This is a genomic window from Microbacterium proteolyticum, from assembly GCF_014192415.1.
GTDB lineage: Bacteria > Actinomycetota > Actinomycetes > Actinomycetales > Microbacteriaceae > Microbacterium > Microbacterium proteolyticum.
In genome coordinates, this window is the sequence record NZ_JACHXY010000004.1 from 1 (window position 1) to 57,392 (window position 57,392).

Genomic DNA, 57,392 nt, shown 5'->3' on the forward strand with positions numbered 1-57,392 from the left:
GGGCCCCGGGGGCGCGCCGGGCCCCCCCCCCCCCCCCCCCCGGCCCCCCGGGGGGGGGGCGGGCCCCCCCCCCCCCCCCCCCCCCCCCCCCCCCCCCCCCCCCCCCCGGGCACCCGGCGGCGCGCCGAGCGCCCGGCCGCGCCCCACCCGCCCGGGCTCCGGGGCTCGTGTCGGCCCGGTCCTCGATTCAGCCGTTCCAGGGTGCGATCACGTCGACGATCCACACCACGCCGAAGCGGTCGACGAGCTTGCCGTAGAGCGGCGAGAACGCCGACGGGCCGAAGGGTGCGAGGATCTCGGCATCCTGACTCAGCCCTTCCCACGCGGAGCGCACCTCGTCAGCGTCAGGGCCGCGCAGAGCGAGGTAGAACGGGTTGGTCCCGCGGTCGTACGAGAGCGAGCGCTGGATGTCGTACGCCATCACGTGCACACCGCTCGGGGCGACCATCTCGCCCCACACGATCTGGTCGCGCTGGTGGGGCACCTCTGCCGTGTCACCGTAGGGCACCGCCGTGACGGTGCCACCGAACACCTCGGCGTAGAACGCGAGTGCCGCGGCGGCCTGTCCGTCGAAGTTGATGTGGAGGGTGGTGGTGAGGGTCATGTCGTTCCTGTCGTGAGCCGGGAGGTTCCGGATGCCCCGACTCTTTCGCCAGATGCGGACAGGGATCGTCCGCAATACGGAACAGAATGGATGCCGTGCCAGAAAGCTCCTCCCCATCGACGTCGCGACGCCTGCTGTCGTTGCTGACGGTTCTGCAGTCCCGACGGGACTGGCCGGCCGCCGCCCTCGCCGGCCGCCTCGACGTGAGCGCGCGTACGATCCGTCGGGATGTCGACCGGCTGCGCGAACTCGGCTACGAGATCGACGCTATGCGCGGACCAGCCGGGGGTTACCGCCTGCGGGCGGGGACGTACATGCCGCCGGTGGCGTTCGCCGACGACCAGGCGGTGGCGGTGGCCGTCGCGCTGAGGCTCGCCGCCTCGTCGGGCGGCCCGCTCGCCGAGGCGGCCGAGGAGGCGCTGAGCGTGGTCTCGCGGCTGCTGCCGGCATCCCTCGGTCGTCGGGCCCAGCGATTCGCGGTCGAGGCGGTGGCACCCGCCGGGGCGGTGGGGGTCGAGCCGGGTGTCCTCAGCGCGGTCGAGGCCGCGATCGCCGCCGACGAGGAGATTCGGTTCGACTACGGCGGATCGGAGGGGCCGGTGCGCGTGACCGAGCCGCACCATCTGCTGTGGCACAGCGGTCGGTGGTACCTCCTCGCCTTCACCTCCGAGAGGGACGGATGGCGCGTCTATCGTGTCGACCGCCTGCGGCTGAAGTCTCACCGAGGACGACGATTCACGCGCCGGGAGGTGCCCGGCGGTGACCCGGCGCGCTACCTGGAGGGGCGGTTCCGCGGCGGCGACGAGTCGGGCGGCTGGCCGTGCCGCGGCGAGATCGTGGTCGAGGCGTCGCGAGAGGAACTCGAGCCGCACGTCGTGGACGGGACGCTGCTCGACGCCGGGGAAGGGCGCGCGAGGGTCGGCCTGGGGTCCTGGTCGTGGGGCGCGCTCGCGGCGGAGTGCCTGCGTTTCGACCGGCCGATCGCCGACGCCCATCCCGCCGCCTTGCGCGACGCTCTCGCCGAAGTCGCCCGGAGGGCTGCGGTGGCCGCTCGCGTCTGAGCTCCGGTCGGGGGTGCGGGAGGGAGGGGATGCGGTGAGCGGAGGACGTGGCAGCGGTGTCATCTCTTCCGCCCGTCCCGCGCCCTCCCTCGCTCACGCGCCGCACGCCGAAACCCCCGGCACGCCGTCAGCGGGGTTCGCGCCACCCCCGGTCGAGGATGCGGAAACCTGCCTCGATCGTCGCCGCGGCGTCGTCGTGCTCGAACGCGAGGATCTGCAACTGCAGCACCATTCGCGCATAGACGCGGGTCTCGGCATCCGGTTTGCTCTGCCCGGTCGTCTCTGCGATTGCGGCGGCGAGGGCATCCTCGTGGCGCAGCCACATGCGCGACGCGTAGTCCTGCAGCGCGGGGGTTCCCGTGATCAGCTGCATGAACTGCCGGCGATTCTCGCCCGTGGGGTCGAAAGCGAGGCCGATGAGCTCGCGCCGGTAGAGGTCGCGCAGGGCGTCCGACACCGAGGTGCCGACGGCGCGGTCGCGCACGGCGCCGACGAGCATGTCGCGCTGCGCGTCGTCTTCGTCGAAGACGAGGGCCTCCTTCTGTGGGAAATGCGCGAACACGGTCGTGGGCGACACGTCGGCGGCTTCGGCGACCTCGCGGATGCTGACTTCGTCGAACCCGCGCTCGACGAAAAGGAGCGTCGCGGCGTCGGAGATCGCCTTGCGGGTGGCGGCTTTCTTGCGCTCGCGGCGCCCGATCGTCTCGCTCATGACACCACTTTAGCGGATCGGCTCAAAAGTCGTATTGACACCGAAAGTGGTACGAGTACAGTTACGGCGTGACTTCACCTTCCTCCTCTCTCGAACAGGGCCGCCGCGCCTGGATCATGCTCGTCGTCATCACGACGCTGACGACCGCGGGCATGACCGTCGTGCTGCCCGTCCTGCCGTTCGTCGTGCTCCGCTACGTTTCGAACCCGTCCGATCTGGCCGTGTGGGTCGGCATCCTCGAGACCGTCAACGCGCTGTGCGCGTTCCTCGTCGCACCGTTCCTCGGCCGCATCTCCGACCGCTTCGGCCGCCGGCCGGTGATCATCGTCGCCGGCTTCGGCGCGGCACTGGGCTTCCTGCTCTTCGGCATCGGAGGAGCACTCTGGGTGCTGCTGCTCGGCCGCATCGTGCAGGGCGTCACCGCGGGCAACTTGCCCGCCCTCTTCGCCTACCTCGCCGACATCACGCCGCCCGACAAGCGCGCCCGACGCTTCGGAGTGCTGGGCGCGACAGCCGGCGTGGGCACCATGATCGGGCCCGCGCTCGGTGGCTCGCTCGCCGCGATCGATGTCGATTTGCCCGTCTTCGTCACCGCCGGTCTCGCCTTCACCGTCGCGATCGTCAGCATCTTCCTGCTGCCCGAGAGCCTCGCGCCCGACAAGCGCATCGCCCGACTCGATCTCGGCGCGGTGCATCCGTTCGCGGTGTTCCGGGGGGTGTTCCGCCGCCCCGAGCTGCGCGGTCTCATGGTGGGACTGGTGCTGGTGGGCCTGCCGTTCGGCTTCTTCGTCAACAACTTCAGCGTGCTGGCCCTCGACGCGATCGACTGGGATCCCACCGCGATCGGTCTGCTCACGGCCTGCGTCGGGGTCGTCGACATCGCGATCCAGGGCGTGCTGCTCGGATTCCTGCTCCCACGGATCGGTGAGCGGGGAGTGGTGGTCAGCGGTATCGTCACGCAGGCGGTGGGCCTGGTCGCGCTCGCGGGTGTTGCGTCGCTGCTCGCTCAGCCCTGGCTGTTCGTGGTCGGCGCGCTGACCCTCGCCGCGGGGCAGGGGGCGGCCCAGGCCACGATGGACGGCCTGCTGTCCAACGCCGTGGGCGATGACGAGCAAGGCTGGATCGCCGGTGCGACGCAGTCGCTGAGCGCCGCGGTCGGCACCGTCGCGCCGTTGGCCGCGGGGCTGCTGTACGCCCACGTCGCGCACGCGGCGCCATACGTGCTGGGAGCCGTGCTCATGGCTGCGGCCGCGGTGGTCATCGCCCGGGCCCGGTTCACCAGCCCCTCCCTCCGGGTGAAGACCTCGGATGCCGAGGATCCGGTGCCGGTCGGCGAGTGAGGCCCCCGGTCCGGGCGCCGCGGTTCCCGGATCGGTGCCGGTCGGCGAGTGAGGTGCTCTGGCCGGTGGCAGGCGGGCCCGGATGCCTCGCGCGCACGCAATGGCATCCGGACACCTCTACGCCGGGGTGCTCCAGGGCGGCGGACGATCGGTGTCGCGCGAGGCGTCGTCGGGGAGGTGGGGGAGGGCCTCGCCGCCCGCGCGGATGCACAGCCACCGCAGTTCGCCCGTGCCCTCGGGCACGGCGCGCCACGTCCGCCACACGTTCTGGCCCACCCGCACGACACTTCCGGGACCGACATCGACGAGGTCGTCGTCGAGGCCCATCTGGCCACGACCCTCCAGGAACACGTAGAGCTCCTCGACGTGTGTGTGGGTGTGCCAGTAGCCGGCTTCTTCGCCGGGGGCGAGGGCGTTGGCCGTCATGCCGATGAACTGCATGGTCAGCTCGTGGTCGACCACGCGGCGCCCGTCGCGCGAGCGTGCAGGAACGAAGCCGCCGAAGTGCTCACGCCAGGCGTCGAGCCCCCCGATCTCGGTGATCTCGTAGTCGCTCATCGGTTCGCCCTCACTTCGGGTAGGGGGTTCGCGGGAAGCCAGGCGGCCGTCGTCATGACCCCATCCTGCCGCTCGCGCGACGCCGAGCGCCATGAGGACAGGGTCTGCGACGAGAACAGGCCGATCCGCGAGGGATCGGCCTGTTCTCGTCGCAACGACTGTCCCGGCGCCGGCTCACACGCCCGGCCCCGGCGACGCGCCTACTCCTCGAGCTGCCCCAGCGACGGCGCGGCGACGAAGCGCGCGACCGGCTCGACCGCGTGCTCGAGCTCGAGCACGACGATCTCGTTCGCACCCGCGCGTGTGGCGGGACCGGGTACGTAGAGCGTGTTCTGCGGCACGTTGTTCCAGTACCGACCGAGGAAGAAGCCGTTCACGAACGCGAAGCCCTTGCCCCACCCCGTGGTGTCGAGGAACAGGTCGGCGGACGCTTCGAGGGTGAAGGTGCCGCGCAGCAGTGCGCGTCCGACGGTACCGTCGCCCATGCCCGCGGCGGATGCCAGGTCGACGGGCGTCGCGGTCCACCCCGTGAGCGGCGAACCGTTCAGGGTCACCGAGCCGATCAGGCCCTTCGCCTCGCCGAGACGGTCGGCGTAGTTCACGCGGCCCTGGTCCTCCACGAGGACGGTGAGCCGTGAGCCCGCGGGAATCGTGAGCGCGCGTTCGTGCAGCGACCTCGACAGGCGACCGACGGGCGTGCCGTCGATGTGAATCCACGCCAGGTCGCGCACCTCGCCGAAGACGAGGGCGGACGGGCCGGAGAATGCCGGCAGGTCGACGTCGTAGCGAACGAGTGGCCCGAGGTGCCCGAGCTCTTCGAACGTCGACGGCATGTCGGTGCGAGCGCCCACGGCATCCGGCATCCACTCACCTTCGCCCGAGAGCGCGACCTCGAAGGCCGGGGCCTCCGGCCGCGGGCCGGGTGTGTCGGAGGGCACCGGCGCGTACTTCGCGATGACCTCGCGGAAGGCGTGGAACTTCGCCGTGGGGTGGCCCGACTCGTCGATGGGGGCGTCGTAGTCGTAGGACGTGACGATGGGGTCGAACCGACCCTTGTCGTTCGCGCCGTTGGTGGTCCCGAAGTTCGTGCCGCCGTGAACCATGTAGATGTTGACCGACGCCCCGGCGGCGAGCAGCACGTCGAGATCGTGAGCGGACGCCGCGGGGTCGGTGGTGTGGTGGATGCTGCCCCACCAGTCGAACCATCCGTCCCAGAACTCGCTGCACATGAGCGGGCCCGTGGGCTGGTGCTCACGGAGGGTCGACAGACGCTCCTCGCTGCGCGATCCGAATGACCCGGTGAGGTGCAGCTCGGGGAGGCTCCCCGCCTCGAGCATCCACGGCATGGGTTGGTCGACGGTCGTCAGCGGCACGGTGATGCCGGCATCCTTCGTCACCCGCACCAGTTCGTGCAGGTACTCCTTGTCGGAGCCGTACGCGCCGTACTCGTTCTCGATCTGCACCAGCACGACGTTGCCGCCGCGGTCGATCTGGCGGGGTGCGACGATCTCGTACACGCGGCGCAGGTACGCCGACACCGCCTCGACGAACTGCGGTTCGAAGCGACGGATGCCGATCCCCGGCGTCGACGTCAGCCAGACGGGCAGTCCGCCGTTGTGCCATTCGGCGCAGATGTAGGGTCCCGGACGCACGATCGCGTGCAGGCCTTCGTCGGCGATCAGGTCGAGGAAACGTCCGAGGTCGTTCCATCCCGTGGCATCCCACTCCCCGCGCACGGGCTCGTGGGCGTTCCACGCGACGTAGGTCTCGATGGTGTTCAGCCCCATCGCCTTGGCCGTGCGGATGCGATCGGCCCAGTGCTCGGGGTGGATGCGGAAGTAGTGCAGCGTGCCCGAGATGACCTGGTGCGGTCGCCCGTCGAGCAGGAAGTCGGTCTCGCCGATGGTGAAGGTCGTCACGGTGTCTTTCGGATTCTCGGGGGGTCAGGCGACGAGGCGTGCGCGCAGGCGCACCCAGGCCAGGGCGGGGAGGGTGAAGCGCAGGATGCCGTCGGCGCCGACCTCGACGGTCAGCGGCGCGGGAGCGATGAGCTCGCCGTCGGCGGAGTTCGTGGTGTGGCGGTCGCCGCCCTCGGGGATCGTCACGACGACCGCCTCGACGGCCTCGACCGCGCCCAGGTCGAGCTCGACCTCGGTGGCGGCGTCGAGGTCGCGGTGCGCCAGGAAGACCGCGACGTCACCGCCGTCGATGGTCGCGACGGCGTCGACGGCGTCGACCGATCCGTGGAGCGCGGTGTCGATGACGGCGCCCTCGACGCGGGGGAGGACCACCCGGCCGGATGCCGCCTTCGCGGTGAGCGCGAAGGGGTGGAACGTGCTCTGACGCCAGGCCGCCCCGCCGCCGGGCTCGGTGCGGATGGGCGCGATGACGTTCACGAGCTGCGCCAGGTTGGCCATCGAAACGCGGTCGGAGCGGCGGATGAGGGTGATGAGGAGGGATCCCACGACGACGGCGTCGGTCACGGTGTAGTCGTCTTCGATGAGGCGCGGGGCGATCGGCCAGTCGCCGGTGAACACGCGCGGCTTGTCGACCTCGTTCCAGCGGGTCTGATTCCACACGTTCCACTCGTCGACGCTGATGCCGATGGTGCCCCCGTCGGGGGCCTTCGCGCCGGTCTCGTCGATGACGTCGACGACGTCGGCGATGTAGCTGTCGAGGGCCGCGCCGCTGGCGAGGAAACTCGCCGGGTCGGTCGGATCCTCCTCGTAGTACGCGTGCACCGAGATGTGGTCGATGAGACCGGCGGTGTGCCGGAGCACCGTGCGCTCCCACTCGCCGAACGTCGGCATCTCGTGGTTGGAGCTGCCCGCGGCCACGAGCTCGATCGTGGGGTCGATGAAGCGCATCATGCGTGCGGTCTCCGCGGCGAGACGGCCGTACTCCTCGGCGGTCTTGTGGCCGATCTGCCACGGGCCGTCCATCTCGTTGCCCAGGCACCACAGCCGGATGCCGAACGGTTCATCGCGGCCGTTCGCGCGGCGACGGTCGCTGAGCGCGGTACCGGAGGGGTGGTTGGCGTACTCGAGCAGGTCGGCTGCCTCGGCGACGCCGCGCGTACCGAGGTTGACCGCCTCCATGACCTCGAAGCCCGCGGCGTCCGCCCAGTCGGAGAACTCGTGCAGTCCCACCTGGTTGGTCTCGGTGCTGTGCCACGCGGCATCCAGGCGCACCGGACGCTCTTCGCGGGGGCCCACACCGTCCTCCCATCGGTAACCCGACACGAAGTTGCCGCCGGGGTAGCGCACCACCGTCGCGCCCAGCTCGCGCACGAGCTCCCGCACGTCGGCGCGGAAGCCGGCGTCGTCGGCGCTCGGATGCCCGGGTGAATGGATGCCGTCGTACACGCAGCGGCCCATGTGCTCGACGAACGAGCCGAACAGGCGACGCGGCACCTCGGCGCCGACGGCGGTGCGGTCGACGGTGATGCGGGTGGGGGTGCTCATGGCTCTCCTCGGGGGGGAAAGGGGAGGGCGGGCCGCATGCGTACGCTGCGGCCCGCCCCGGTGATGCTGGTTACTTGTTGACCGAGAAGCCCTGGTCGTTGCCGTACTGGACGAGCTGCTCCTGCCAGGCCTGGAGGCCGGCGTTGAGGTCGCTCTTGTTGGCGTAGGCCTGACCCACGGTGTCGCCGTAGATGCTGTTGGCGTAGACCTGGAACGGCAGGTAGCTGAAGCCCTTGACGACGTCACCCGACGCCTCGGTCAGCACCTGGTTGATCTGCTGGCCGCCGAAGTACTCCGACTCCTTGTCGACGAAGGCGGGGTCGCTGAGCTGCGCGGTCGTGGAGGGGAACCCACCCGACTCGGCGAAGATCTGCAGGCTCTCCTCGTCGTTGTTGAGCCACTTGAGGAAGCCGGCCGCGAGGGCGGGGTTCTTGCTCTGCTTGGTCACGGCCTGACCGCCGCCGCCGTTCTCGGCCGTGGCGGGCTGTCCGTCGTAGGTCGGGATCGGTGCCACGGCCCACTTGCCCGCGCCGTCTTCGACCGAGCTCTCGAGCACGCCGGGCATCCAGGCGCCGATGACGAGCGAGGCGATCGAGCCGTCGCCGAGGCCCTTGAACCACTCGTCGCTCCAGCTGGGCGTGGTCGAGAGCAGATCGCCCTCGATGAGACGGTTCCAGTTGTCGGCGAACTTCTTCGAGCCGTCGTCCTGCAGGTCGATGGTGACGTCGGTGCCCTCGGCCGAGAACGGGGTGCCGCCGGCCTGCCAGATCATGCTGGTGGTGAATCCGGAGTCGCCGGTGTCGGCCGTGATGTATTTGGTCGGGTCGGCGGCGTGCAGCTTCTGGGCGGCGTCGTAGTACTCGTCCCAGGTGGTGGGCACGGCGATGCCGTACTGGTCGAAGACGCTCTTGTTGTAGAACAGGGCCATGGGGCCGGAGTCCTGCGGCAGGCCGTAGATCTTGCCGTCGAAGTCGACCGAACCCCACGGGCCGCTCGCGTAGGCGCTCTCGAGGTCACCGAAGCCGTAGGGCGCGAGGTCGAGCAGCGAGTCCGACAGGGCGAACTGCGGGAACGCGTAGTACTCGATCTGCACGACGTCGGGCGCGCCCGACCCGGCCTTGATGGCGTTCTGGAGCTTGGTGTACTCCTCGGTGTTGGTACCGGCGTTGACCAGGTTGACCTTGACGTTCGGGTACTTCTCCTGGAACGCGGCGACCTGGGCCTCAGCCGAGGGGGTCCACGACCAGTAGGTGATCTCGCCGCCGGCCTCGAGGGCCGCCTCGATGTCGTCGGCCGAGCCGCCGCCCGTGGCGCCGCCGGTGTTGCCGCCGGAGCATGCGGTCAGCGCGCCGACCGACAGTGCGGTGGCGGCGACGGCGAAGACGGTCCGCCGGAAGGCGGTGCCCTTGCGCATGAATGTCATCGGTTCCTCTACTTCTTTGTTGTGGATGCCGGGGCGAGACGCTCCGGTGCGGGTGGGTTGTGAAGACCGGGGCAGGACGCTCCGGGTTTTTCGGGTGGTGGGGCTGATGCCCCGTTCAGGGGGAAGTCGTGGTGGTCACTGCTTGACGCTGCCGGCGCTCAGGCCCGACTGCCAGAAGCGCTGCAGCACGAGGAACGCGGCGACGATCGGGATGATCGACAGCAGCGAACCGGTGATGACGAGGTTGTAGATGGGCTGGGCGCCGACGCCGACGGCCTGGGCGTTCCACTGATTGAGGCCGACGGTGAGCGGGTACCACTCGGGGTTGCTCAGCATGATGAGCGGCAGGAAGTAGTTGTTCCACGTCGCCACCACCGCGAACAGCAGCACGGTGACGATGCCCGGGGTGAGCAGACGGATCGAGATCGTGAAGAAGGTGCGGAATTCGCCCGCCCCGTCCATACGGGCGGCTTCCAGCAGCTCGGTCGGGATCGCGTCGGTGGCGTAGACCCAGACCAGATACAGCCCGAACGGACTGATCAGCGACGGGATGATGATCGCCCACGGGGTGTTGGTCAGACCCAGTTGGCTGAACAGCAGGAAGGTCGGCACGGCGAGCGCGGTCCCCGGCACGGCGATGGCGCCGAGGATGACGGCGAAGACCGCTTTGCGTCCGCGGAAGTTGTACTTCGCCATGCCGTAGCCGGCGAGGGTGGCGAGGAACGTCGCGCCTCCGGCGCCCACCACCACGTAGAGCAGGGTGTTGCCGAGCCAGCGCAGGAAGATCCCGTCGCGGTAGGTGAAGGTCTGCACGATGTTGTCGCCGAGGGCGAAGCTGTCGCCGAACCACAGTCCGAACGACGAGAACAGATCGGGCTGCGTCTTGGTGGCGTTGATCAGCAGCCACGCCAACGGCAGGAGCGTGTACACGAGGTACAGGCTCATGACGATGGTCAGCACGACCGAACGCCGGGTGTGCGTCGGCGAGGTGCGTGCGAAGGAGCGGCGTCCGCGCGAGCGGTCGGTGGTCACCGCGACGGTGTCGGTGCGGGGTGCGGTCGCGGTGGTCATCGCGCCTCCTGACGTGAGCCGCGCAGCTGCACGACGTAGGCGATGATCGCGGTGATCAGGCCCATGATGATGGCGATCGTCGCGGCGTAGTTGTACTGCTGTCCCGCGAACGAGAGGTTGTAGGCGTACATGTTCGGCGTGAAGAACGTCGAAATGGTGTTCGGGGCCAGCGGCTTGAGGATGTTGGGCTCGTTGAAGAGCTGGAAGCTGCCGATGATCGAGAAGATGGTGGCGATCACCACTGCCCCCCGGACGGCGGGGATCTTGATGGAGAAGATCGTGCGCCAAGCGCCCGCTCCGTCGATGGATGCCGCTTCGTACAGCTCACCGGGGATCGTCTTCAACGACGAGTAGAAGATCAGCATGTTGTAGCCGACGAACTGCCACGTGACGATGTTGCCGATCGACAGCAGCATCCACTGGGGGACGAAGGGCTGCAGCACCTCGGAGCCGAACAACTGGTTGATGTTGCCGGCGAGACCGAACTGGTCGCCGTAGATGTATCCCCACATCAGTACCGCCACGACCGCCGGTACGGCGTAGGGGAGGAAGATCACGATGCGGTAGAAGCTGGAGGCGTGCAGACGCGCGCTGTCGATGGCGAGGGCGGCGCCGAGCGCGAGGATCAGCATGATCGGCACCTGCACCACGAGGAAGATCGAGACGCGGATGAGGCCGTCCCAGAACTTCTCGTCGCCGAAGGCGGCGATGTAGTTGTCGAAGCCGACGAAGGCGTTGCCGCCGATCAGCTGCTCGCGGAAAAGGCTGAGGTAGATCGAATACACCAGCGGCGCGAGGAAGACCAGCGCGAAGACGATCGCGAAGGGGGCGACGAACAGCCAGCCGCGATCGTCGATGCGTGTGCGCCGCTTGCGCCGCGGGGTGCGCAGGGCGGGCGGGGGTGCCGCGGTGGTCGTCATCGTCCAGTGCCTCTTCGTTGGTGCGCATTCGGTCCGGGTGGCCGAGATGTTGACGTAAACATAACCCCACCGCGCTAAGGTGTCAACGTCAACATCCCGAGGGGGCAGACATGAGCGATACGACGACGGCGTCGACCGTGATCCCGACGCGTGAACGCCGACGCGAGGTGTCGATGGCCGACGTCGCGGTGGCCGCGGGTGTGTCGGGGCAGACGGTCTCGCGCGTGGCGAACGGGCGCTCCAACGTCGATCCTGACACGCGGCAGCGCGTCCTCGACGCCATGGCTCACCTGGGCTACCGCCCCAACAGCGCCGCTCGCGCCCTGCGGTCGGGGCGGTTCCGCAGCATCGGCGTCATCATGTTCTCGCTGAGTTCGTACGGCAACACCCGCACGCTCGACGCGTTGGCGTCGATGGCAGCGGCATCCGGATACTCCATCACCCTCATCACGGTGCAGTCGGCGTCGCAGTCCGACGTGTCGGGGGCGTTCCTGCGCCTGCGCGAGCACGCCGTCGACGGCATCGTCATCCTGATCGAGACGCACCGACTCGGTGAGAACGAGCTCGCGATCCCGTCCGGCCTTCCGGTCGTCGTCGTCGACTCCAGCGCCGACTACCCCTACGCCGTCGTCGACAACGACCAGGCGCAGGGGGCACGGCTCGCGACCGAGCACCTGCTCGACCTCGGGCACGAGACGGTGTGGCATGTCTCGGGTCCGCCGGAGTCGTTCGCCGCGGAACGCCGCCGAGACGCCTGGCGCGCGGCGCTCGAAGACCGCGCACGCCGAGTTCCCGAGGTGCAGATCGGCGACTGGACGGCCGACTCCGGTCACCGCATCGGGGCGGCACTCGCGGTTCGGCCCGAGGTGACCGCCGTGTTCGCGGCGAACGACCAGATGGCGCTCGGCGTCATCCGCGCCCTGCACGAGGCCGGGCGCGGTGTGCCCGGCGACGTGAGCGTCGTCGGCTTCGACGACATGCCCGAGTCGGCCAACTTCTGGCCTCCGCTCACCACCGTGCGCCAGCGGTTCGAGCGGGTGGGCGAAGAGGCGATGAAGGCCCTCATCGCCGACATCGAGAGCACGGGCGGCGACCACGCCCGCACACTGGTCCCCACCTCGCTCGTCGTTCGGGCCAGTTCCGGCCCTCGCTGACGACCGGTCCGCGCCGGCGTCCGACCCCCGCTGCCCTCTGGTCCGCGACGAGGTGGGGCGTGCGCTGGCGTCCGGTCTCGCCCGCGTGTCGCCGCGCCCGCGCTCTTGTGTGCGGTAACACCTGTCGTTTAAGCTCGACTTGTACGTCCCATGTTGACGTCAACACTCCCCCATGAGGCTGCAGAGAAGCGGCCGGATCGGAAATGACGATGAAGTCACCTCGACTGTTGTCGATGACGTGCGCCGTGGCCCTGACCGCCGGCGTCCTTTCGGCGGGTGCCGCCGTGACGGCGCCCGACGTGAGCCACGCCGCGACGGCGCCCGTGCGCATCGCCCCCAACCCCGCGACGGCGTCCGAGCCGTTCGAAGGATGGGGGACGAGCCTGGTGTGGTTCGCCAACGCCACCGGCAACTACCCCGCCGACGTGCGGCAGAAGCTGTTCGATGCCGTCTTCGGCGAGGATGGCCTGAACCTCAACATCGCCCGATACAACATCGGCGGCGGCAACGCGACCGATGTGCCGTCGTACCTTCGCCCGGGCGGGGCGGTGCCCGGCTTCTGGAACCCCGACCTGCCGGCCACCGACGACAAGGGTGCGATCACCTCGACCTACGCCGACCGTGACCGTTACAAGGCGGCCTGGAACCCCGACGACCCCACCCACTACGACTTCACGGCGGACTCCGCCCAGCGCTGGTGGATCGACGCGCTGAAGGGCAAGGTCACCCACTGGGAGGCCTTCAGCAACTCGCCGCCGTACTTCCTCACCCAGAGCGGCTTCGTCTCGGGCGGCATCAACAACGCCACCAGCGAGCAGCTCGCCACCGCCGACATGGACAAGTTCGCCGGGTATCTGACCACCGTCGTCGACGAGCTCGAGAAAGAGCACGGCATCCAGTTCGACACCATCGACCCGTTCAACGAGCCGAACACGAACTACTGGTCGACGAACATCCCCGCAGGGCAGACCTGGCCCACCAGCGCCAGCCGTCAGGAGGGTGCCCACATCGGACCCCAGCGCCAGGACGAGATGGTCAAGGCGCTCGCCGCGCGGCTGGCCGACCCCGACACCACGACCGACGCCGTCATTTCGGCGATGGACGAGACCAACCCCGGCATCTTCGCCACCAACTGGAACGCCTGGTCGTTGGAGTCGAAGAACGCCGTCGACCAGCTCAACGTCCACACCTACGGCACCGGCGGGCGCCAGGTCGTGCGTGACATCGCCAAGGCGGCCGACAAGCCGCTGTGGATGAGCGAGGTCGAGGGCAACTGGACGCCCGGAACAGGCTTCAACCCCGTCGACATCGGCAACGGCCTCGGAATGGCCGAGCACATCGTCGGCGACCTGCGCGAGCTCGAGCCCGACGCATGGGTGTTCTGGCAGCCCGTCGAAGACCTCTACAACATGGAGAAGGTCGAGAAGCTCAACTGGGGCAGCGTCTTCATCGACTTCGACTGCAACGCCGACGGAAACTCCGAGCGCCGCCTCAAGGACGGCGATGCCGACCCGAGCTGCAAGGTGCTGACGAACGAGAAGTTCAACACCGTCCGCAACTTCACCCACTACATCGAGCCCGGCGACCGACTGGTCGCCAGCTCGAACACGCAGTCCACGGCGGCGATCGACGCCGACGGCACAGGCGCGACCGTGGTGCACGTGAACAGCGAGAACGCCGAGCGCACCGTCGAGATCGATCTGAACGACTTCGGCACGGTCCCTGCGAACGCGACCGTCACGCCCATCGTGACGACGCAGTCCACGCCCGAGAACCCCACGGTCAACGCCCTCAAGCAGGGTGCTCCCGTGACCGTGAACCCCGCGACGAAGACGGCGCTGCTCACCGTTCCGGCGCGCTCGGTCACCACGTTCGTGATCGACGGGGTCTCGGGCGTCGCCGACACGGCCGCGAGCTTCCGAAACGGTCAGTCGGTGCAGCTGATCGGCGTGCAGAGCGGTCTCGCGCTCGACGGCGGCTCGGCACTCGCCATCCGTCAGCCCGCCACCACCGGGGCCGCGGCCAAGCCGCAGACCTGGACCGTCACCTCGCTCAGCGGCGAAGGCACCAACCGGCACCGCTTCACACTGAAGAACGCGGCGGGACAGTACCTCGCCAACGCGAACGGCGGTACTGCGCTGGTGACCTCCGACCCGACGGCCGCAGCGGCCGACAAGAACCTGCAGTGGATGGCCTCGACCACTGACGGCTCGACCTACTCGTTGCTGAGCGTCGGGGCGGAGCGCGTGCTCGACGTCAATGAGGCCAGCACCCAGCCCGAGGCCCGAGTGGGCCTGTGGACCTCGAACGGCGGCGGCAACCAGCTGTGGCGCCTGACGGGCACCGCGGTGCTCGGCGTCAACCCCGTCACGGTCAGCACCCCGGTCGGCACCGCGCCGACGCTGCCCGCCACCGTCACCGCGAATTACGCGGGCAAGACGTCTCGCCCGGTCCCCGTGACGTGGCAGCTCGACGGGAAGGACTGGTCGAAGGCCGGCACCGTCACCGTCCGCGGCACAGGTACCGACATCTTCGGAGCGGCTGTCGAGGTATCCGCCACCGTCGAGGTCGGCGCGTACACCGCTGCCCGCCCCACCTCGATGACCGTCGCCGCCGGGAGCGCGCTGGCCAGCGTGAAGGCCAAGGCGCCTGCCACCGTGCAGTCCGAAGTACGCGCCGACGGCGCGGGCTTCGCGACCCCGGTCACGTGGGCGTGGGGCGACCTCACGGACGCGGCGTTCGCCAAGGCCGGCACCGTGATCGTCAGCGGCACCGCGACGGGTCCGAGCGGCGAGAAGCTGCCCGCCCGGCTGACGGTGATCGTGACGGATGCCGTCGAGCGCAACGTCGCACCGCAGAGCCGTCCGTCCGCGACCTACACCGAGAGCGGCTATCCGGTGGACCGCACCATCAACGGTCAGACCGCAGACAAGGGCTGGTCGAACTGGCGCTCCGGCACGAAGAACGCGCAGGACACACTGACGTACGCCCTCTCGAGCGCCGAGACGGTTCAGCGCGTGGCGGTGCAGTTCTACCGCGACGGTGGGACGAGCTGGGCCGACACTCTGCGCGTGGACTACCGCAGCGCGGGCGGAACCTGGACGCAGGGCGCGCTGCAGACCGTCCCGGCACCCTCGACGGGTGCGCCGAAGGTAGAGGTGTCGCTCGGAGGCGTCTCCGCCGATGAGGTGCGGGTCGTGATGAATGCGCGGTCCCAGACCCACATGGTGGTCTCGGAGGTCGAGATCTTCGCGGCCGCGCCGTCGCAGGCCGGGATCGCGGACCTTGCTCGACTCACCGTGGGCGCCAACACCGTGGACGGGTTCGATCCGGCGCGCACCGACTACACGGCCTCGGTCGTGGGGGAGACGTGGCCGACCCTGAACGCGCAGGCGGTGGATCAGGATGCCGTCGTGCGCATCACCCAGCCCGCTGACGCCAACGGTGTCGGAACGGTGCGGGTGACCGCTCCGAACGGTACGGAGCGCACCTACACCGTGACGGTCACGCGTGTTCCGGCCGCGACGGTCACCGCCACCGCCTCGTCGCGGTGCGTGGCAGGCAAGGTCGTCGTCGCCGTGACGGTGCAGAATGACGGCGCGACCCGCGCCGACGTGAAGGTCGACAGCCCGTACGGCGCGAAGAGCCTGGGCGCCGTCGAGCCGGGCAAGCGAGCGTCGGCGACGTTCAGCACGCGCCAGGCGTCCATCGCCGCAGGAACCGCAACGGTGACGGCGACCGTCAACGGCACGCCCTCGACGGTGTCGACGGCCATCCCGGCGGCCACCTGCAAGTAGATCGGTGACGGGAGGGGCGGCGACACGTTCGCCGCCCCTTTCCGCATCCGTCAAGGGTCCCCGTCCGAAACGAGCCGTGACAGAGGATGGATTCCTCTGAATCGATCCCCACAGGAGAACCATGCACGTCAACGCCTACGCGGCGTCGTCCGCGACCTCACCCCTCGAGCCCACGACCATCGAGCGCCGTGACGTCGGCCCCACAGACGTCCTCATCGACATCGCCTACGCCGGCATCTGTCACTCCGACATCCACACCATCCGCGGCGAGTGGGGTGACGTGCCTTACCCCCTGACTGTCGGCCACGAGATCGTCGGCACGGTCGCCGAGGTCGGCGCAGACGTCACGAGCCACAAGGTCGGCGACCGCGTCGGCGTCGGGTGCATGGTCAACTCGTGCCGCGAGTGCGACAACTGCCTGGCCGGTGAGGAGCAGTACTGCGAGAAGGGCAACATCGGCACCTACGCCAGCACCGATGTCGACGGCACGATCACCCAGGGCGGCTACAGCGAGAAGATCGTCGTCGACGAGCACTTCGTCCTTCGCGTCCCCGAATCGATCCCCTATGAGAAGGCCGCCCCGCTGCTGTGCGCCGGGATCACGACGTACTCGCCGTTGAACCACTGGAACGCCGGCCCCGGCAAGAAGGTCGCGGTCGTCGGTCTCGGTGGCCTCGGACATATGGCCGTCAAGATCGCCCACGCCATGGGCGCCGAGGTCACCGTGCTCTCACAGACGCTCGGCAAGAAGGACGACGGCCTGAAGATGGGCGCCGACCACTACTACGCCACGAAGGACGAAGAGACCTTCAAGACGCTCAAGAACACCTTCGACCTGATCGTCAACACCGTGAGCGCCCCGCTCGAGCTGAAGCAATACCTCGGACTCCTCACGCTCAACGGCACGATGGTCAACGTCGGCGCGCCGCCGGAGCCCCTGCCCATCCAGGTCTTCACGCTGTTCACCAACCGCCGTTCGTTCGCCGGTTCGTCGATCGGCGGCATCCGCGAGACCCAGGAGATGCTCGACTTCTGCGCCGATCACGGCATCGCCCCCGAGACCGAGCTCATTTCGGCCGACCAGATCAACGAGGCCTACGAGCGCGTTCTCAAGAGCGACGTGCGCTACCGCTTCGTCATCGACGCGAAGACCTTCGCTCCCGCGTGATCCCGGCTCCCTGAGCCTGCTGCGTGCCACGGCCCCGACGCTCACCCGAGCGTCGGGGCCGCGGCGTTCCCCGCCTCCTCCGCGCCTCTTCCCCGCCCCCTCCGCGCCGAGTGCCGCGCAGGTGTCGCCGAGAAACGGCATCCGCGGGGAGAAACGCTCTGTCGCGACGTTTCTGTCAGCGGATGCCGTTTCTCAGAGCTGGCGCCGGTCGCGTGCCGCGCTGGCGCCTGTCGCCCGTGCTGCGCTGGCGCCTGTCGCGCGTGCTGCGCTGGCGCCTGGCGCGCGCGCTGCGCTGGTGTCGCGAGAAACGCGATCGGCGGGGAGAAACGCCTTGTCGCGACGTTTCTTTCAGCGGATGCCGTTTCTCGGAGCTGGCGCCGGTCGCGCGTCGCGGGCTGGCGCCCGGCGCCCGCACGCGGAAGCGGCGCCGCCCGGAAGGGCGACGCCGCTGAAACGTACCGGAAGTCAGGCCTGGCCGAGGGCGGCCGAGACGACCGCGCGCGCCTCTTCCTGCACATCGCGCAGGTGCTCCTCGCCGCGCAGCGACTCGGCGTACAGCTTGTACACGTCCTCGGTGCCCGAGGGGCGGGCGGCGAACCACGCGGACTCGGTCTGCACCTTCAGGCCGCCGATCGCCGCGCCGTTGCCCGGCGCGTGCGACAGCTTCGCCGTGATGGTCTCGCCCGCGAGCTCGGTGGCCGAGACGGCATCCGGAGACAGCTTCGACAGCGCCGACTTCTGCGCGGGCGAGGCCGCCGCGTCGACGCGCTGGTAGGCCGAGGCGCCGAACTCCGCCTCGAGCTCGGCGTAGCGCTGCGAGGGCGTCTTGCCGGTGACGGCGAGGATCTCGGCCGCGAGCAGACAGAGCAGGATGCCGTCCTTGTCGGTGGTCCAGACGGTGCCGTCCTTGCGCAGGAACGACGCGCCGGCCGATTCCTCGCCGCCGAACGCGACCGAGCCGTCGAGGAGCCCCGGGACGAACCACTTGAAGCCGACCGGGACCTCGAGCAATGTCTTGCCGAGCGAGGCGGCGACGCGGTCGATGATCATCGACGACACGAGGGTCTTGCCGATCGCGGCGTCTGTCGGCCATCCCTCGCGGTGCGAGAACAGGTAGTCGATCGCGACGGCGAGGTAGTGGTTGGGGTTCATCAGCCCCGCGTCGGGGGTGACGATGCCGTGGCGGTCGGCGTCGGCGTCGTTGCCGGTGAGGATGTCGTACTCGTCGCGCGCGGCGACCAGCGAGGCCATCGCCGAGGGCGAGGAGGGATCCATGCGGATCTTCTCGTCCCAGTCGAGGGTCATGAACTTCCACGTCGGATCGACCTCGGGGTTCACGACGGTCAGGTCGAGACCGTAGACCTCGGCGATGAGCGCCCAGTACTCCACCGACGCACCGCCCAGCGGGTCGGCGCCGATGCGCACGCCGGCGTTCTTGATGGCATCCACGTCGATGATGGTCGCCAGGTCGCGCACATACGCGTCGCGGAAGTCGTACTGGCCGAGGCTCTCGAGGTCGATCTCCGTCTGCGGCGTGCGGTTCACGCCCGCGAGGCCGGCGGCGATGAGCTCGTTCGCGCGGTCGGCGATCCAGCCGGTCGCGTCGGTGTCGGCGGGTCCACCGTGCGGCGGGTTGTACTTGAAGCCGCCGTCGCGCGGCGGGTTGTGCGAGGGGGTCACGACGATGCCGTCGGCGCGGCCGGCGTCGTCGAGCGATCGGCCCTTGTTGTACGTCAGGATCGCGTGGCTGAGGGCCGGCGTCGGCACCCAGGCGTCACGGGAGTCGACGCGCACGTCGACGCCGTTCGCGACCAGCACCTCGACGGCGCTGCGCTCCGCGGGCAGGGACAGACCGTGGGTGTCGCGACCGAGGAAGAGGGGGCCGGTGATTCCCTGCGCGGCGCGGTAGTCGACGATGGCCTGCGTCGTGGCGAGGATGTGGTCCTCGTTGAAGCTGGTGCTCAGCGACGAACCACGGTGACCGCTGGTACCGAAGGCGACGCGCTGCTCGGGTACCGCGGCATCCGGTTTGCGGTCGTAGTACGCCGAGATCAACTCGTCGATGTCGATGAGATCGGATGCCTCTGCGGGCTGCCCTGCGCGACTGCTCATGCGCCCAGTCTGCCCGCTGCATACGACATGCGCATCCGCCGCGTCGCATTCTGGGGTAATCCGTTGCCCGGAGGCGGAGGCGGAGGCGGAGGCGGAGGCGGAGGCGGGGACGGAGACGGAGGCGGGGACGGAGACGGCGACGGCGACGGCGATGGCGCGGGCCGGGTCGGCGGGCGCCGCACGAGAAAGCCACCCCGCGCGACACCCGCCGTCACTACACTCCGACCATGAGACGTGCGTCGTGGGGGACCCGCCTGGTCGGGATCGGACTTGTCGTGGCGGCGATCGCGGCGATCGTGAAGAAGAAGCCCAGCGCCGTGACCGCGCCGTCGGTCCCTGTTCCGGACAACCCGCTGTGGAGGGGGACGACCAAACCGGCTCCGGTCCCCGAGCGGGACGTCGTGCTGAGCCTGCCGAAGGACATGTACCGGCATGCCGGTGCGCCGACCGAGTGGTGGTGGCACATCGGGACCCTCCGTGCCGGCGACCGCGTGTTCGGTTTCGACATCAATGCTGCGTCCTTCGACGGCCAGCACTTCGGGATGTCGCAGATCTCGCTCAGCGACGTGCAGGGAGGTCGCCACTACGAGCGCACGCAGGTCTACGGACCCAAGCCGTTCGGGGTGTTCGATGTCGACACCTGGGCAGAGGGCGACCCGTCGAAGCAGTGGTACGCACGGCTCGGCGATCCGGAATGGCTCGTCGGCGGGTTCAGCGTCACCGACACGGGCTCCGGCTACACCGAGGCGCCGTCCGTCCACTTCGAGGGCGATGGCACCGGGGCCTCCGCCATCGCCATCCTCGACGACGTGGGCGGAGTGACGCAGATCATTCTGCTCAAACCGGGTTCGGGATACACGACGACACCGACCGTGACGCTCGTCGGCGGCGGCGGCTCGGGAGCGACCGCCGTTGCCGTGCGCCATTCCGTCATGATGACGGCACCGCAGGCGGACCCCACCCGGGACATCTCGGTGGCGGCCGTCCTTCAAGATGCCAAGACGCTGGACGAGGTCGAGTTCGACCTCACGCTGTCGCAGCAGGGACGACCGATGTTCGTCTTCGGAACGGGCGTGGAACCGAGCGCGAAGCGCCAGAGCCTGCAGAAGGACAACTACTACTTCTCGCTCACGCGGTTGAAGGCGTCCGGCACCGTCCGATTCGGGGGCGAGACCTTCACGGTGACCGGCACGACCTGGATGGACCACGAGTACGGATTCTTCGGCGGCAACTCGGCGGACACCCGGGTGCGGTGGCTTCTGCAGGACATCCAGCTCGACAACGGCTACACCCTGTCGACCGCTGGAATGATCGGCGAGGGATACAAACCCGAGATCGACGTCTCGGTCGATGCCTTCGCGACGATTCAGGAACCCGATGGCGACATCTACTACGTCGCCAGCACGATCACCCCGGTCGGCGAACTGTGGACGAGCCCCTCGACGGGCAACAGCTACGCGCAACAGTTCCGTGTGGAGATCCCGTCGTTCGACGCCGACATCCTGGTGTCGACGCGACTTCAGGATCAGGAGTTCTCCGCCAGCGGCGCCCCGATCTACGAGGGCACCGCCGAACCGACGGGCACCTTCCTCGGCGCGCGCGTCTCGGGAGACGCGTGGATCGAGCAGGCGTTCTAGGCGCTCCGCCGACATCGCCGGGCAGGCGGCGGCGTCACGGTCCCGGCGCACTAGGCTGAGCCGGTGCTGCCCGACACGGAACACTCGCCCACCCGCCGTACCTACAGTTATCTGGGGCCGGCGGGAACCTTCACCGAGGCCGCTCTCGCCCAGGTGCCCGAGGCCCGAGACCAGATCTGGCGGCCCGTGCGAAACGTCGGCGAGGCGCTCGCCGACGTCGTCGAGGGGCGGTCGGATGCCGCGATGATCGCGATCGAGAACTCCGTCGACGGCGGCGTCTCGACGGCGCAGGACGCCTTGGCCACGGTTCCGGGTCTGCGCATCGTCGGCGAGTATCTCGTGCCGGTGAACTTCGTGCTGGTGGGCCGCCCCGGCGCCGCTCTGCAGGACGTGTCGCTGATCGCCGCGCACCCCGTCGCCTACGGGCAGTGTCTCGGCTGGCTGAGCGAGAACGTCCCGGCCCACGCTCATCTGCCCGCCGAGAGCAACGTCGCCAGCGCCCTGGGCGTGCTCGACGGCACGAGCGCTGCGGATGCCGCGATCGCCGCCCCCGGCATCGTCGCCCATCACGACCTCACCGTCCTGGCCGAGAACATCGGCGACAACCCCAACGCGGTGACGCGCTTCGTGCTCGTCAGCCGTACGGTCGCGCCCGCGCCCCCGACCGGGGCCGACAAGACCTCGCTCATCGTCGAACTGCCCGAAGACCACCCGGGCGCCCTGCTGGAGCTGCTCGAGCAGTTCGCCACCCGCGGCATCAACCTGAGCCTGCTGGCATCCCGCCCCATCGGTGACGCCCTCGGCCGGTACCGCTTCGTCATCGACGCCGATGGTCACGTGCTCGACGAGCGCATGGCCGACGCGCTGCTGGGCCTTCGCCGCTTCAGCCCGAAGGTGATCTTCCTCGGCTCCTACGCCCGCGCCGACCGCGCGATCGTGCGCTACCCGCAGCGCTACAGCGACGACGTGTTCGTCGAGGCGCGCGACTGGCTCCGCGGCCTGCTGAGCGGCGAGCCCGAGGCCTGAACCGCGCGGAGGTCGACCGGACGAGCGACGAGCCGGAGGCTGACCGCGCGGGCGCGTCGACCGGCGCCGGGCCCGACCCGGTTCCGCCCGCGGTCGCCGGGCGATCCCCGGCGGACCGAGCGCGTCAGGCGGCGACGGCCGCCTGTGCCGCGATGAGCTCGAGCGTCTGCACCCGACCCTCCGACCCCTCGCCGTCGTACGCCCCTGCCACCGGCGACACCATGATCTCGTCGACGCCGTGCTGCGCCGCGAAGGCGGCCAGCTGCCCCTGCACGTCCGCGCCGGAGCCCACGAACCACTTCTGCCGTGTGGAGGCCATGATCGACTCGGCCATCGCGTCGAACGGGTCGGCCTGTGCCTGCTCGACCGTCTCGAGCGGCACGAGCGGACGATTCGTGCGCAGCCGCGCCATCATGCGCAGCTGCGGCAGCGCGCGTTCCTCGGCCTCCTCGGCGGTGGGCGCGGCGACGACGTTGGCGGTGACGAACGTACGCGGCCCCTCTCCCGACTCGTTCGGCACGAACTGATCGCGGTACAGCCGCAGCGCGTGGTCGAGCCCTTCGCCGGAGAAGTGGTTCGCGAAGACGTACGGCAGCCCGAAGCCGGCGGCGAGCTGCGCCGAGTAATCGCTGGAACCGAGAAGCCAGACCTGCGGCATGCCGGTAGCCGCGGGCGTCGCCCGCACCTGGTACTCGGTGCCGGAGGTGAAGCGAACCGTCGCACCCTCCGGCGAGGTGAGCGCCATGATGTCGGTGACGTGGTCAGGGAAGCGCGAGACGTCGCTGGTGGTGCCCGAACGGTTGAGCAGCTGCGTGATGACGGGATCGCTGCCGGGCGCGCGGCCGATGCCGAGGTCGATGCGCCCGGGCGCGAGGGCCTCGAGGGCGGCGAACTGCTCTGCGACGATCAGCGGCGAGTGGTTCGGCAGCATGACGCCTCCCGACCCCACACGGATGCGGTTCGTGCGCGCGGCGGCCGCGGCGATGAGGACCGGGGGAGAGGTGGATGCCACGGCGGGCATGTTGTGGTGCTCGGCGAACCAGTAGCGGCGGTATCCGAGCCGGTCGGCGCGCTCGACGAGGTCGAGAGCTGCGCTCACCGCCTGCGCGCTGGTCTGCCCGTGGCGCACGGGCACGAGGTCGAGAACGGAGAGGGTGGGGATCGCGTCGTTCACGTCGTCGGCAACGCCGGGGCAGCGGGCGGTATTCCGAGTGATCCTCGCCTCCCACCCGCCCAGGCATGGCGAACGGCTCGCCCCCCGCTGGGGCGTACGCACGATGCGATCCCGGGGTCACCTCGATGAGCGGGAGACGCCCAGGCTTCTCCCAGGAAAAAACCGTGACGAACCGCGCCGTGCTCGCGTCTTACCTATGACATCGCGGGACACACGGTCCCGGTACGACGGAAGGAAGCGAACATGGCTGAGAACACCACCACCGCCACCCCCACCACCGCCACGAAGGACGGCGGCTCGACCGTCATCGTCGACGCCGTCGTTGCAAAGGTCGCCGGTATCGCCGCGGCCGAGGTTCCCGGCGTCCACGCCCTCGGTGGCGGCGCTGCCCGCGTGATCGGCAACATCCGTCAGGCTGTGGGTGCGAAGGACCACGCGCAGGGCGTGAGCGTCGAGGTCGGCGAGACCGAGGTCGCCGCCGACATCTCGATCCAGGTCGACTACCCCGAGCAGCTCCAGCGCGTGGCGTCGAACGTGCGCGCGGCCGTGCACCAGGCCATCACCGAGCTCGTGGGCATGAAGGTCGCCGAGATCAACGTGACCGTGGTCGATGTCTTCATCCCGGGCGAAGACGACGACGACGCGGTCGAAGAGAACCGCGTCAACTGACATCCGTTCCGCGAGGGGCGTCACCGCGAGGTGGCGCCCCTTTCGCGTGTCCGGATGCCCGGACGCGCGCCCGGCACCCCGATCCCCCCCCCCGGTGCGACGCCCCGTCCGGCGCGCCCGCTGCGGCGTACGGGTGGGGACGTCAGCCGCCGTGACGCACCTGCGCGTAGGCGTCGAGCGCGCGCTTGCGCGTCTCGCCGAGGTCGACCATCGGCTCCGGCGGGTTCTCGCCGAGGTACTCGGGTGCCCACTCGCGCACGTACCGATCGTGAGAGTCGAACTTCTTGCGCTGCGTCTCCGGGTTGAACACGCGGAAGTACGGGGCGGCGTCCGCGCCGGACCCCGCGACCCACTGCCAGTTGAACGGGTTGCTCGCGGCATCCGCATCCACCAGGCAATCCCAGAACCACTGCTCGCCGTGGCGCCAGTCGATGAGCAGGTTCTTGATCAGGAAAGATGCCGTGACCATGCGCACCCGGTTGTGCATGACCCCGGTGTGCCAGAGCTGGCGCATCCCGGCATCCACCACGGCCACACCGGTCTTGCCCTGCTGCCAGGTCTCGAGGTGCGCACGGTTGACCTTCGGCCACGGAAACGCGTCGAAGTTCCGTCGCCAGTTCACGGTCGCGATGTCGGGCGAGTGATAGGTCACGTGCCACGCGAACTCCCGCCAGACGAGCTCGGAGAGGAACCCGCCCGCGCTCTTCGCGTGCTCGCCCGAACCGCGGTGCTCGATGGTGTCGTGCCAGACCTGGTACGGGCTGAGCTCGCCCCATCGCAACCGCGGGGAGAGGTTCGAGGTCGCGCCGCCGGCGAATTCGTCACGGTACGTCGAGTAGTCGCCGAGATCCTCGTCGAGGAACTCCTTCAGGCGTGCTTTGGCCGCGGGTTCACCCGGCTCCCACGTCTCGCGCAGGCCTCCGGCCCAGTCGGGCTTCGTCGGCAGCAGGTCCCACGCGCCGAGGTCATCGCCGTCGACGCGACCGTCGAAACCGGGGACCTTTCGCGCCTCCGGCATCGGCGGACGCGGCGCGGGATGCTTCTGCACCGCACGGGCGAAGGGGCTGTAGACCCCGTACGGCTTGTCGGCCTGCGTCCGCACGGTCCAGGGCTCGTAGAGCAGGTTGGCGGCGAAGGACGCGACCGTCACGCCGTCGTTCCGCAGCTTCTCCTTGATGCCCGCGTCGATCTCGCGCTCGACCCCGCCGTAACGCCGGTTCCAGAACACGGCGCCGGCATGGACCTCGGCGGCCACGGCCGGCACCACCTCCGCCGCCTTGCCTCGCCGCAGCACGAGCGTCGAGCCCCGTTCCTCGAGGCGTTCGGCGAGGGATGCCAGAGACCCGTGCAACCACCACCGCGCTGCCCCGCCGATGAGGCGGACGCCGTCGGACTCCTCGTCGAGCACGTACAGCGCGACGATCGGTTCATCGCGGTCCAGCGCTGCGCGCAGGGCCGGGTTGTCGGTGAGGCGGAGGTCGTCGCGGAACCACACGAGGGAGGGCGATGGCATCCTTCGACGCTATCCACCGCGGCATCCGCGTCCTCAGGCTTGACACGGCCCACGTCGCCACGTCGCCGTACCGCCCGCGCGGATCGTGTGATCTCGCCGGACGCCGGACGCCGGACGCCGGACGCCGGACGCCGGACGCCGGACGCCGGACGCCGGATGCCGGATGCCGGCAGCCCGCGCCCAGCAGCGTCAGAGCGTCGAGACGTCGTGCCCCTTCGGCAGCGCCACGGCGAGCCCTCCGGCGACGATGCGCGTGTAGATGCGCGTCGCCTCGCCGAACTCGTCGCCGTCCAGTTCGATCGGTTGTGCGGGGGCGGTGGCGAGCTCGATGCCCGTGCCGCGCAGGTACCGCACCGAGGAGTCCTTGCGACGCTCGAGCACACGGCGGCCCGCGCGGAACTTCCGCAGCACGGAGTTGTCCCACACGATTTTCCGCCAGACGCCCAGCCAACCCCACACGCCGGTCGGCTGCAGGACGGCCACGTCGAGGCGGCCGTCGATGATGGAGGCGTCGGGGATCAGCGCCACGCCGCCCTGCAGGGCTCCGCAGTTGGCGAAGAGCACGCTGTGCACCTTCGCCGAGTGCAGGCGGTGACCGTTCAGCTGGTACATCACCCGGAACGGCTTCGCGCCGACGAGGGACCGGGCCGCGCCGTCGACGTACGCCACCCAGCCCACCTGCTTCTTCAGCTCGGGGCGGGTGTTCTGGATCATCGCGGCGTCGAGGCCCATGCCGGCCATCACGACGAAGCCGTGCTCCTCGACCTCGCCGTTCGAGCGACGGATGCGGGCGATGCCGGCGTCGGTCTCCTGCACGAAGCCGTCGAAGGTCGCGCGGATCATCGTGTCGCTGTCGTCGAGCGGAAGGTTGAGGTTTCGCGCGAGCAGGTTGCCCGTGCCACTCGGCACGATGGTCAGGGGCACGCCGGTCGAGGTGAGCGCTTCAGCCACGGCGCGGACCGTGCCGTCACCACCCGCCACGAGCACGGCATCCACCTTCTCGTCGAGGGCGGCGCGAGTGGCGTCGTCGCCGAGGTCGTCGACGGTGGTCTCGTAGTAGAGGGGCTCGGCCCAGCCGGCCTCGGCGGCCAGTTCGGCGACGCGCGCTCGCAGCGTTTCGGGCTCGACCTTGGTGGGGTTGTAGACGAGCGCCGCGCGCTTCTTCTGCGCCTTCTCGGCGTCCATGGGCGCGTCATCGCCCTCGGCGTCGACCCGCTGCGTCTTGCCGGGGAGCTCCTCCGACGAATCGGGGGCGACGTCCTCGGGCTGACGGATGACGTCGTCGGGCTCGGCCGCCTCCTTCGGATCGGGGGCGTCGGTGCGAGGGTGGTCGTCGACGTCGTCACTGAGGCGGGCGGCGTGGAAGTGCTCGTCCGAACCCCCGGCTGCAGCGGCATCCGCCTTCACCTCGGCGGGAGCGTCGGCGGGGATGGATTCGGGGGACTCCGCGTCGTCACGCGGCTCGTCAGGGGCGGCCATGGCATCCACCATAGGACCGGCGCCCACGGCACGACCGGCCGAGCGGGCGGGCTTGACGGGGGGATGCCGGAGCGACATGCGCCGCGCGGACGGAGCCGTCGTTCCGCGGCTGCGCCCGATGGGTGGCGGCTCCGCGCGACGAAGCGATGTCGGATGCCGACCCTAGGATGGACGCGTGATCGACCTGACTCTGCTGCGTGAAGATCCCGAGCTCGTGAAGCGCTCCCAGATCGCCCGCGGCGAGTCGCCGGATTCGGTGGACGACGCCCTCGCCGCCGACCGCGACCGCCGCGCCGCCATCACCGCCTTCGAAGAGCTCCGAGCCGCGCAGAACGCGCACGGCAAGCGGGTCGCGCAGGCGCCGAAAGATGAGAAGGCCGCCCTCGTGGCCGAGGCGAAGCAGCTGAGCGAGCAGGTCAAGTCGGCGCAGCACACCGTCGGCGAGGCCGAAGCCGCCGCGGATGCGGCGCTCGCGAAGATCGAGAACATCGTCATCGAGGGCGTGCCCGCGGGCGGCGAAGAGAACTTCGTCACCCTCCGCACCCACGGCGAGATCCCCGCGTACGACTTCGAACCCCTCGACCACCTCGCCCTCGGCGAGAAACTCGGCGCGATCGACATGGAGCGCGGCACCAAGGTGTCGGGCAGCCGCTTCTACTTCCTCACCGGCATCGGCGCACGCCTCGAACTCGCGCTGATGACCCTCGCGCTCGACCGCGCGCTGCAGGCCGGGTTCACCCCGATGATCCCCCCGACGCTCGTTCGTCCCGAGGTCATGCGCGGCACCGGCTTCCTCGGCCAGCACGCCGACGAGGTGTACCACCTGCCGAAGGAAGACCTCTACCTCGTGGGCACGAGCGAGGTCCCGCTCGCCGGCTACCACATGGACGAGATCCTCGACTTCGAGCGGGGACCGAAGCGTTACGCCGGCTGGTCCACCTGCTACCGCAGTGAGGCCGGCTCGTACGGCAAAGACACCCGCGGCATCATCCGGGTGCACCAGTTCAACAAGCTCGAGATGTTCGTCTACATCGACCCGGCCGACGCCGAGGCCGAGCACGACCGTCTGGTCGCGATGCAAGAAGCCATGCTGCAAGACCTCGGTCTCGCCTATCGCGTGATCGACGTCGCCGCCGGTGACCTGGGCTCCAGCGCCGCGCGCAAGTTCGACATCGAGGCGTGGGTGCCCACGCAAGACGCCTTCCGTGAGCTCACGAGCACGTCGAACTGCACGACCTATCAGGCGCGTCGTCTCGAGACCCGATTCCGGCCCGAGGGTGGGGGCAAGACCCAACCCGTCGCGACCTTGAACGGCACGCTCGCGACCACCCGGTGGATCGTGGCCCTGCTCGAGACCCACCAGCGGGCCGACGGATCGGTCACGGTGCCCGAGGTGCTGCGACCCTACCTGGGTGGACTCGAGGTCATGGAGCCGATCGCGTGACCGACGAGGCCGCTCTCCCCGACACCGGCGCCGTCGAGAGCGCGCCGAAGCAGGAGGCGGCCGACGTCGTCGCTTCCCTCGCCGACGACGCGCCCGCCGGGCGCATGTTGATCGCGCTCGACATCGACGGCACCGTGCTGCTCGAAGACGACACCCTCAGCCCCGGGGTCGTCGACGCCGTGAAAGACGCCGCCGAGGCCGGGCACGAGGTCATGCTGGCGACGGGCCGCAGCTGGGACAGCACCCACACGATCATGGATCGCCTCGGCATCCGTCCCGAGTACGCGGTGTGCTCGAACGGGGCGGTCGTGATGCGCCGGGTGGGTGACGACGACGCGGCGACGTACGAACGCACGCACGTCGAGACCTTCGACCCCACCGAAGTGCTGGCGCTGCTGGGCGAGCACCTCGGTGGCGCACATTTCCTCGTCGAGCTGCCCGACGGCACGCGTCTGTTCACCGACTATCTCGACGACTGGAACCTCGTGGGCGCCAACAGGGTGCCGTTCGAGCGTCTGTCGGATCAGCCGGTCTGCCGCGTCGTGGTGGTCGCTCCCGAGCAGACCGACCAGGATTTTCTGCAGCTCGTCGAGCGCATCGGCCTCAGCCAGGTGTCGTACGCGATCGGCTGGACGGCGTGGCTCGACATCGCCCCGCAGGGCGTCGACAAGTCGACCGCGCTCGAGCGCGTGCGCGCGTGGCTCGACATCATGCCCGAGCGGGTGCTCGTGATGGGCGACGGCCGCAACGACATCGAGATGATGCAGTGGGCCGTACGAAACGGCGGCCGCGCCATCGCGATGCACCAGGGGCCGCCCGAGGTGCACGCCGCGGCCGGGGAAGTGGGGCTGTCGGTCACCGAGGGCGGAGTGGCCGCGGCGCTCCGGTCGCTCTGACCTGCGGCGTGCGCGTCGGTCCCTGAGCGCGTGGGAAGGCGGCCTCCGTCCCGGCCGCGTCCCCCTGGCGCCACACGTGCGCGCCGGTCGTCGTTTCCGAGATCACGGCCCGAGGATACGTGGACGACATGACCGGTCGCCCATGGCCGGTGAACGCGTCGATGAACGTCGACGGGAGTCCTCGTCAGCGCCCCCACGCCTCGCGCACCGCCGCGCGCAGCGTACGCCCGTCCGCCCGGTCGAGCTCGCGGCGACTGCGCTCGTACGCCGCGCGCGCGGCATCCTGGAACACTCCGGCGCGAGCGGGGTCCGTCGCCGCGAGTGAGGCGAGGCACTTCTGCAGTCTCACCTGCACCTCCACGTCGGCCGCGCCGTCGCGCGCCAGAGGGCGGAAGGCGTCGTCGACCAGATCAGCGAGAGCCGGTGCGCGAACGAACACCCGGTCGTAGTCGATTCCGGCGGAGGCCTGGGTGGTCAGCCCGCGGGTGAAGACCCGCTGCAGGGCGGCCATCACCTCGATCGCCGTCCCGGGGTCGTTCGTGGCGGCAGACAGAGCACGGCTGCCGATCTCGGTGAGGGCGATGACGCCGAAGCGCGGATCCTGCTCGTACGTGCGGTGGTGCTCGATGCGGAAGGCGCGGCGGATGCCGGCGCGCACGGCATCGTCGACGTCTCCGGCGACGAAGGCGAGAGGTACGCGGGCATCGGCGATGCGCCCGGGGGTCGCCCGCACGTGCACCTCGATCTCGTGCTGCTTCGCGAGGCGGTCGAGGCCGGCGACGTCGATGTGCGTGACGTACCCGACCTCCTCCGCGTGGACCACGGTGGCATCCGCGGGCTCGGTGACGGCCGGTCGTGCTCCGAGAGTCGGCGACCCCGCGTGCAGCTCGAGCGAGGTGGTGGCGGCCTTCTCGACGCGATCGATGACATCGGCCATTCGGCCGAACGTCGACAGGTGCGAGATCCATCTGAGCAGGGTCAAGACCACGAGGGCGATGACCACGAGGGTCGCGACGAACAAGATGGTGCGCCCCCGCGGCTCGTAGTACCCGGTAGAGAGCGCGACGATGCCGACGAGCGAGAAGGTGAACGCCCCGATGAAGGTCGAGACGGCGTTCTGCGATGTGGGGTCGGCGATGAGCAGGGGAGTCGAGCGGGGGGTGGCGGTGGTCGTGGCGGACGAGAAGGCGGTGACCATCGCCGTCACCGAGAAGGTGCTGACCGTGAGCATCGCCGTGGCGATGATCTGCAGCAGCGAGCCCACGGAGTTCTGAGCGAGATCGATCCCGAACTCGAACGGCAGGAGGGGCCCGAGGTAGTTGGCCGCGAGGGCGACGACGACGGCGATGAGGGTGAACGACGCCGCCCGCACCCACACCTGTCTGCCCAGACGAAGGAAGAAGGCTGCCAGGGAGCTGCGCGTCGGTGTGGCCATTCCGCCGACGTTATCCCGTCGGATGCCGAGCGGTTCGGGGCTGGACGGCCGGATGCGGGGCATCCTCCGTCCGACACGTCGGTGAAATGTCGCGCAACTCATGTACGCCTACGACCTCGTGCTGACCGCCGACGATCTCCTGCTTGAGCCGCCGGGCGACGCTCTGGCCGGACCGGAGGGGGCTACATCTCCGCCGTAGCGGGCAACCCCCGGCTCGCGCCTCGGTAGACTCGGGGCGTCCGGGAGGGTTGTCCGAGCGGCCGATGGACCTGGTCTTGAAAACCAGTGGGCAGCAATGTCCCGTGGGTTCGAATCCCACACCCTCCGCAACGACGAAAGCGGGCCCCGCAGGGGTCCGCTTTCGTCGTTATCACCGGTTGAGCGGGAGTCGAACGGAGTGGGCCCGCGGCGCCGGCATCCGCGGGTGAAATGCCCGGTCTTCACGCCATTCACAGCCGAGCGTCCCTAGTATTACTGCGATCTTCGGCTGTCGCGCCGGGGTCGACGTGCTGCCGGGCCGGTGGCATCCGTCTCGAAAGGACCCGAGTGAGCAAGACGACCACACCGCGCGGGCAGCGCACCGCCGCCCGCCACGGGCGACTGTCGTCGCCGGGGCCGTTCGCCCAGCTGTTCCGCGGACTCGCCATCGTGCTCGCCGTGCTCCTCGTCTCGGGTGGCGCGGTGTTCGCGTACGCCGCTGTCGACCTCACCCGCAGCTTCACCGCCGACGCCGTCGACCTGAAGGGCCAGCCCGCCGTGCCGCCCGACCTCGGTGAGCTGAAGGGCGGCGTCAACCTGCTGCTCGTCGGCACCGACGAGTGCGAGCCCGACTTCGCCCAGCTCTTCGGCGATCGCTGCACGGGCGACGACGCCGAGGGCAATCTCAACGACGTCAACATGCTCGTGCACATCTCCGACACCCCCCGCCGCGTGACGGTGATCTCGTTCCCGCGCGACCTCATGGTCCCGATCCCGTCCTGCACCGACCAGGACGGCAACGTGAACTCGGCGATGAGCAAGCAGCAGATCAACAGCGCCTACCTTTACGGCGGTCTGTCGTGCGTCGCCGCGACCGTCTCGGAGCTCAGCGGCCTCGAGATCCCCTTCGCCGCGAAGGTGAGCTTCGGCGGCGTCATCAACATCACGGATGCCATCGGCGGCGTCGACGTCTGCATCGCCAACGGCATCCAAGACCCCTACACCGGCATCGACTGGCCCGCCGGCATGCGCCAGGTGAAGGGCCTCGACGCCCTGCAGTTCCTCCGCACCCGCCACGGCGTCGGCGACGGCGGTGACCTGGGGCGCATCTCGAACCAGCAGCAGTACATGTCGCGCCTGGCGAACAAGCTGAAGAGCCAGGAGGTGCTGTCGAACCCCGCGACGCTCTACAAGCTCGCCTCGACAGCCCTACGCAACGTCGACCCTTCGACGTCTCTGACGAACCCGCTGACGCTGGTGCAGATCGCCTCGGCGGTGAAGGACGTGCCGTTCGACGACATCGTCTTCATCCAGTACCCGACCTATACCGACCCGTCCGACGCCAACCGCGTCGTCCCCGACTACGACGACGCCGACACGCTGTGGGCCGCGCTCGCCGCGAACCAGCCCCTCGAATTGTCGGGCAACCTCAGCGACGGCGACGGCGTCGTGGTCGACGCGAACGCCGCCCCGGCTCCTGCGGAGTCGCCCGCCCCGGTCGACACCGCGGCCCCCGCCCCGACCGACGGCGCCTCGCCCACCGCGGCTCCGACCCCCGACGCGATCGTCCTCCCCGAGGGCATCGCCGGTCAGACGGCGGCGCAGGCGACCTGCTCCAACGGCAACGTCCGCGAGTGATCCGCGCTCGCGTCACCCGGCATCCGGATCATGGTTCGGATGTCGGGTGACGACCGGTTAGTATGGACCGGTGTGTTCGAGCCGTAAGGCATCGATCACCTGGAGACGTCGCATAGTTCGGCCTAGTGCACCACCCTGCTAAGGTGGAGTCCCCTCACGGGGACCGAGGGTTCAAATCCCTCCGTCTCCGCCGTGAAAAAGCCCCGGTTCGCCGGGGCTTTTCTCGTGCGGACGCGGTCCCGTCACGACGAACCGGGACAATCGTCGGCTGCGGCGCTGCGGCGCGATCTGCACCGGCGTGGTGCGACCGTCAGCGCCGGCGCAGCTCGACGGCGGTGAGCCCCGGCATCCCGAGCCAGGAACGACCGTCGGGGGCGTCGACGACGGTGAGCAGGACCGCGTCGCAGGCACGGCATCGCACGACGCTCCCCATCGCCGAGGCGTAGACCGCGGCCGTTGCGAGCAGATCGTTCAGACCGCACTGCGTGCAGCGGACCTCGGAAGCCGTGGCATCCCATCCGAGGAGGTCGTCGAGTCGTCCGGCCAGGGCGTTGCCGTCGAGCAGAGCCATCAGGAGCCTCCGAACCTCTCCGTGCGGACGCGCGCCGCGGCGTGCCCCGCCTCGAGCAGCCAACGCGATACGGCTTCGACGAACGGGGTCGGTCCGCACACGAACACCCGGGGCTGGAGGTCGGCGGGGATGACAGCGGCGCGCAGCCTCTCCGCGGTCAGTCGGCCGGGGGCGGTGGCCGACTCCGGCGGGGCGGCGCGGGTGTAGACAAGGTCGACGCGAAGGCGGTGATCGCGCTCGGCGACGGCTCGCAACTCGTCGCCGAAGAACACGTCGCCGGGGGAGCGCACCGAATACAGCAGTCGGAACGGGGCCGGATCATCGCTCGCGGCGTGCGCAGCCGCCATCGCATACAGCGGCACGACTCCCGAACCGCCCGCGATGAGCTGCACGGGAGCGGGGTCGTTCGAGGGCGTCCAGACGAAGAACGCCCCGAGGGGGCCATGCACCTCGAGACGGTCGCCCTCGCGCAGGTCGTGCACGAGGAAGGGCGAGACCTCGCCGTCGGGCACCTCGTCGACGGCGAGCACGACGCGCGTTCCCTCACCCGACGAAGCCACCGAGTAGGGGCGGCTGGCCTGGTAGCCGTCGGGCGCGGTGAGGCGGACGTCGAGGTGGGACCCCGCGTCGTTGCCCGGCCAGGTCGGCACGTCGAGTTCGATCCGCCGAGCCGTTGCGGTCTCGGCGCGCACGCTCACGACCGACGCGACGTGCCAGGATGCCGCGCGGCGGCTCACCCGTACCGCTCCTCGCGCCACGGGTCGCCGCGCGGGTGGTAGCCGTTCTGCTCCCAGAACCCGGGCTTGTCGGTGGGCATGGTGATGAGTCCCTGCACCCACTTGGCGCTCTTCCAGAAGTAGAGATGCGGCACGAGGAGGCGGGCGGGGCCGCCGTGCTCGGGGCTGAGTGGTTCGCCGTCGGCCTCGAACGCGATCCAGCTCTTGCCGCCGAGCAGATCGTCGAGGGCCAGATTGGTGGTGTATCCCCCGAAGGAGTGCACCATCGCGAAGCGGTGCGCCGTCTCGACCTGCGCGAAGATGCGGTCCAGCGACACCCCGCGCCACGGCATGTCGAGCTTCGTCCAGTGCGTGACGCAATGGATGTCGACGGTGATGTCCTCCGCGCCGAGGGCCTCCAGCTGCGCGCGATCCCACCGGTGCACGCCGTTCTCCGTGCCGATGGCGAACTCCCACGTGTCGGAGGCGACCGTGGGGGTGGGGCCGGCCGAGAGCACCGGCCAATCGCCCACGAGGCTCTGCCCCGGAGGGAGTCGCGGATCGCGCTCACGGCGCCGGCCTCCGAAGCCGCGGGTGATGAACGACATGGCATCCCTTCGCCGGGGTCGATGCGTGGATTCACCCTAGCCATCCGTCCGGGCGCGGGACAGGGGCCGATGAGCGGAGGAGATCCGCGCGGCGGAGGACGAATGGGCCGGGATCCTTCCTCCGGTAGCCGGACCTCCTCCCCTCGCCGCGACTCCCACCCGCCTCCGCCCGGTCGGGGACCCACTAGCGTTGTCCCGCGGCGTGTACGCGCCGCATCCCTCACCCCCGGGAGAAGCGCACATGTCGGTCGGTCTGCTCGCCGTCGTCGATGACATCCTCAGCGCCGCCATGAAGGCCAGCGCCAAGACGGCGGGTGTGGTCATCGACGATGCCGCCGTCACCCCGCAGTACGTGCAGGGTCTGACGCCCGCGCGCGAGTTGCCGGTGGTGTGGAAGATCGCCCTCGGCAGCATCATCAACAAGTTCGTCATCATCATCCCGATCGCGCTGCTGCTGACGGCCTTCGCCCCGTGGGTGCTGCCGTACCTGTTGATCATCGGCGGCGGCTTCCTCTGCTTCGAGGGCGCCGAGAAGGTGCTGGAGTGGTTCGGGGTGCACCACAGTGCGGCCGATGCCGACGAACCGCGCGACGAGAAGAAGCTCGTGCTCGGCGCCGTGCGCACCGACCTCATCCTCAGCACCGAGATCATGCTGATCGCACTCTCCAGCCTCGACCCCGACTTCGGGATCTGGATGACGCTGGGCGCACTGCTCGTCATCGGCCTCGCCATGACCGTGGTCGTCTACGGTGCGGTGGCCCTGCTGGTGAAGCTCGACGACATGGGTCTCCGTCTGATGAAGAGCCCGTCGCGGGGCACCCGCCGCTTCGGCGTGCGCATCGTGGCATCCATGCCCGCGGTCTTCCGCGTCATCAGCATCGTCGGAACAGTGGCCATGCTGTGGGTGGGAGGTCACCTGGTCATTCAGAACCTCGCCGAGACGCTGTGGTCCGGCCCGTACGACCTCGTGCACGTGATCACGCACGCGATCGAGGCGGCGGGACCGGTGGTGGTGTGGATCGTCGACACGGCGATCTCGGCGGTGTTCGGTCTGGCGCTGGGGCTCATCATCGTGGGCGTGGTGACGGGTATCTCGCGCCTGACCGGCCGGGGCGCTGTCGCCGCCCACTGAGTGCGGTGACCGGCGCCTCGCGCACGCCCGAGGTCAGTCGAGCGCCCACTGAGTGCGGTGACCGGCGCCTCGCCTACGCCCGAGCTCAGTCGAGCAGGGAGTGCTCGCCGAGACGGTGCCAGCTGCGGTTGTAGTACACCAGGGCCGCGCCCGCTTCGCCGGGCTCGAGGTCGCGTTCGACGTCGACCTGCAGGGCCTGCGCGGCGATGACGGTGGAGCCTCCGGCATCCATGCGGCTGACCACCTTGCACCGCAACCAGGCGCGGACGCCGTGATAGACCGGCTCGCCGGTGGCGAGGCGCGACCACGTCGAGGTGTCGGCGAAGCGGTCGAGGCCGCTGGTCGCTCCCGCGCGGGCGAGCGAGATGTCCTCGGCGTCGAGCAGGTGCACGACGATCGTGTCGGCCGCGATGATCGTCGGGGTCGCCGACGACAGCGCCGACACCGAGAAGATGAGCAGCGGCGGGTCGGCGCTCACCGACGACACCGACGACGCGGTGAGGGCCACGGGGCCGTTCTCGCCGTACGCCGTGATGACCGCGATCCCGCCCGGGTGACCGCGGAACGCGCGCTTGAAGTCGTCGGCCGAGACCGACGTGCCGATGGCGGGAGTGCTGTCGGGGATCCCGTGCGCAAGCGAACTCATACCTACGACGGTAGGCGCTCCCGGCGGAAACGGCGCGGTATGGCGCAACACGATGAAACGCGGCCCCTCTGAAGAGCCTCGGGATGCGCATCGACCCGCGGGCGCGGGGCGACGGCCCGGATCAGGCCGATTCGACCTCGGCGACCTTCGGCCGCGGCGTCTTGGGCGACCCGAAGCGGCGGGCGACCCGTCGCGCGAGGCGGTGGCTGGGCCGCTCGACGAGGCGGAAGAAGACCTCCGCGAGCCCGAGCGCGACCACGATCACGATGGGCGAGAGGAACAGGGGGTTGATGGACTCGGGAAGCAACCGACCGAACGCCACGATCATCGGCTCGTGCACGAGATAGAGGCTGAACGACCGCGTGCCCAACCAGCGAAGCGGGCGCACGCTGAGGGCGGCGCCCAGGCCCGGCGAGAGGATGACGAGGATGACGAGGAGCGCGGCCCCGAGCACCTGCAGCACCCGGGTCGCGGGTGCGACGAGCTCGAGGACGCCCTCGCTGAGCGGGAGTGCGAACACCATCCAGTAGCTGGTGATGAACAGAACGACCAGGACGCCCAGCCAGGCGAAGACCGGCGTGGGGTTTCGCAGCCGGTCGCGGAGCGCCGTCAGCCGGTCCCACTCGAAGGCGATGAGGCAGCCGAGCGCGAAGATGGGCAGCTGGAAGAGGACGCCGAGCGCGTAGGGGCGCTCGATCGGTCCCTCGTACGCACCGACGACCAGCAGCGCCAGCACGAAGACGACCTTTAGGGCGAGGCCGCGGCGCCACTTCGCGGCGAACAGGATGAACAGCGGCAGCAGCAGCGAGAAGATGATCTCCCACTTCAACGACCACAGCACGGTGTTCGTCATCCCCGGCTGCGCGGGCACGATGAGGATGAGGTCGCGCAGGATGCCGAGCGGCACCGGATCCATGTGGATCTGCAGGAACCGGCTCCCCTCGACGAGGTCGGGGAGCGCGTAGATCCAGATCAGCGCCACGCCCACCGAGGCCCAGACCGGGATGTAGAGGCGCACGAGCCGGCTCGGGTAGTAGGCGCGCCAGTTCATCCGCGTGTGACGGGCGGGGAGGCACAGGACGAAGCCGCTGAGCACGAAGAACACGAAGACGGCGACCGATCCCTCCCACGGCAGGTGCAGGGGCGTGTGGGTGAGCCACCACATCGGTTCGCCGGGTGTCGTGGTGGGCCTCGGGTCGGCGAACGGGGTGACGAAGGAGTCGGACAGCAGCAGCGAGTGCAGAAGGACGACCACCATCGCGGCGACGCCGCGAAGCCCGTCGAGGCCCTCGATCCTGCGCGAACCCGCCGTCGACGGCGGCTCGGTCTTCGTGGCATCGCTGTTCATGTGTTCTTCCCCCCGGGTATCGCCCCGGGTCAGCATAGGGACTCGGCATCACGGACATGTAACGCGCGGGTACCCGCACGGGATCATTCGCGCGTACACAACGGAAAGGGCCCGGATGCCGCGGCATCCGGGCCCTTCTCCGACGGGTTCAGCGCAGCAGCGGCACAGCCCCCACCAGCACACCGACGGCGAGCATGACGAGCGAGACGACCGTCGCGCGCCACAGCACCTTCTTGTGGTGGTCGCCGAGGTTGACGCCGGCGAGCGAGACGAGCAGGAGGATCGCCGGCACCAACGGGCTCTGCAGGTGGACGGGCTGACCGGTGATCGAGGCGCGGGCCATCTCGACCGGCGCGATGCCGTAGTTCGCGGCGCTCTCGGCGAGCACGGGCAGGATGCCGAAGTAGAAGGCGTCGTTCGACATGAAGAACGTGAACGGGATCGACAGCACACCGGTGATGACCGCGAGGAACGGACCCATCGACGACGGGATGACCTCGGTGATCCAGGCGGCCATCGCGGTGACCATGCCGGTGCCGTTGAGCACGCCGACGAGGACGCCGGCGGCGAGCACCATCGATACGACGCCGACGATGCTGGGGGCGTGGGCGACGATCTCGTCGGCCTGGCCGCGCAGCTTCGGGAAGTTCACGATCAGGGCGAGGGCCGCGCCGACCATGAAGACGAACGCCAGCGGGAAGATGTCCATCACCAGCAACACCATCACCGCGACCGTGAGTGCCAGGTTGAACCAGATGAGCTTCGGACGCAGCGTCGCGCGGTTGGGGTCGAGCATCGTGTCGGCCATCGCGGTGTCGACGACGTCGACGAGCTGCGGGGCGGCGACGGCATCCCGACCACCACGGACCGTGACGACGTTGCCGGTGCGCAGCGACGCGACGGCGCCGGGCTTGGGCTCAGCGCCACGCACGAGGGCCGGGCCGCCGAGGCGACCGAACACGCCGGGGGTGCCGAGCTTCGAGGTGTCGACCGAGCCGGCCAGACGCTTGCGCTCGGACAGTCCGAGGAACCAGGCGAAGGCCAGGGAGACGACGAGGCCGGCGAGGAGCGAGGGGATCATCGGCACGAACACGTCGGTGGGCTGCAGCCCCAGGGCTGTCGCGGCGCGGATGGTCGGGCCACCCCACGGCACGATGTTGAGCGTGCCGTTCATCAGGCCCGCGACGCAGGTGAGCACGACGGGGCTCATGCCCAGGCGCAGGTACAGCGGAAGCATCGCCGAGGTGGTGATGATGAAGGTCGTGGAGCCGTCGCCGTCGAGCGACACGGCGCCGGCGAGGATCGCCGTGCCCAGCACGATCTTGGCGGGGTCGTCGCCGAGGAAGCGCGTAATCACACGGATGAGCGGGTCGAAGAGGCCGACGTCGATCATGATGCCGAAGTACATGATCGCGAAGAGCAGGAGCGCGGCGGTCGGCGCCATCTTGCCGATCGCGTCGATCACCATGTCGCCCAGGCCGAAGCCCGCGCCCGCGATGAGGCCGAAGATCGTCGGGACGACGATGAGGGCCACCATCGGTGTCATGCGCCGCGTCATGATCAGGGCCATGAACGACAGCACCATGAGGAAGCCGAGGGCCACGAGCACCCCGTCGGCGGGCGTGTAGGCCACCGGGTACTCGGCCGTTTCGGCCGCAAGGATCAGGGGGGTCATCGCGACTCCTTCGTCGGGACGGGCGCGGCTCTCGCGCTCTCGATGCGGTGACATTACGGATGCCGCCGCTCCCGGCGCGCGCTTGCTCGCATTGCGCGGGGTTATGCGCGTACCGTGTGTTCTGCGCATTTCGCGCACAGGTCATCCCGCTCGAAGGAGAGGTGCGCCATGCGGTTCGCCACGCGGATGCTCGTCGTACAGGTCGCCACCCAGGTCGCCGTCGTCGCCGTGTGCACCGCCGTCTTCGCCGGGCTCGGCGTGCAGCAGCTCAAGGCCGAAGCCGACTCGTCGGCGCTGAACATCGCGCGCTCGGTCGCGGAGTCGCCCCAGGTCCGCGACCTCGTCGCGGAGTACTCCGCCGATCCCGGGACCCCGGATGCCACGACCCTGCGCGACGGCGTGCTCCAGCGGTACGCCGCCGACGTCACCGAGCGCACGGAGGGCCTGTTCGTGGTGATCACCGATGATCACGGCATCCGTCTCGCCCATCCTGATCCCGACCGCCTCGGCCAGGTCGTCAGCACGAGCTTCGCCGACGCGCTCGCGGGCCGGGAGGTCGTGACGTGGGAGGTCGGAACCCTGGGGGAGTCTGCCCGGGCGAAGGTCCCCGTCTACCCGCCCGACGGCGGTGCCCCCGTGGGCGAGGTGAGCGTCGGTTTCGAGCGGGCGAGCGTCTTCGACGACCTGCCCACCCTGATCGGCGGCATCGCCGTCGCGGTGCTGCTCGCCGTCGCCATCGGCGCGCTCGTCGCTCTGCTGATGCGTCGTCGTCTCGAGCGGCTCACGCTCGGTGTGCAGCCGGAGGAGCTCGCCGCCCTCGTACAGACCCAGACCGCCGTGCTCGAGAGCGCCGACGAGGGCGTGGTCGCACTCGACGACGCGGGGGTCGTGCGCGTGTGCACCGCCGCCGCCGAGCGTCTGCTCGGAGTCACGGATGCCGTCGGTCGACCCCTCGCCGACCTCGCTCTCACGCCCGTCGTGACCGCGGCGCTCGCCGGCGCCGGTGCGAGTACCGGCCTGCCGGTGGGGGATCGCGTGGTCTTCATCGACGTCCGCCCGGTCCGTCGGGGTTCGCGCACGCTCGGCCGCGTGGCGGTACTGCGCGATCGCACCGACGTGGCAGCGCTGTCGGGGCGGCTCGACAGCGTGCGGGCGATGGGCGACGCACTGCGGGTGCAGCGGCACGAGAACGCCAATCGTCTCCACGCGGCGGTGGGCCTTCTCGACGCCGACCGCGCCGACGAGGCCCGGGCTTTCCTCGCCGACCTCGTCGATCGCGGCTCGGTCGACTGGGCAGTTCCCGGCATCGAGCTCGTCGGCGACGCGATGCTGCAGTCGTTCCTGGGGGCGAAGGCGCTCGCGGCCCGTGAGCGGGGTGTGGCGCTGCGCATCTCCGACGACACGTTCCTCCGCGGCACCGTCGACGATGTCGAGGACGTGGTCGCCGTGCTCGGCAACCTCATCGACAACGCCGTCACCGCGACGGCATCCGCTCCCGAGCCCCGCGAGGTCGAGGTGGCGGTTCTCGGCGACGGAGATGCCGTCGTGCTGACCGTGTCCGACACCGGTACGGGCATCGCCGATGCCGACGTCGTCTTCGCCGCTCGCGACCGCGTCGACGACCCCGCCGCGGTGCACGGTCTCGGTATCGGCCTGCCCCTCTCGCGCGAGTTCGCGCGGCGTCGGGACGGAGACGTCTGGATCGTCGACCCGGGCGGCGACGGACACGGCGCCGTCGTGGCCGCGCGCCTGCCAGGGGTCCTGCGCCGCGCCGAGGGAATTCACGCCTCGAGAGCAGGAGACGCCGAATGACCGACATCCGTGTGCTCGTCGTCGACGACGACTTCCGCGTCGCGGGGCTCCACCGTGACGCCGTCGCGAGCCGCCCCGGCTTCGTCGCGCTCGAGCCCGCTCGCACGGTCGGCGAGGCCCGTGTCGCGCTCGCCGTGCACAGCCCCGACCTGCTGCTCGCCGATGTGTACCTGCCCGACGGCGACGGGGTGGAGCTCGTGCGCTCGGCGGGCATCGACGCCTTCGTGCTGTCGGCGGCGACGGATGCCGCGACCGTCCGCCGTGCCTTCACCGCCGGTGCCCTCGCCTATCTCGTGAAGCCGTTCGACACGCGCGTCCTGGCGGAGCGGCTCGACCGGTACGCCCGGTACCGGAACCTCCTCACCAGCCCTCGTCCGCTGTCGCAAGACGACATCGACCGCGCGGCATCCGTCATGCGCGGGGAGCGCGAGGGGCCGTCGCTCGCCCGCTCGGCGACCGAGCAGACGGTGCTGGCGGCCCTCGGTGCCGAGGAGGCATCGGCGTCGGAGGTGGCCGCGAGGATCGGCGTTTCGCGCGCGACGGCCCAGCGTCATCTGACGACGCTGGCGGAGCGTGGCCTGGTGCAGGTGAGTCTGCGTTACGGCTCCACCGGGCGCCCCGAGCACCGCTTCCGCGCCGGCACGTGAGCGGCCCTCTCCCGCTTGGCAGCCGCTGAGCCGCGGGTGAGGGGCGGATGCCGCTCGAGCTCAGGCTTCCAGCACCGCCCACCCGCGCGGGCCCAGGGCGATGCGGCCGTCCGTCGGCGCACCCTCCCCGGCCACCAGCACACTGCCGTCGGCGACCGGCAGCGACACGGGCTCGTCGCCGATGTTCAACGCCACCACCACCGCGTCATCGCCCACCGCCGTACGCAGCACCACGGCGGTGTTCGACACCTCGACGACATCGGTGTGCGCACGCCAGAGCCAGGGCTTCCGCCGCCGCAGCGCGATCAGCGCCTGGTGGGCCTGCAGGATGCGCGAATCGGGCTCGACGTCGCCGGAGTGTGCGGGGAAGGCCGGTCGCACCGCGTCGTCCCCACCGAGTCGGTCCTCCTTGACGCCGGTCCACCCGAACTCGTCGCCGGCATACACCGACGGCGTGCCGGCCACGGTGAACAGCACCGCGAGAGCGTGCGGCACGAGGTCCGCGCCCACGGCCGAGGCGATGCGGGTGACGTCGTGGTTTCCGACGAAGGTCTGGGGCACGAACGTCGCGAGCAGCGCGTCGTGTCGCTCGATGGCGTGGCTCAGTTCGAAGAGGTTCCGGTCGCTGAGACCGTGCCAGATGCCCTGCCACAGCTCGTACTGCGTGAGGGAGTCCATGCTCGACGCGCGCACGATCTCCACCGCGTCCCCGTGGATCACCTCGCCGAGGAACCACACGTCGGGGAAGCGCTCGCGGACCCTCGGCAGCACCTCGGCCCAGAACGACGACGGCACCGCATACGCGGCATCCAACCTCCATCCGTCGATCCCGCGGTCGAGCCAGTGGCACATGACCTCCACCACGAGTTCGACGACGGCGGGGGAGGAGTGATCGAGCGCGACGAGGGCGTCGTGACCCTCGAACACGTCCGGCTCGAACCGGTCGCCCACCCACCGCCCCCGGAACAGGTTCGGCCCCTCTTCCGTCAGCGCGCGGAACGCCGCGTGCTCGCGCCCCACGTGGTTGAAGACGCCGTCGAGCAGGATCCGGATGCCGCGCTCCCGCGCCGCGGCCACCAGCCGCGAGAAGTCCTCGTCGTCGCCCAATCGCGGGTCGATGCGGAAATGGTCGACGGTGTCGTAGCCGTGGGTCTCCGACGCGAAGACGGGGCCGAGCAGCACGCCGTTCAAGCCGAGCTCGATGACGTGGTCCAGCCACGGCTCGAGGCGGTCCAGGCGGTGCGCGACCTCGGCATCCGGACCCTCGCCGTCGCGGATCGGGGCCCCGACGAAGCCGAGCGGGTAGACGTGCCACCAGATGACGTGTTCGGGCCACGCGGGCATCCGGTCTCCTCTCGATCGGGGTGAGAACGTGCCGACGTTATCCGGCGCCGGTGCGCGTTGCGCGGGGGTTGCGGCCGCGCCTCCGCGCCGGCCCGCTGACGCCGTCCCGCCGCTCGTCGAGCGTCCCGGACACGCGGCCCCCCTCTCGTCGGCGCGGCGTTTCCTGGACACTCGCCCGGCTCGGTGTCCGTGGGAAGACGTTCACGACCGCGCCCAGTCGTCCGACAGGGCGAAGGCGGCGAGATCCAGGGCGCGCGTGCGCGCGGCTTCGACCGCGGCGGCCACAGCCCCGATCGAGACGATGTCGGGCCCGAGCGTCGAGGCGATGATCCGCGGCGGCGGCAGGTGCAACGAGTCGGGGATCGCCTCGATCGCGGCCGCGATGATCGGCCCCGCACCCGCGGCGATCGCGCCCGACACGATGACGCGCTCCACGTCGAACAGGCTGCCGAACACCGCCGCGACCCCCGCGAGCGCCCGACCGACCTCGCGCGCGACCGCAAGGGCTCCGGCGTCGCCCGCCGCCGCCAGATCCAGCACGGTCTTGGCCTCGATGGTCTCCGGGTCGAGATCGCGAAGCGCGCTGTCGGACGGCAGCGAACCGGATGCCAGAGCGGCGCGCGCCGCATCGACGCATCGCGGTGCGAGCCCCCAGGCGCTTCCGACGCCCTCGACGCGGTCGAAGGCGACCGTTTCGCCGGCTCCGCCGTGCGTGCCGCGGAGGAGACGTCCGTCGACGCTGATGCCGGCGCCGAATCGCTCGCCGGCCAGTAGCGCGACGAAGTCGTCGCAGCCCACGGCGGCGCCGTGCGAATGTTCGGCGACGGCGGCGAGGGTGGCGTCGTTCTCGACGCGCACAAGCGGAGCCCAGGCGGCGAAGGTATCGACGAACTCCGGATTCATGCGGGCCCAGAACCCATCGTGGTGCACGGGCGACCGGCCCGCCCTGTTCACGGGGGCGGGTACCCCGACGCACAGTGCGACGATCTCGCCGCGCGCGCGTCGTGCGCGGGTGAGAGCGGCGTCCACCGTCGCTTCCGCGGCACGTCGGCGCCTCTCGGGGGAGTCGAGCTCGGGGTCGACGGTCAGGCGCGAGGTGCCGAGGGTGCGGCCACGCAGGTCGGCCACCGACGCGGAGAGGTGTCCGCGACCGGCGTCGACGCCGACCACGACCCCGGCGTGCGGGCGGAATGCGAAGCGGCGAGCAGGGCGGCCCTTGGAGTACTCGCCGACCGCGCGGGCGTTCGGCATCTCGGCGAGGAGTCCGCGGGCGGAGAGCTCGTCGAGCACGTCGATCGCCGTCGATCGGGTCAGACCCACCGTTGCGATCACGTCGCTGGCGGTGAACGCCTCGGCATCCCACGCGTGGCCGAGTACCGCGTCGAGGTTGTGGCGGCGCAGCGAAGGCGTCGTCGTGGTGGCATCCATCGTCACTCTTGACCCCTTTCGCTTCCGATGCAATACTGCCTGCACGACATTGATTTGGCGAGTAGATTTACTGGCCGATACAACATATTCGCAGTGCGGCGGAGGAGGCAGCAGGTGTCGACGAAGATCAGGGCGGGGCGACGATGGGTCGCGGCGACCACGGTAGGGGTGCTGGGGGCTGCGATGCTCGCCGGGTGCTCGACCGATGGGCGCGAGACCATCCGCTTCACCTTCAGCAAGCGCGAGGCGCTGTCGTTCATGAACGACGTCGTCGCGCAGTACAACGCATCGCAAGACCGCGTGCGCGTCGAGATGGACAGCTCGGGCGTCGACGTGGTCTCGGCGAGCTTCGTGCGCGGCAATCCGCCCGACATCATGTTGGCGAACTACAACTACGAGGTCGCCCGCTTCGTGCAGCGTTGCGCGCTGAGCGACCTCAGTGGCACCGAGGCGGCGGGCACCGTGCGCGAAGATCTGCAGCCGCTGCTCGACCAGTACGGCTCGTGCGAGGGGCGTACGAGTGCGCTGCCGTACTCGGTGATGGCCGCGTCGGTGATCTACAACAAGCAGATCTTCGAGCAGCTGGGACTCTCCGTCCCCACGACCTACGACGAGCTCCTCCAGGTCTCCGACACCCTGAAGGCCAACGGCGTCACACCGTTCTACGGCACGTTCAAAGACGACTGGACCGTCGCGCAGGGCTGGTACGACTACTCCATCGGGGGCTCGCTCGACGTGCTCGACTTCTTCGACGGCCTCGCCGCGGAGGGCGCCGAAGTGGGGCCCGAGTCGCAGGTCTCGTTCGCCAAAGACTTCAGCGAGCCGATGGATCGCATGCTCGAGCTCGCACAGGACTACACGAACCCGGATGCCGAGAGTCGGGCCTACGGTGACGGCAACCTCGCGTTCGCCCAGGGTGAGGCCGCGATGTACCTGCAGGGTCCCTGGGCGCTCGGCGAAATCGCGAAGACCGCGCCCGATCTGCCCGTGGGGACCTTCCCGCTGCCCATGACCGACGACCCCGACGACCTCGCGGTGCGCGTGAACATGGACCTCGCAGCGATCATCCCCGAGGCCTCCCGGCACAAAGACGCCGCCCGCGACTTCCTCGAGTACCTGTACACGCCCGAGATCATCGAGGCCTACAACGAATCGCAGCTCGGCTTCGCGCCGACGAAGGACGCGCCGTCGCCGAGCGACCCCCGCGTCGCCGGGATGATCCCCTACTACGACGAGGGGCGCATCTACCAGGGCGCCTCGGTGCTCGTGCCCAAGACGATCCCCACCTTCAACTACGCGCAGGCGATGATCTTCGGCGCCTCGCCCGAGGGCACGCTGCGCACCATGGACGAGGACTGGTCGCGGCTCGCCTTCCGCCAGCCGCCCGCCTCGACCACCGACGCAGCCGTCGAGGAGGACGCGCGATGAGCACCACGACCACGATCGTCACGGGCGGGAAGGCGGCCGCGCGTCGCAGCACCCGCCGCGTGGAGCCGATCTACTACCTGTTCCTGCTGCCGACGCTCGCGCTGTTCACCCTGGCCATCACCGTGCCCGGGGTCATCGGCATCTTCTTCAGCTTCACCGACTCCATCGGTCTCGGCGAGTGGAACTTCACCGGCCTGACGAACTACATCGCGATCTTCAGCGACCCGGCGATCCTGCAGGCCTACCTGTTCACGTTCGGCTTCTCGGTCGCGACGGTCGTCGTCGTCAACGTCGCGGCGTTCCTGCTGGCGGTGGGTCTGACTTCCCAGATCCGGTTCAAGAAGGCGCTGCGCACGGTCTTCGTCATCCCGATGGTGATCTCGGGCATCATCATCGCCTACGTCTTCAACTTCCTCTTCAGCAATTCCGTGCCCGAGGCCGGAGCGTCGCTCGGCATCCCGTGGCTCGAGACGAGCCTGCTGGCCAATCCCGATCTCGCCTGGGTCGCGATCGTCATCGTCACCGCGTGGCAGGCGATCCCCGGCACGTTGCTCATCTACATCGCGGGTCTGTTGTCGGTCCCCGGAGACGTCTACGAGGCCGCCGGCCTCGACGGTGCGAGCAAGACCCAGCAGCTGCTGCGCATCACCCTGCCGCTCGTGGCCGGGTACGTCGTCATCAACATCATCCTGGGCTTCAAGGGCTTCCTGAACGCTTACGACATCATCGTGGGCCTCACCGGCGGAGGCCCCGGCACCGCGACCCGCAGCGTCGCGATGTCGATCATCCTCGGCTTCAACGGCGGCGACTACGCCTATCAGATGGCGAACGCGGCGCTGTTCTTCATCGTCGCCGTCGTCATCTCGCTCCTCCAGCTCTCCCTCACCCGGGGAAGGAACACCCTGTCATGACCGCTCTCAACCAGCCCGCGCTCGCCTTCGAGCAGGCCGAACTCGCCGTCCCCGACCGCCAGGGCACCAAGGGCCGTGGCGACGGCCCGTCGCGCCGACGCGTGCGTCGCGTCGGCATGGAACGCATCAACTGGTCGACGACGACCATCCTGGTGCTGTGCTCCCTCACGGTGCTCCTGCCGCTGTACGTCACCGTCTCGATGGCGCTCAAGAGCGGCACCCAGGTCGTCGACGGCAACGCATTCTCGTTCCCCTCGCCGATCAGCTTCGACGGGTTCGTCCAGGCGTGGACGCTGACGAGATTCCCCGTGGGCCTGGCGATCTCGCTGCTGGTCACCGCCGGCACGGTGGCCGCGACGATCATCCTCGCGGCGTTCGCCTCGTACGCGATCGCTCGCAACTGGGATCGCAAGCTCTTCCGCTACTCGTTCTTCTACCTGCTCGCGGCCATGTTCATCCCGTTCCCCGTGGTGGCCCTGCCGCAGATCCAGCTGACCGGGCGGGTGGGTCTCGACAACCCCGCGGGCGTGATCATCCTGGCCACGATGTTCCAGTTGAGCTTCAGCGTGCTGTTGTTCACGGCCTTCCTGCGCTCGATCCCGCTCGAACTCGAAGAGAGCGCGCGCATCGACGGAGCGACCACCTGGCAGACCTTCTGGCAGCTGATCTTCCCGTTGCTGGCTCCGATGAGCGCGACGGTCGGCATCTTCGCCTTCCTGTACGCGTGGAACGACTTCATGATGCCCTCGCTCATCATCAGCGACCCGGCTCTGCAGACCCTTCCGGTGCGGCAGAACCTCTTCCAGACGCAGTTCAGCAACAACTACAACGTCGCCTTCGCCTCCTACCTCATGGCCATGGCCCCCGCGATCGTCGCCTACCTCTTCACCCAGCGATGGGTGATGGCCGGTGTCACGCAGGGCGCCATCAAGGGCTGAGTAACCACCCCCTCGAAAGGAACACACGTGACCACCGCCGCACCCTCCGTGCAGACCCGCGAACTGACCGCAGCCCCCGACTGGTGGCGCCAGGCCGTGGTGTACCAGGTGTACCCCCGCAGCTTCGCCGACACCGACGGCGACGGCCTGGGCGACATCCGCGGGATCACCTCGCGCGTGCCGTACTTGGCGGAGCTGGGGGTGGATGCCATCTGGCTCAGCCCCTTCTACCCCTCCGATCTGGCAGACGGCGGCTACGACGTCGCCGACTACCGCGACGTCGATCCGCGGCTGGGGACCCTGGCAGACATGGACGAGTTGATCGCGCAACTGCACGCTCACGGCATCCGTGTCGTCGTCGACATCGTGCCCAACCACACCTCCGACAAGCACGCCTGGTTCCAGGAGGCGCTGGCCGCCGGTCGCGGCTCCGCGGCCCGCGGGCGCTACATCTTCCGCGAGGGCAAGGGACCCGACGGCGCCGAGCCGCCCACCGACTGGGTGTCGGTGTTCGGCGGAGCGGGCTGGGAGCGTGTCGAGGACGGCCAGTGGTACTTCCACAACTTCGACGTGTCGCAGCCCGACCTCGACTGGACCAACCCCGAAGTGCGCGCCGACTTCGTCAAGACCCTGCGCTTCTGGAGCGACCGGGGCGTCGATGGATTCCGCATCGACGTCGCGCACATGCTCACGAAAGACCTGAGCGAGCCGCTGCCTTCGCAGGCGGAGCTCGACGCGATGCCGCAGGACGGCAACCACCCCCTCATCGACCGTGACGACGTCCACGAGGTCTACGCCGAGTGGCGCGCGGTGTTCAACTCCTACGATCCGCCGCGCACGGCCGTCGCCGAGGCGTGGGTGCATCCCTCGCGCGTCCCGCTCTACGCGAGCATCGAGAGCCTGGGACAGGCGTTCAACTTCGACCTCCTCGAGGCCGACTTCGACGCGGGCCAGTTCCGCCGCATCGTGGCCGACAATCTGGTGCTCGCCGCGCAGTCCGGCTCATCGACGACGTGGGTGCTCTCCAACCACGACGTCGTACGTCACGCGACGCGGTACGGTCTCCCGGATGCCGAGCGCGCCGACGACGGGCGACCCACGCGCAAGCACGGCAACGAATGGTTGCTCTCCGGCGGTCGGACTCCGGTGCTCGACGAGGCGCGCGGGGAGCGTCGGGCCCGTGCGGCGGCACTGTTCGTGCTGGGCCTGCCCGGCTCGGCATACCTGTACCAGGGCGAAGAGCTGGGCTTGCACGAGGTCGCCGAGATCCCCGACGACCAGCGACAGGACCCGACGTTCTTCCGCAGCCCCGGAATCGATGTCGGTCGTGACGGATGCCGTGTGCCCCTGCCGTGGAGCGCCGAGGGCGCCGCGTTCGGCTTCGGTGCGAGCGGTGCGCACTTGCCGCAGCCGGAGTGGTTCGGCGCGTACGCCGTCGACCGCCTGGACGGCGACCCGGCGTCGACGCTGACGCTGTACCGCCGGGCGCTCGACCTGCGGCACGAGCTGCAGACCGACGAGCAGCTGCAGTGGGTCGACACCGACCGCGACGATGTGGTGGCTTTCGCGCGACCGAACGGGTGGACCGTCGTGACGAACTTCGGCACGGAGCCGGCCGCGCTCCCCGCCGGAGAGGTCCTGCTGTCGAGCACCGCGCTCGAGGGCGACGCCCTCCCCGGTGAGACGACGGTCTGGCTCCGTCGCGCCTGACCCGCCGCCCGCCCCGAGAGCCCCGGTGCCGTGTGCGCCGGGGCTCTCGCGTGCCCGTGACCGCCGCGAGAAGCGGGGTCGAGTGTCCAAGACACGCCGCTCGGTTGGCGGAGGTCCGGCGTGTCTTGGACGCTCGACCGGTGTCGTCTGCCGCGCCTCAGCGCACCCGCGCCCAGCCCGCGCCCCGGCGCTCGATCGCCCCGGCCGCGGCGAACGCGTCGAGCCACCCGCCCATGGGCCACACGCCCCACCGTTCGTGGAAAGCGGCGCCGTTGCGCAGGATGTCGTCGAGGTGCTGCCACGGAGGAGAGGACACCGGATGCCACTGATGGTAGGCTTCCGCACCGCCCACCCAGCGCAGCTCGACATCCCGCGCGCGAGCGGTCCAGGCGAGGTCGGTGTCCTCGGCGCCGTAGCCCTCGTATCCGGGGTGGAAGCCCCCGATGCGGTGCCACGTGGCAGGCGTCACGGAGAACGACAGCGACCAGAACAGGTCGTACTCCGCGGCCGTCGCCGGTCTCGTCGTCCCGGTGGGGAGCGCCGGCCGTGCCCGGTGCGGGCGGGTGAGCAGAGGCAGATCATCGGCGCGTTCTGGGCGCTGGACGCTGGCCAGGTAGGTCACCGCGCCCGCGAGCAACGCGTCCGGGTGGGCGGCGGCCGCGGCGCGATACGCGGAGAGCAGGTCGGGCCCGGGCAGGCAGTCCACGTCGAGGAACACCAGCAGATCCGCGCCCGCCTTCATCGCGACCTCCGCCGCGCGGTTGCGTCCCTCGCCCACCCGCAGGCCGGACGGCCCGGGAGGCACGCGCAGCGTGAGGGTGTCGGCATCCCTGATGCCGTCGGGCGGCGTCTCGTCGAGCCACGCCTCCACGCGCACGATGTCCCCTGCCACCTCGGCGAGCACGCGCCGCTGGCGGTCCAGATGCTCGCGGCGCGCGAGCGATGCGACGGTGATGACGGCGGTCTTCACGGCCGTGTCTCCTCGATGACGGCAGCCATCCGCGCGGCGGCGCCGTCGACTCGCCACCGGGCCCAGTCCGGGGCGTCTCCCGCCGCCCGCTCGACGAGGTCGACCACCTCCGTGGCGGAGATGTCACCGTCGGCCCGCCGCGCCAGACCCCACGCTTCGAGGGCCTCGGCGGTCGCTCGCTGCTCGTCGAAGGGGCGGTCCTGTCCGATCACGACGGCTCGGGCACCGGATGCCGCGAGGTCGGCGACGCTGTTCTGCCCGGCGGCGCTGACGACCACCGTGCTGCGCGTCAGCAGGGGCCAGGGATCGTCGACGCGCGAGGCGTCGTCGTGCCCGACGGACGTGACCTTCCAGCCCCGCTCGCTCAGGCGGCGGACGCTCTCGTCACGGACCTCGGCGGGGAGCACGCGGCCGAGGAGCAGCACTCGTCGCTCGTCGACGAAGCCGGGCACCGCTCGCGCGTCGAAGCGCGAGATCCCGCCCGTCCAGGCGACGCGCTCGCCGTGGTCGGACAGTCCCGGAGTGGGCACGGCGCCTTCCGGCCACGGGGCGACGATCCGGTCGGCCAGACCGTACGAGAGGGCGTGCGGGGCGTCCGTCCGCGCGCCGGGCTGCGTGACCGCGACCGTCCGCAGGCCGAGCAGCCGCGCGAACGCCACCACCTCGGCGCTGACGTCGACGACGAAGGTCACCAGGCCACGGGATGCGGCGGTCGCGGCGATCGTCGCGAGACGCTCCCGATGCCCGGGGTGACCGTGCGGCGCCCAGTGCAGGTGGCCGCGGGCTGTCGGGTCGGCGTCGCGAGGGTCCATCCGCCGGCCGTCGGGCGCCTCGAACGGCTCGACATCCGGGGGCAGCACCACCCACTCGACGTCGGACGCGAGCTCGGCGGGTCGGGGCATCGACGAGAACGCGATGACCGGTGTGCGCAGATGCGGCTGCACGGCCAGGAACCGTGAGACGTGGCCGAAGCCGTGGTGGTGGACGTACCAGCCGATCACCACGACACCGCCGGCACGCGTCGCGCGGCGACGGGCTGGGCGGTGTACGCGAGCACGCGCTCGACCTCGCGGTAGCGGTGCGCGAGGGAGTGCTGACGCACGGCCGCCCGACGCGTCCAGACGCGGGTGAGGGGTTCGCGCGCGCCCTCCGCGGCGAGCCGGGCCGCGGCCTGTCCGAGGGCGACGACGTCGCCCGGCATGACCGTCGCCGAGCCGGGCATCCCCGCGAGCACTTCCGACACCCCGCCGATGTCGAAGGCGGCGACGGGGGTGCCGGTGGCGAGCGCTTCGGCGATGACGAGGCCGAAGGGTTCGTCCCACATGGGCGTGACGAGCGCAACGGCCGACGACCCCACCAGTCGGCAGAGGTCCGGTTGGTGAAGCGGCCCGACGTAGCGCGCGTGGGCGCCGAGACGGGGCACGATCTCCTGCTCGAAGTAGTCGACGTCGCCGATCCGCCCCGCGAGCACGATGTGCGCGCCGGCCGAGCGGGCGGCCTCGATGGCCAGGTGAGGGGCCTTTTCGGGCACCACGCGACCCGACCACACCCACGAGGTGCCACCTTCGCCGCGCGTCCACTGGTCGGTGTCGATGCCGTTGGGGAAGACGAAGGCGTCGACACCCTCGATCGACCACGCGCGGGCCGTGGCCTGGCTCACCGCGACGAAGCGGTGCGGGCTGTCCACCACCTCCGCCGCCGCCTCCAGCATCGGCTCGAGCGGCGGGGTGTGAAGGGTCGTGACGACGGGGATGTCGGCCGTGCGGCTCCACCGGATGGGGGCGGGGTTCAGGCTGTGGTTGTCGACGACGTCGTACAGATGGCGGTCGGCGATGAGACGGTCGAGGGCGGCGTCGTAAGCGGCGTCGACGGCGGCGGCGTACCCCTCCGGGTACTCCGTGTCCGAAGAGTGCTCCGGGCGCGTCCATTCGGGGACGGGCAGCCGGAACTCGGCCACGTCACCGAGGAAGTCCGACCCTTCGGCGGCGCACAGCGACACCTCGTGTCCCCGGGCGCGCAACCATCGGACGCGGTCCCACACGCAGGCCTCGAGACCGCCGGCGTGCGGCTGGCGCAGGGGGTAGCGCGACGGGGCGACGACGAGCACCCGCAGCGGACGCGTCCCGCGGATCACGCGGCGACCTCCGCCGCGAGGGCACAGCGATATACGGCGACGTGCGCCGCCCGCACGCGCTCGAGTTCCGCGCGGCGCTCCGCGCGTCGGAGCTCCACCTCGGCGGCGCGGGCCGGCGAACCCGGAGGCGATGACGCCCGCCCCGTGGCATCCATGATCGCCCGGGCGAGCGAGACCGGGTCGCCCCCGTCGAACGCGTGGAAGTCGGCGGGGTGCTGGGCGGCGATGTGCCCGATGGGGGTACTGACGATGGGCACGGCGAGGTCGTAGCAGAGCTCCGCCCACCCCGACTGCGTGCCGTGGCGGTAGGGGAGCACGCACGCGTCGAGGTCGGCGAGCCAGGCGGCCAGAGCGTCGTCGTCGAGGCGGCTTTCGCGCTCGACGGTGACGCCGTCGGCCCGCTCGGCGAGAAGGTCGATGGATGCCGCGGCCTCCGCGTCGCGGACCCGTTCGTTCATCCGCACCACGGCTTCGACGCGCGCACCCTGCGCCCGCAGGTCGGCGACGGCGTGGACGAGGGTGGCGGTCGTTCCGACGCCGTCGATGTTGGGTCGCAGATCGCGCAGGTGCACGCCCACGCGCACGGTGTCGTGGACGTTCCCGGTGGGACGCCGTGCGCCGCCGAGCAGCGTGGGGTGGGCGATGACGGTGACCGGACGACGGGCGATGTTCCGCACCGCGGCGCCCGCGGTGTCGGTCAAGGCGATCAGCGCATCGGCTCCGGCGGCGAGGACGGCCAGCGATGCTCGGTGGTCCTCCTGCGATGCGAGCTGGGGGTTCTCGAGGTCGTGCACCGTGTAGACGAGGGGGCGCTCCAGACGGTGAAGGGCCGCAACCGTCGCCCGCAGCTCGTCCGGAGAGTAGGACTCGATCCCGAAGTGCACGTGGACCAGGTCGAACTCGTCGGCGTGCGCCTCGAGCCAGTCCGGCAGCAGAACCTGCGGCGGCCACCACTGGCCGGCCGGGGCGCCCGGAGGCGGCGGATCGGCGAGCACCGTCACGCGACCGGGGTCGGTGATGGCGGAGACGTAGGGGTGGGCCGAGGGGACGGCGGCTATGCGAACCGGCGGGAGGGTGGTGGCGACGATCTCTCTTCTCCTCGTGCAGTGATGTGGCGTGGCGTGCGCGTACCGCATCGCCAGGCACATCGCAATGCAACGGGGCGGTTGGGACGACGATGACACCGACGGATACCTTCACATCATGGGTGGTGAGACGGCGCGGCTGCAGAGCCTTGCGGACCACGGCGACGCGGTGATAGCGAGGCGGCGCCACTACGGCGAATTCTTCGGCGAGGCGCCCTTGCCGGAGAATTTCGGCCTGGTCGTGGGCAATTGCCAGGCGGAATCACTTCGGTTGGTCATCTCATCCGACGCCCTTCCCGCGATCCGCGTCCCCGCGGTGCACGAGCTCACCGCGACCGACGCGGAGCGCCTGCACACCCTCCTCTCCGAGGCCTCCTTCCTCGTCGCCCAGCCCATCCGCGACGACTACCGCGATCTCCCCTTGGGCACGACGCAGTTGCGCGCATCGCTTCCCCCGGCGGCCCGGCTGGTGACGGTTCCCGCCGTCCGCTTCGCGGGTCTGCACCCGTTCCAGGCGGTGCTGCGTCTGCCCGCGTTCCCCGAGGATCCGCCCCTGGTCGCCTACCACGACGTCCGCATCGTGGCCGAGGCCGCGGGCACGCCCGTTGCTGCGGAACTGCCACCGGCTGCGGTGCGCGCGATCGCCGACGCGTCCGTTGCCGAGCTGCGTCGCCGCGAGGCTCTCGGTCTCGACGTCGTGGCATCCGATCTCTTCGCCCCGGTCGTCGACGACCTCGCCCGCACCGTCAACCACCCCGGGAACGCCCTGTTCCTCCCGCTCGGTGAGCGTCTCGTCGCCGCGCTCGGTGCGCCCGGTCGCGTCGTCGATCCCGGTCGTCCGATCCTCGCGGGCGTCCGCGCGCCGTTGGAGCGGTGGGTCGTCGACGCCTGGAGCCTGGATGCCGCGCCCCGCCCCGACTGGACGGTCGCCGGCGACACGCTCCCGGCCGAGACCGTTCGCGAAGCGCATCTGGCGTACTACGCCGAACGTCCCGAGCTGCTCGCCGCCGTCGTGGCCCGCATGGCACCCCTCCTCCGCACGTGGGCGGCCGCGTCGTGACGGCCTCCTCGATTCCGGATGCCGCCCCGCCCGTGCTCCTGGTGCATCCGGGGCCGCACGGTGTCGCCGCGTACGCCCGCGAGATCGCGACCGCGGTGCGGGAGCAGCAGCCGGCGGCGCGGCTGAGTACCGCCGACGCCCTCGCCGCCGTTCCCCCGGGCACGCCCGTGCACGCCCACGTCACCGACCGGTTGTGGGGGGCCTCGCCCGAACAGGCGACGCGTGTCGTCGTCGATCTCGCCGGTCGCCATCCGCTGTCGGTGACTTTCCACGACGTTCCCCAGGCGTCGGACGGTGAGCGCAATCGCCCCCGCCGCCGCGCGTTCTACCGGTCGGTCGCGGAGGCCGCGCGCGGGGTGGCTGTGAACAGCGCTCACGAACGGGAGCTCCTCCGCGAAGAGGGTGTCTGGAAGGGCCCCGTCGCGATCGTTCCCCTCCCCGTCGAGACGGCCGAGCCGTCGGCGCTCATCGCCGGCGACGATGCGGTCGGCGTCCTCGGGTACTTCTATCCCGGCAAGGGGCATGACGAGGCGCTGGCCGCGACGGTTTCGGCGGGGATGACCCGCCTGACGGTGCTGGGACGCGCGTCCGACGGGCACGCCGAAGACCTCGACGCGTTCGTCCGTCGCGCGTCCGCCGCGGGCGTCGACGTCGAGGTGACGGGATGGCTCGACGACGCCGAGATGCTCGCGCGGGCGCGCCGCGTCGCCGTTCCCGTGATCGCCCACCGGCACGTGTCGGCGTCCGGCTCGCTGACGTCGTGGATCGGCTGGGGCCGCCGGCCCCTCGCCGTGCGCAATCGCTACATCGACGAGATGGTCGAGCTGCGCCCAGGCGCACTGCGCGTGGTCGAGCCCGAAGACCTCGCCGCCGAAGTGGCGATCTCCCGCATCGAGGCGGCGCGCACCTGGCACGGCCTCGATCCCGTGCCGTTCGGGAGGGCTGACGCGGCGCACGCCTATCGGCGTTGGTGGGCGGAGGTCTTCCGGTGAGCGCGGACGCGGCGGGGGAGAGTGCTCGGATGCCGTGGGTTCCGGGCAACCGATGGGATCTCGTCGCCGACCGGCAGCCGGATCCTCCGCGGGTCACCGTCATCGTGACGCACTACGACCAGCCCGAGCAGCTCGCGCGGACGCTCGCCGCGCTGCAGCGCCAGGACCACCCGGCCGAGCGCCTCGAGATCATCGTCGCCGACGACGGCTCTCCGACGGAGCCGGTCGTCCCGCCCGGCATCCGGCTCCTCCGTCAGGAGGACCGCGGGTTCCGGGCCGCCGCCGCCCGAAACCTCGGTGCCGCCGCGGCCACGGGCGACGTCCTGTGCTTCCTCGACGCCGACACCACACCGGAGCCGGAGTACGTGCGTCAGCTGACCCGCCTCCCCGCCCTCCTTCCCGAGGCGGTCACGGTCGGCCGTCGCCGCCACGCCGACCTGACCGGGCTGGATGCCGGGACCCCGGTCGCCGATGCCGGTCCCGCCCGCGAGCTGGCCGAACCCGCCTGGCTCCGCGACGCCTACGCCGGCAGCGACAACCTCCTGCACGCCGACGACCGCTCCTACCGGTACGTCATCAGTGCCGTCGCGGCGTGCTCCCGCGCCTTCTTCGAAGAGATCGGCGGATTCGACGAGTCGTTCTCCTCCTACGGCGGGGAGGACTGGGAGTGGGCGCACCGCGCATGGCAGGCCGGGGCCGTGCTGGCTCATGTTCCGCGTGCCGTGGCCTGGCACGACGGTCCCGACTGGGCGGGACGCTCCGGTGACGACCGCGTCCGCGAGGGCAATCGGCAGTCCTTGCTGCTCGCGCAGAAGATCCCCGTAGCCGGGTCCAGCGGACGCGGCTTGCTGCCGGCCACCCCCGATCTCGTCGTGCACCTGCCCGACGGACTCACGCCGTCCGCGGAGTTCGTGTGCGTCGATTCCGTGCTCGCGGCATTCCCCCTCGCGACGGTGGTGGTGCGGACGCCCGAGGAGGAGTCGCTCGTGCGTGCCGACCCTCGCGTGCGCGTCGGCGCCGAGGGGTCCGGGCTCGACGCGCGGGTGACACTCCGCCTCGACCAGGCTCTGGTGATTCAGGATGCCGCCCCCCTCTCAGCGGCGCTGTCTTCACTGGGGCAGGGCTCGGTCGGAACGATGACCCTCCTCGACGACGACGGCGTCGTCCTGGCACGCGCGGATGCGCGGCGTGCGCGCCATCGTGCCCACCGGTGGGGGACGTCCGCCGGCTTCGACGAGGTGGCGCTGACGGTCGACGGGGTGCACGCCCTCCGCGACGAGCCGCATGTCGAAGCATGGGTAGGTGGGTGGGGAGGGCCCGAGCGCTTCGTGTGACGCCCGAGACGTGCTCCCGTCCGCCACGGGCGCGGAACCCCCGGCTTGCCGTGGCGCGACACGCCCGGGATGTGGGCGGATTCGCCGAGGGGGCCGGGCACACGTAAGTTATTACTTGTTCGCCCCACAGGGGAGAGCGGAGCGGCCGAAAGGCCCCGCGTCCTCTCAAGCAGCGAACCGCCCCCAACACCAGCACTTGAGAGTCTCGGCTCGCTCGGCTACAGTTGGGATCTGCCACTCGGCGCAAACCTTCAGCTTGATCGCTCCTCTCAGGAGTGATGTCGTGTTGATCTGGGCGTCGAACGTGGCATTCAAATCGTGAACTGCCTCACGGGTAGGTCGGAAGACTGTTTTCGTGGGTGCGTCCGTTCCTTGAGAACTCAACAGCGTGCACTTGTCAAATGCCAATT

Annotated in this window: 46 protein-coding genes and 2 tRNA genes; 23 read left to right on the forward strand and 25 right to left on the reverse strand. The window is 70.2% G+C overall.

Features of this window, described 5'->3' with window-relative positions; genetic code table 11:
• Positions 1 to 187 precede the first annotated feature (187 nt).
• The gene (locus FHS07_RS15505) at positions 188 to 604 is read right to left on the reverse strand and encodes a VOC family protein (RefSeq protein ID WP_183420823.1); all 417 of its coding nucleotides are present in this window, start codon (positions 602 to 604) and stop codon (positions 188 to 190) included.
• Positions 605 to 699: 95 nt separating this feature from the next.
• Here FHS07_RS15505 and FHS07_RS15510 point away from each other — a divergent pair, with 95 nt between their 5' ends.
• Positions 700 to 1,665: a helix-turn-helix transcriptional regulator gene (locus FHS07_RS15510; protein ID WP_343054741.1), complete on the forward strand. Its 966-nt coding sequence runs from the start codon at positions 700 to 702 to the stop codon at positions 1,663 to 1,665.
• Positions 1,666 to 1,792: 127 nt separating this feature from the next.
• On the opposite strand, the gene FHS07_RS15515 is transcribed toward FHS07_RS15510, so the two are convergent.
• Positions 1,793 to 2,377, reverse strand: coding sequence for a TetR/AcrR family transcriptional regulator (locus FHS07_RS15515; RefSeq protein ID WP_183420825.1), 585 nt, complete (start codon positions 2,375 to 2,377; stop codon positions 1,793 to 1,795).
• Positions 2,378 to 2,445: 68 nt separating this feature from the next.
• Here FHS07_RS15515 and FHS07_RS15520 point away from each other — a divergent pair, with 68 nt between their 5' ends.
• Positions 2,446 to 3,717: an MFS transporter gene (locus tag FHS07_RS15520; RefSeq protein ID WP_343054742.1), complete on the forward strand. Its 1,272-nt coding sequence runs from the start codon at positions 2,446 to 2,448 to the stop codon at positions 3,715 to 3,717.
• 117 nt (positions 3,718 to 3,834) lie between these two features.
• Here the strand turns inward: FHS07_RS15520 and FHS07_RS15525 are convergent, their stop codons facing one another.
• The 6 genes from FHS07_RS15525 to FHS07_RS15550 form a co-directional block, all read right to left on the reverse strand.
• Complete coding sequence (locus tag FHS07_RS15525) at positions 3,835 to 4,275, reverse strand: cupin domain-containing protein (RefSeq protein ID WP_183420826.1); 441 nt, start codon at positions 4,273 to 4,275, stop codon at positions 3,835 to 3,837.
• A 200-nt stretch (positions 4,276 to 4,475) separates the two neighbouring features.
• A complete protein-coding gene (locus FHS07_RS15530; protein WP_183420827.1) occupies positions 4,476 to 6,194 on the reverse strand; it encodes a beta-galactosidase in 1,719 nt (572 codons plus the stop codon).
• 24 nt (positions 6,195 to 6,218) lie between these two features.
• Complete coding sequence (locus FHS07_RS15535; protein WP_183420828.1) at positions 6,219 to 7,739, reverse strand: alpha-N-arabinofuranosidase; 1,521 nt, start codon at positions 7,737 to 7,739, stop codon at positions 6,219 to 6,221.
• A gap of 70 nt (positions 7,740 to 7,809) precedes the next feature.
• Positions 7,810 to 9,153, reverse strand: a complete 1,344-nt coding sequence (locus tag FHS07_RS15540) for an ABC transporter substrate-binding protein (RefSeq protein WP_425488164.1) — start codon at positions 9,151 to 9,153, stop codon at positions 7,810 to 7,812.
• A 144-nt stretch (positions 9,154 to 9,297) separates the two neighbouring features.
• Entirely contained in the window at positions 9,298 to 10,107 is an 810-nt protein-coding gene (locus tag FHS07_RS15545) for a carbohydrate ABC transporter permease (RefSeq protein ID WP_246383710.1), read from the reverse strand.
• A gap of 122 nt (positions 10,108 to 10,229) precedes the next feature.
• Positions 10,230 to 11,153: a carbohydrate ABC transporter permease gene (locus FHS07_RS15550; protein ID WP_183420831.1), complete on the reverse strand. Its 924-nt coding sequence runs from the start codon at positions 11,151 to 11,153 to the stop codon at positions 10,230 to 10,232.
• A gap of 110 nt (positions 11,154 to 11,263) precedes the next feature.
• On the opposite strand from FHS07_RS15550, the gene FHS07_RS15555 reads away from it, so the two are divergent.
• From FHS07_RS15555 to FHS07_RS15565, 3 genes are all read left to right on the forward strand, one after another.
• A complete protein-coding gene (locus FHS07_RS15555; RefSeq protein ID WP_183420832.1) occupies positions 11,264 to 12,307 on the forward strand; it encodes a LacI family DNA-binding transcriptional regulator in 1,044 nt (347 codons plus the stop codon).
• Positions 12,308 to 12,516: 209 nt separating this feature from the next.
• Complete coding sequence (locus tag FHS07_RS15560) at positions 12,517 to 16,104, forward strand: RICIN domain-containing protein (protein WP_246383701.1); 3,588 nt, start codon at positions 12,517 to 12,519, stop codon at positions 16,102 to 16,104.
• 121 nt (positions 16,105 to 16,225) lie between these two features.
• On the forward strand, positions 16,226 to 17,272 hold the full coding sequence (locus FHS07_RS15565) for an NAD(P)-dependent alcohol dehydrogenase (protein ID WP_183420833.1): 1,047 nt from the start codon (positions 16,226 to 16,228) through the stop codon (positions 17,270 to 17,272).
• Between the two features lie 465 nt (positions 17,273 to 17,737).
• On the opposite strand, the gene pgm is transcribed toward FHS07_RS15565, so the two are convergent.
• Positions 17,738 to 19,384 carry a phosphoglucomutase (alpha-D-glucose-1,6-bisphosphate-dependent) gene (gene pgm, locus FHS07_RS15570; RefSeq protein WP_183420834.1) on the reverse strand — a complete coding sequence of 549 codons (1,647 nt, stop codon included), beginning with the start codon at positions 19,382 to 19,384 and terminating at the stop codon, positions 17,738 to 17,740.
• Positions 19,385 to 19,611: 227 nt separating this feature from the next.
• Between pgm and FHS07_RS15575 the strand changes: the two genes are divergently transcribed.
• Together FHS07_RS15575 and pheA are read left to right on the forward strand one after the other, a co-directional pair.
• Entirely contained in the window at positions 19,612 to 21,021 is a 1,410-nt protein-coding gene (locus tag FHS07_RS15575) for a lipocalin-like domain-containing protein (RefSeq protein WP_183420835.1), read from the forward strand.
• A gap of 63 nt (positions 21,022 to 21,084) precedes the next feature.
• A complete protein-coding gene (pheA, locus tag FHS07_RS15580; protein ID WP_183420836.1) occupies positions 21,085 to 22,047 on the forward strand; it encodes a prephenate dehydratase in 963 nt (320 codons plus the stop codon).
• Between the two features lie 124 nt (positions 22,048 to 22,171).
• Here pheA and FHS07_RS15585 read toward each other — a convergent pair whose 3' ends face one another.
• Entirely contained in the window at positions 22,172 to 23,221 is a 1,050-nt protein-coding gene (locus FHS07_RS15585) for an MsnO8 family LLM class oxidoreductase (protein ID WP_183420837.1), read from the reverse strand.
• A 243-nt stretch (positions 23,222 to 23,464) separates the two neighbouring features.
• Between FHS07_RS15585 and FHS07_RS15590 the strand changes: the two genes are divergently transcribed.
• Positions 23,465 to 23,890 carry an Asp23/Gls24 family envelope stress response protein gene (locus FHS07_RS15590; protein ID WP_183420838.1) on the forward strand — a complete coding sequence of 142 codons (426 nt, stop codon included), beginning with the start codon at positions 23,465 to 23,467 and terminating at the stop codon, positions 23,888 to 23,890.
• Between the two features lie 142 nt (positions 23,891 to 24,032).
• Here the strand turns inward: FHS07_RS15590 and FHS07_RS15595 are convergent, their stop codons facing one another.
• Positions 24,033 to 25,403 carry a cryptochrome/photolyase family protein gene (locus FHS07_RS15595; RefSeq protein WP_183420839.1) on the reverse strand — a complete coding sequence of 457 codons (1,371 nt, stop codon included), beginning with the start codon at positions 25,401 to 25,403 and terminating at the stop codon, positions 24,033 to 24,035.
• Between the two features lie 189 nt (positions 25,404 to 25,592).
• Positions 25,593 to 26,882 (reverse strand): diacylglycerol kinase family protein, encoded by a 1,290-nt coding sequence (locus tag FHS07_RS15600; protein WP_183420840.1) that lies wholly within the window; start codon positions 26,880 to 26,882, stop codon positions 25,593 to 25,595.
• Between the two features lie 175 nt (positions 26,883 to 27,057).
• Here FHS07_RS15600 and serS point away from each other — a divergent pair, with 175 nt between their 5' ends.
• Both serS and FHS07_RS15610 read left to right on the forward strand, forming a co-directional pair.
• A complete protein-coding gene (gene serS, locus FHS07_RS15605; RefSeq protein ID WP_183420841.1) occupies positions 27,058 to 28,326 on the forward strand; it encodes a serine--tRNA ligase in 1,269 nt (422 codons plus the stop codon).
• A complete protein-coding gene (locus FHS07_RS15610) occupies positions 28,323 to 29,222 on the forward strand; it encodes an HAD hydrolase family protein (protein WP_183420842.1) in 900 nt (299 codons plus the stop codon). Before serS ends, FHS07_RS15610 begins: the two co-directional genes overlap by 4 nt.
• Positions 29,223 to 29,406: 184 nt before the next feature.
• Here FHS07_RS15610 and FHS07_RS15615 read toward each other — a convergent pair whose 3' ends face one another.
• On the reverse strand, positions 29,407 to 30,657 hold the full coding sequence (locus FHS07_RS15615) for a DUF2254 domain-containing protein (RefSeq protein WP_183420843.1): 1,251 nt from the start codon (positions 30,655 to 30,657) through the stop codon (positions 29,407 to 29,409).
• A gap of 242 nt (positions 30,658 to 30,899) precedes the next feature.
• Here FHS07_RS15615 and FHS07_RS15620 point away from each other — a divergent pair.
• From FHS07_RS15620 to FHS07_RS15630, 3 genes are all read left to right on the forward strand, one after another.
• Positions 30,900 to 30,984: transfer RNA gene (locus FHS07_RS15620), tRNA-Ser, on the forward strand.
• Positions 30,985 to 31,203: 219 nt separating this feature from the next.
• Positions 31,204 to 32,493 carry an LCP family glycopolymer transferase gene (locus tag FHS07_RS15625; protein ID WP_183420844.1) on the forward strand — a complete coding sequence of 430 codons (1,290 nt, stop codon included), beginning with the start codon at positions 31,204 to 31,206 and terminating at the stop codon, positions 32,491 to 32,493.
• 101 nt (positions 32,494 to 32,594) lie between these two features.
• Positions 32,595 to 32,683, forward strand: a tRNA-Ser gene (locus FHS07_RS15630).
• Between the two features lie 120 nt (positions 32,684 to 32,803).
• Here the strand turns inward: FHS07_RS15630 and FHS07_RS15635 are convergent.
• From FHS07_RS15635 to FHS07_RS15645, 3 genes are read right to left on the reverse strand one after another with little or no spacing between them, the layout of a single operon-like run.
• Positions 32,804 to 33,064, reverse strand: a complete 261-nt coding sequence (locus FHS07_RS15635; protein WP_246383702.1) for a DUF6510 family protein — start codon at positions 33,062 to 33,064, stop codon at positions 32,804 to 32,806.
• Positions 33,064 to 33,801, reverse strand: a complete 738-nt coding sequence (locus tag FHS07_RS15640; protein WP_183420845.1) for an FAD-binding oxidoreductase — start codon at positions 33,799 to 33,801, stop codon at positions 33,064 to 33,066. Before FHS07_RS15640 ends, FHS07_RS15635 begins: the two co-directional genes overlap by 1 nt.
• The gene (locus FHS07_RS15645) at positions 33,798 to 34,388 is read right to left on the reverse strand and encodes a molybdopterin-dependent oxidoreductase (protein WP_183420846.1); all 591 of its coding nucleotides are present in this window, start codon (positions 34,386 to 34,388) and stop codon (positions 33,798 to 33,800) included. The genes FHS07_RS15640 and FHS07_RS15645 overlap by 4 nt, the downstream gene beginning before the upstream one ends.
• Before the next feature lie 241 nt (positions 34,389 to 34,629).
• Between FHS07_RS15645 and FHS07_RS15650 the strand changes: the two genes are divergently transcribed.
• Positions 34,630 to 35,520, forward strand: coding sequence for a DUF808 domain-containing protein (locus tag FHS07_RS15650; RefSeq protein WP_183420847.1), 891 nt, complete (start codon positions 34,630 to 34,632; stop codon positions 35,518 to 35,520).
• Between the two features lie 85 nt (positions 35,521 to 35,605).
• Here the strand turns inward: FHS07_RS15650 and FHS07_RS15655 are convergent, their stop codons facing one another.
• From FHS07_RS15655 to FHS07_RS15665, 3 genes are all read right to left on the reverse strand, one after another.
• On the reverse strand, positions 35,606 to 36,166 hold the full coding sequence (locus tag FHS07_RS15655; RefSeq protein ID WP_183420848.1) for a flavin reductase family protein: 561 nt from the start codon (positions 36,164 to 36,166) through the stop codon (positions 35,606 to 35,608).
• Between the two features lie 121 nt (positions 36,167 to 36,287).
• The gene (locus tag FHS07_RS15660; RefSeq protein ID WP_183420849.1) at positions 36,288 to 37,514 is read right to left on the reverse strand and encodes an acyltransferase family protein; all 1,227 of its coding nucleotides are present in this window, start codon (positions 37,512 to 37,514) and stop codon (positions 36,288 to 36,290) included.
• A gap of 148 nt (positions 37,515 to 37,662) precedes the next feature.
• Positions 37,663 to 39,189, reverse strand: a complete 1,527-nt coding sequence (locus FHS07_RS15665; protein ID WP_183420850.1) for a CitMHS family transporter — start codon at positions 39,187 to 39,189, stop codon at positions 37,663 to 37,665.
• A 168-nt stretch (positions 39,190 to 39,357) separates the two neighbouring features.
• On the opposite strand from FHS07_RS15665, the gene FHS07_RS15670 reads away from it, so the two are divergent.
• Together FHS07_RS15670 and FHS07_RS15675 are read left to right on the forward strand one after the other, a co-directional pair.
• Positions 39,358 to 41,001: a sensor histidine kinase gene (locus tag FHS07_RS15670; RefSeq protein ID WP_183420851.1), complete on the forward strand. Its 1,644-nt coding sequence runs from the start codon at positions 39,358 to 39,360 to the stop codon at positions 40,999 to 41,001.
• On the forward strand, positions 40,998 to 41,648 hold the full coding sequence (locus tag FHS07_RS15675) for a response regulator (RefSeq protein WP_183420852.1): 651 nt from the start codon (positions 40,998 to 41,000) through the stop codon (positions 41,646 to 41,648). The genes FHS07_RS15670 and FHS07_RS15675 overlap by 4 nt, the downstream gene beginning before the upstream one ends.
• A 60-nt stretch (positions 41,649 to 41,708) precedes the next feature.
• Here the strand turns inward: FHS07_RS15675 and FHS07_RS15680 are convergent, their stop codons facing one another.
• Positions 41,709 to 42,992 (reverse strand): alpha-amylase family glycosyl hydrolase, encoded by a 1,284-nt coding sequence (locus FHS07_RS15680; protein ID WP_183420853.1) that lies wholly within the window; start codon positions 42,990 to 42,992, stop codon positions 41,709 to 41,711.
• A 201-nt stretch (positions 42,993 to 43,193) separates the two neighbouring features.
• Positions 43,194 to 44,420, reverse strand: coding sequence for an ROK family protein (locus FHS07_RS15685; RefSeq protein WP_183420854.1), 1,227 nt, complete (start codon positions 44,418 to 44,420; stop codon positions 43,194 to 43,196).
• A 114-nt stretch (positions 44,421 to 44,534) separates the two neighbouring features.
• On the opposite strand from FHS07_RS15685, the gene FHS07_RS15690 reads away from it, so the two are divergent.
• From FHS07_RS15690 to FHS07_RS15705, 4 genes are all read left to right on the forward strand, one after another.
• The gene (locus tag FHS07_RS15690; RefSeq protein WP_183420855.1) at positions 44,535 to 45,848 is read left to right on the forward strand and encodes an extracellular solute-binding protein; all 1,314 of its coding nucleotides are present in this window, start codon (positions 44,535 to 44,537) and stop codon (positions 45,846 to 45,848) included.
• Positions 45,845 to 46,759, forward strand: a complete 915-nt coding sequence (locus FHS07_RS15695) for a carbohydrate ABC transporter permease (protein WP_183420856.1) — start codon at positions 45,845 to 45,847, stop codon at positions 46,757 to 46,759. Before FHS07_RS15690 ends, FHS07_RS15695 begins: the two co-directional genes overlap by 4 nt.
• Before the next feature lie 116 nt (positions 46,760 to 46,875).
• A complete protein-coding gene (locus tag FHS07_RS15700) occupies positions 46,876 to 47,697 on the forward strand; it encodes a carbohydrate ABC transporter permease (RefSeq protein ID WP_183420868.1) in 822 nt (273 codons plus the stop codon).
• A 27-nt stretch (positions 47,698 to 47,724) separates the two neighbouring features.
• Entirely contained in the window at positions 47,725 to 49,407 is a 1,683-nt protein-coding gene (locus FHS07_RS15705) for an alpha-amylase family glycosyl hydrolase (RefSeq protein ID WP_183420857.1), read from the forward strand.
• 157 nt (positions 49,408 to 49,564) lie between these two features.
• Here FHS07_RS15705 and FHS07_RS15710 read toward each other — a convergent pair whose 3' ends face one another.
• From FHS07_RS15710 to FHS07_RS15725, 4 genes are read right to left on the reverse strand one after another with little or no spacing between them, the layout of a single operon-like run.
• Positions 49,565 to 50,377: a galactosyltransferase-related protein gene (locus FHS07_RS15710; protein ID WP_183420858.1), complete on the reverse strand. Its 813-nt coding sequence runs from the start codon at positions 50,375 to 50,377 to the stop codon at positions 49,565 to 49,567.
• Positions 50,374 to 51,381: a hypothetical protein gene (locus FHS07_RS15715; RefSeq protein WP_183420859.1), complete on the reverse strand. Its 1,008-nt coding sequence runs from the start codon at positions 51,379 to 51,381 to the stop codon at positions 50,374 to 50,376. The genes FHS07_RS15710 and FHS07_RS15715 overlap by 4 nt, the downstream gene beginning before the upstream one ends.
• A complete protein-coding gene (locus tag FHS07_RS16865; protein WP_183420860.1) occupies positions 51,375 to 52,511 on the reverse strand; it encodes a glycosyltransferase in 1,137 nt (378 codons plus the stop codon). The genes FHS07_RS15715 and FHS07_RS16865 overlap by 7 nt, the downstream gene beginning before the upstream one ends.
• Positions 52,508 to 53,647 carry a glycosyltransferase gene (locus FHS07_RS15725; protein WP_183420861.1) on the reverse strand — a complete coding sequence of 380 codons (1,140 nt, stop codon included), beginning with the start codon at positions 53,645 to 53,647 and terminating at the stop codon, positions 52,508 to 52,510. Before FHS07_RS15725 ends, FHS07_RS16865 begins: the two co-directional genes overlap by 4 nt.
• 67 nt (positions 53,648 to 53,714) lie before the next feature.
• Here FHS07_RS15725 and FHS07_RS15730 point away from each other — a divergent pair, with 67 nt between their 5' ends.
• From FHS07_RS15730 to FHS07_RS15740, 3 genes are read left to right on the forward strand one after another with little or no spacing between them, the layout of a single operon-like run.
• Positions 53,715 to 54,656: a WcbI family polysaccharide biosynthesis putative acetyltransferase gene (locus FHS07_RS15730; RefSeq protein ID WP_246383705.1), complete on the forward strand. Its 942-nt coding sequence runs from the start codon at positions 53,715 to 53,717 to the stop codon at positions 54,654 to 54,656.
• Positions 54,653 to 55,648, forward strand: a complete 996-nt coding sequence (locus FHS07_RS15735; protein ID WP_183420863.1) for a glycosyltransferase family protein — start codon at positions 54,653 to 54,655, stop codon at positions 55,646 to 55,648. Before FHS07_RS15730 ends, FHS07_RS15735 begins: the two co-directional genes overlap by 4 nt.
• Before the next feature lie 29 nt (positions 55,649 to 55,677).
• Positions 55,678 to 56,982, forward strand: coding sequence for a glycosyltransferase family 2 protein (locus FHS07_RS15740; protein ID WP_183420864.1), 1,305 nt, complete (start codon positions 55,678 to 55,680; stop codon positions 56,980 to 56,982).
• Positions 56,983 to 57,392: the final 410 nt, after the last annotated feature.

Excerpts from the sequence above, each read along its gene's own strand:
- FHS07_RS15505 (WP_183420823.1), bottom strand. The coding sequence starts at position 604 with ATGACCCTCACCACCACCCTCCACATCAACTTCGACGGACAGGCCGCC.
- FHS07_RS15515 (WP_183420825.1), bottom strand. The coding sequence starts at position 2,377 with ATGAGCGAGACGATCGGGCGCCGCGAGCGCAAGAAAGCCGCCACCCGC.
- FHS07_RS15525 (WP_183420826.1), bottom strand. The coding sequence starts at position 4,275 with ATGAGCGACTACGAGATCACCGAGATCGGGGGGCTCGACGCCTGGCGT.
- FHS07_RS15535 (WP_183420828.1), bottom strand. The coding sequence starts at position 7,739 with ATGAGCACCCCCACCCGCATCACCGTCGACCGCACCGCCGTCGGCGCC.
- FHS07_RS15540 (WP_425488164.1), bottom strand. The coding sequence starts at position 9,153 with ATGCGCAAGGGCACCGCCTTCCGGCGGACCGTCTTCGCCGTCGCCGCC.
- FHS07_RS15545 (WP_246383710.1), bottom strand. The coding sequence starts at position 10,107 with ATGAGCCTGTACCTCGTGTACACGCTCCTGCCGTTGGCGTGGCTGCTG.
- FHS07_RS15550 (WP_183420831.1), bottom strand. The coding sequence starts at position 11,153 with ATGACGACCACCGCGGCACCCCCGCCCGCCCTGCGCACCCCGCGGCGC.
- FHS07_RS15555 (WP_183420832.1), top strand. The coding sequence starts at position 11,264 with ATGAGCGATACGACGACGGCGTCGACCGTGATCCCGACGCGTGAACGC.
- FHS07_RS15560 (WP_246383701.1), top strand. The coding sequence starts at position 12,517 with ATGAAGTCACCTCGACTGTTGTCGATGACGTGCGCCGTGGCCCTGACC.
- FHS07_RS15565 (WP_183420833.1), top strand. The coding sequence starts at position 16,226 with ATGCACGTCAACGCCTACGCGGCGTCGTCCGCGACCTCACCCCTCGAG.
- pgm (WP_183420834.1), bottom strand. The coding sequence starts at position 19,384 with ATGAGCAGTCGCGCAGGGCAGCCCGCAGAGGCATCCGATCTCATCGAC.
- FHS07_RS15575 (WP_183420835.1), top strand. The coding sequence starts at position 19,612 with ATGAGACGTGCGTCGTGGGGGACCCGCCTGGTCGGGATCGGACTTGTC.
- FHS07_RS15590 (WP_183420838.1), top strand. The coding sequence starts at position 23,465 with ATGGCTGAGAACACCACCACCGCCACCCCCACCACCGCCACGAAGGAC.
- FHS07_RS15595 (WP_183420839.1), bottom strand. The coding sequence starts at position 25,403 with ATGCCATCGCCCTCCCTCGTGTGGTTCCGCGACGACCTCCGCCTCACC.
- FHS07_RS15600 (WP_183420840.1), bottom strand. The coding sequence starts at position 26,882 with ATGGCCGCCCCTGACGAGCCGCGTGACGACGCGGAGTCCCCCGAATCC.
- FHS07_RS15615 (WP_183420843.1), bottom strand. The coding sequence starts at position 30,657 with ATGGCCACACCGACGCGCAGCTCCCTGGCAGCCTTCTTCCTTCGTCTG.
- FHS07_RS15635 (WP_246383702.1), bottom strand. The coding sequence starts at position 33,064 with ATGGCTCTGCTCGACGGCAACGCCCTGGCCGGACGACTCGACGACCTC.
- FHS07_RS15645 (WP_183420846.1), bottom strand. The coding sequence starts at position 34,388 with ATGTCGTTCATCACCCGCGGCTTCGGAGGCCGGCGCCGTGAGCGCGAT.
- FHS07_RS15650 (WP_183420847.1), top strand. The coding sequence starts at position 34,630 with ATGTCGGTCGGTCTGCTCGCCGTCGTCGATGACATCCTCAGCGCCGCC.
- FHS07_RS15655 (WP_183420848.1), bottom strand. The coding sequence starts at position 36,166 with ATGAGTTCGCTTGCGCACGGGATCCCCGACAGCACTCCCGCCATCGGC.
- FHS07_RS15660 (WP_183420849.1), bottom strand. The coding sequence starts at position 37,514 with ATGAACAGCGATGCCACGAAGACCGAGCCGCCGTCGACGGCGGGTTCG.
- FHS07_RS15665 (WP_183420850.1), bottom strand. The coding sequence starts at position 39,189 with ATGACCCCCCTGATCCTTGCGGCCGAAACGGCCGAGTACCCGGTGGCC.
- FHS07_RS15670 (WP_183420851.1), top strand. The coding sequence starts at position 39,358 with ATGCGGTTCGCCACGCGGATGCTCGTCGTACAGGTCGCCACCCAGGTC.
- FHS07_RS15675 (WP_183420852.1), top strand. The coding sequence starts at position 40,998 with ATGACCGACATCCGTGTGCTCGTCGTCGACGACGACTTCCGCGTCGCG.
- FHS07_RS15680 (WP_183420853.1), bottom strand. The coding sequence starts at position 42,992 with ATGCCCGCGTGGCCCGAACACGTCATCTGGTGGCACGTCTACCCGCTC.
- FHS07_RS15685 (WP_183420854.1), bottom strand. The coding sequence starts at position 44,420 with ATGGATGCCACCACGACGACGCCTTCGCTGCGCCGCCACAACCTCGAC.
- FHS07_RS15695 (WP_183420856.1), top strand. The coding sequence starts at position 45,845 with ATGAGCACCACGACCACGATCGTCACGGGCGGGAAGGCGGCCGCGCGT.
- FHS07_RS15700 (WP_183420868.1), top strand. The coding sequence starts at position 46,876 with ATGGAACGCATCAACTGGTCGACGACGACCATCCTGGTGCTGTGCTCC.
- FHS07_RS15725 (WP_183420861.1), bottom strand. The coding sequence starts at position 53,647 with ATGCGGTACGCGCACGCCACGCCACATCACTGCACGAGGAGAAGAGAG.
- FHS07_RS15730 (WP_246383705.1), top strand. The coding sequence starts at position 53,715 with ATGGGTGGTGAGACGGCGCGGCTGCAGAGCCTTGCGGACCACGGCGAC.
- FHS07_RS15740 (WP_183420864.1), top strand. The coding sequence starts at position 55,678 with ATGCCGTGGGTTCCGGGCAACCGATGGGATCTCGTCGCCGACCGGCAG.